At 70.7% G+C, this 57,671-nt stretch carries 45 protein-coding genes and 1 pseudogene (1 of these 46 running past the window's edge); 19 read left to right on the top strand and 27 right to left on the bottom strand.

What is annotated here, in order from left to right; all coding sequences use genetic code 11:
* The 4 genes from ABUW04_RS08860 to ABUW04_RS08845 all read left to right on the top strand — a co-directional run.
* Positions 1–503 carry the end of a low temperature requirement protein A gene (locus tag ABUW04_RS08860; protein ID WP_380563866.1) on the top strand. The gene continues 646 nt to the left of window position 1, outside the view, so 503 of the gene's 1,149 nt are visible here — the last part of the coding sequence; the start codon falls outside the window, past its left edge; its stop codon occupies positions 501–503.
* 90 nt (positions 504–593) lie between these two features.
* Positions 594–1,949, top strand: coding sequence for an MFS transporter (locus ABUW04_RS08855; RefSeq protein ID WP_380563864.1), 1,356 nt, complete (start codon positions 594–596; stop codon positions 1,947–1,949).
* Positions 1,946–3,403: an aromatic amino acid ammonia-lyase gene (locus ABUW04_RS08850; RefSeq protein WP_030264147.1), complete on the top strand. Its 1,458-nt coding sequence runs from the start codon at positions 1,946–1,948 to the stop codon at positions 3,401–3,403. Before ABUW04_RS08855 ends, ABUW04_RS08850 begins: the two co-directional genes overlap by 4 nt.
* A 404-nt stretch (positions 3,404–3,807) precedes the next feature.
* Entirely contained in the window at positions 3,808–4,167 is a 360-nt protein-coding gene (locus tag ABUW04_RS08845; protein ID WP_030264156.1) for a luciferase domain-containing protein, read from the top strand.
* Between the two features lie 94 nt (positions 4,168–4,261).
* On the opposite strand, the gene ABUW04_RS08840 is transcribed toward ABUW04_RS08845, so the two are convergent.
* The gene (locus ABUW04_RS08840) at positions 4,262–5,437 is read right to left on the bottom strand and encodes an acyl-CoA dehydrogenase family protein (protein ID WP_030264158.1); all 1,176 of its coding nucleotides are present in this window, start codon (positions 5,435–5,437) and stop codon (positions 4,262–4,264) included.
* 177 nt (positions 5,438–5,614) lie between these two features.
* Between ABUW04_RS08840 and ABUW04_RS08835 the strand changes: the two genes are divergently transcribed.
* Both ABUW04_RS08835 and ABUW04_RS08830 read left to right on the top strand, forming a co-directional pair.
* Complete coding sequence (locus ABUW04_RS08835) at positions 5,615–6,946, top strand: UDP-glucose dehydrogenase family protein (RefSeq protein WP_380563862.1); 1,332 nt, start codon at positions 5,615–5,617, stop codon at positions 6,944–6,946.
* Positions 6,947–7,041: 95 nt separating this feature from the next.
* Positions 7,042–7,458, top strand: a complete 417-nt coding sequence (locus ABUW04_RS08830) for a CoA-binding protein (RefSeq protein ID WP_380563861.1) — start codon at positions 7,042–7,044, stop codon at positions 7,456–7,458.
* An 8-nt stretch (positions 7,459–7,466) separates the two neighbouring features.
* On the opposite strand, the gene ABUW04_RS08825 is transcribed toward ABUW04_RS08830, so the two are convergent.
* The 4 genes from ABUW04_RS08825 to ABUW04_RS08810 form a co-directional block, all read right to left on the bottom strand.
* Positions 7,467–8,030 carry a Uma2 family endonuclease gene (locus ABUW04_RS08825; RefSeq protein WP_380563860.1) on the bottom strand — a complete coding sequence of 188 codons (564 nt, stop codon included), beginning with the start codon at positions 8,028–8,030 and terminating at the stop codon, positions 7,467–7,469.
* Between the two features lie 299 nt (positions 8,031–8,329).
* Entirely contained in the window at positions 8,330–8,662 is a 333-nt protein-coding gene (locus tag ABUW04_RS08820; protein WP_380563858.1) for a hypothetical protein, read from the bottom strand.
* Positions 8,663–9,738: 1,076 nt separating this feature from the next.
* Positions 9,739–10,338: a DUF6000 family protein gene (locus tag ABUW04_RS08815; RefSeq protein ID WP_380563857.1), complete on the bottom strand. Its 600-nt coding sequence runs from the start codon at positions 10,336–10,338 to the stop codon at positions 9,739–9,741.
* A 22-nt stretch (positions 10,339–10,360) separates the two neighbouring features.
* Entirely contained in the window at positions 10,361–19,558 is a 9,198-nt protein-coding gene (locus tag ABUW04_RS08810; RefSeq protein WP_380563855.1) for a LamG-like jellyroll fold domain-containing protein, read from the bottom strand.
* A gap of 726 nt (positions 19,559–20,284) precedes the next feature.
* Between ABUW04_RS08810 and ABUW04_RS08805 the strand changes: the two genes are divergently transcribed.
* Together ABUW04_RS08805 and ABUW04_RS08800 are read left to right on the top strand one after the other, a co-directional pair.
* The gene (locus ABUW04_RS08805) at positions 20,285–21,109 is read left to right on the top strand and encodes an ABC transporter ATP-binding protein (RefSeq protein WP_380563853.1); all 825 of its coding nucleotides are present in this window, start codon (positions 20,285–20,287) and stop codon (positions 21,107–21,109) included.
* Positions 21,106–21,771, top strand: coding sequence for a hypothetical protein (locus tag ABUW04_RS08800; RefSeq protein ID WP_380563852.1), 666 nt, complete (start codon positions 21,106–21,108; stop codon positions 21,769–21,771). Before ABUW04_RS08805 ends, ABUW04_RS08800 begins: the two co-directional genes overlap by 4 nt.
* An 87-nt stretch (positions 21,772–21,858) precedes the next feature.
* Here ABUW04_RS08800 and ABUW04_RS08795 read toward each other — a convergent pair.
* The 4 genes and pseudogenes from ABUW04_RS08795 to ABUW04_RS08780 all read right to left on the bottom strand — a co-directional run bounded on the left by ABUW04_RS08795 (position 21,859) and on the right by ABUW04_RS08780 (position 26,594).
* Positions 21,859–23,498, bottom strand: a pseudogene (locus tag ABUW04_RS08795) (amidohydrolase).
* A 175-nt stretch (positions 23,499–23,673) separates the two neighbouring features.
* The gene (locus tag ABUW04_RS08790) at positions 23,674–24,888 is read right to left on the bottom strand and encodes a dipeptidase (protein ID WP_380563851.1); all 1,215 of its coding nucleotides are present in this window, start codon (positions 24,886–24,888) and stop codon (positions 23,674–23,676) included.
* 8 nt (positions 24,889–24,896) lie between these two features.
* A complete protein-coding gene (gene purE, locus ABUW04_RS08785; RefSeq protein WP_030264189.1) occupies positions 24,897–25,424 on the bottom strand; it encodes a 5-(carboxyamino)imidazole ribonucleotide mutase in 528 nt (175 codons plus the stop codon).
* A 30-nt stretch (positions 25,425–25,454) separates the two neighbouring features.
* On the bottom strand, positions 25,455–26,594 hold the full coding sequence (locus tag ABUW04_RS08780; RefSeq protein WP_380563849.1) for a 5-(carboxyamino)imidazole ribonucleotide synthase: 1,140 nt from the start codon (positions 26,592–26,594) through the stop codon (positions 25,455–25,457).
* Between the two features lie 254 nt (positions 26,595–26,848).
* On the opposite strand from ABUW04_RS08780, the gene ABUW04_RS08775 reads away from it, so the two are divergent.
* Positions 26,849–27,412, top strand: coding sequence for a GtrA family protein (locus tag ABUW04_RS08775; protein ID WP_051726445.1), 564 nt, complete (start codon positions 26,849–26,851; stop codon positions 27,410–27,412).
* A 20-nt stretch (positions 27,413–27,432) separates the two neighbouring features.
* On the opposite strand, the gene ABUW04_RS08770 is transcribed toward ABUW04_RS08775, so the two are convergent.
* Both ABUW04_RS08770 and ABUW04_RS08765 read right to left on the bottom strand, forming a co-directional pair.
* Positions 27,433–28,692 carry an ATP-binding protein gene (locus tag ABUW04_RS08770; RefSeq protein ID WP_380563848.1) on the bottom strand — a complete coding sequence of 420 codons (1,260 nt, stop codon included), beginning with the start codon at positions 28,690–28,692 and terminating at the stop codon, positions 27,433–27,435.
* Positions 28,693–28,701: 9 nt separating this feature from the next.
* Entirely contained in the window at positions 28,702–29,376 is a 675-nt protein-coding gene (locus tag ABUW04_RS08765; RefSeq protein ID WP_030264200.1) for a response regulator transcription factor, read from the bottom strand.
* Between the two features lie 105 nt (positions 29,377–29,481).
* Here ABUW04_RS08765 and ABUW04_RS08760 point away from each other — a divergent pair, with 105 nt between their 5' ends.
* On the top strand, positions 29,482–30,996 hold the full coding sequence (locus ABUW04_RS08760; protein ID WP_030264203.1) for a peptide MFS transporter: 1,515 nt from the start codon (positions 29,482–29,484) through the stop codon (positions 30,994–30,996).
* Positions 30,997–31,029: 33 nt separating this feature from the next.
* Here the strand turns inward: ABUW04_RS08760 and ABUW04_RS08755 are convergent, their stop codons facing one another.
* The 8 genes from ABUW04_RS08755 to hutU all read right to left on the bottom strand — a co-directional run bounded on the left by ABUW04_RS08755 (position 31,030) and on the right by hutU (position 41,435).
* Positions 31,030–31,827 (bottom strand): hypothetical protein, encoded by a 798-nt coding sequence (locus tag ABUW04_RS08755; RefSeq protein WP_380563847.1) that lies wholly within the window; start codon positions 31,825–31,827, stop codon positions 31,030–31,032.
* Positions 31,824–32,969 carry a hypothetical protein gene (locus ABUW04_RS08750; RefSeq protein ID WP_380563846.1) on the bottom strand — a complete coding sequence of 382 codons (1,146 nt, stop codon included), beginning with the start codon at positions 32,967–32,969 and terminating at the stop codon, positions 31,824–31,826. Before ABUW04_RS08750 ends, ABUW04_RS08755 begins: the two co-directional genes overlap by 4 nt.
* Positions 32,966–34,057, bottom strand: a complete 1,092-nt coding sequence (locus tag ABUW04_RS08745; RefSeq protein ID WP_380563845.1) for a WxL protein peptidoglycan domain-containing protein — start codon at positions 34,055–34,057, stop codon at positions 32,966–32,968. The genes ABUW04_RS08750 and ABUW04_RS08745 overlap by 4 nt, the downstream gene beginning before the upstream one ends.
* A 71-nt stretch (positions 34,058–34,128) precedes the next feature.
* Positions 34,129–35,412 (bottom strand): WxL domain-containing protein, encoded by a 1,284-nt coding sequence (locus tag ABUW04_RS08740; protein ID WP_380563921.1) that lies wholly within the window; start codon positions 35,410–35,412, stop codon positions 34,129–34,131.
* 500 nt (positions 35,413–35,912) lie between these two features.
* On the bottom strand, positions 35,913–37,088 hold the full coding sequence (hutI, locus tag ABUW04_RS08735) for an imidazolonepropionase (protein WP_380563844.1): 1,176 nt from the start codon (positions 37,086–37,088) through the stop codon (positions 35,913–35,915).
* Between the two features lie 99 nt (positions 37,089–37,187).
* On the bottom strand, positions 37,188–38,528 hold the full coding sequence (locus ABUW04_RS08730; RefSeq protein ID WP_380563843.1) for a formimidoylglutamate deiminase: 1,341 nt from the start codon (positions 38,526–38,528) through the stop codon (positions 37,188–37,190).
* The gene (locus ABUW04_RS08725) at positions 38,516–39,709 is read right to left on the bottom strand and encodes an allantoate amidohydrolase (protein ID WP_380563920.1); all 1,194 of its coding nucleotides are present in this window, start codon (positions 39,707–39,709) and stop codon (positions 38,516–38,518) included. Before ABUW04_RS08725 ends, ABUW04_RS08730 begins: the two co-directional genes overlap by 13 nt.
* 55 nt (positions 39,710–39,764) lie before the next feature.
* On the bottom strand, positions 39,765–41,435 hold the full coding sequence (hutU, locus tag ABUW04_RS08720; RefSeq protein ID WP_380563841.1) for a urocanate hydratase: 1,671 nt from the start codon (positions 41,433–41,435) through the stop codon (positions 39,765–39,767).
* Positions 41,436–41,615: 180 nt separating this feature from the next.
* Here hutU and ABUW04_RS08715 point away from each other — a divergent pair, with 180 nt between their 5' ends.
* Together ABUW04_RS08715 and ABUW04_RS08710 are read left to right on the top strand one after the other, a co-directional pair.
* Positions 41,616–42,032 carry a DUF6325 family protein gene (locus ABUW04_RS08715; protein ID WP_380563839.1) on the top strand — a complete coding sequence of 139 codons (417 nt, stop codon included), beginning with the start codon at positions 41,616–41,618 and terminating at the stop codon, positions 42,030–42,032.
* A gap of 25 nt (positions 42,033–42,057) precedes the next feature.
* Positions 42,058–42,342: an SHOCT domain-containing protein gene (locus tag ABUW04_RS08710; protein WP_380563837.1), complete on the top strand. Its 285-nt coding sequence runs from the start codon at positions 42,058–42,060 to the stop codon at positions 42,340–42,342.
* Positions 42,343–42,410: 68 nt separating this feature from the next.
* On the opposite strand, the gene ABUW04_RS08705 is transcribed toward ABUW04_RS08710, so the two are convergent.
* From ABUW04_RS08705 to ABUW04_RS08695, 3 genes are all read right to left on the bottom strand, one after another.
* Entirely contained in the window at positions 42,411–42,980 is a 570-nt protein-coding gene (locus tag ABUW04_RS08705; protein WP_380563836.1) for a hypothetical protein, read from the bottom strand.
* Positions 42,981–43,101: 121 nt separating this feature from the next.
* Positions 43,102–43,809, bottom strand: coding sequence for a VIT1/CCC1 transporter family protein (locus ABUW04_RS08700; protein ID WP_030264256.1), 708 nt, complete (start codon positions 43,807–43,809; stop codon positions 43,102–43,104).
* A gap of 450 nt (positions 43,810–44,259) precedes the next feature.
* Complete coding sequence (locus ABUW04_RS08695; protein WP_380563835.1) at positions 44,260–45,171, bottom strand: MurR/RpiR family transcriptional regulator; 912 nt, start codon at positions 45,169–45,171, stop codon at positions 44,260–44,262.
* Between the two features lie 207 nt (positions 45,172–45,378).
* Here ABUW04_RS08695 and ABUW04_RS08690 point away from each other — a divergent pair, with 207 nt between their 5' ends.
* Positions 45,379–45,777, top strand: a complete 399-nt coding sequence (locus ABUW04_RS08690; RefSeq protein WP_030264261.1) for a hypothetical protein — start codon at positions 45,379–45,381, stop codon at positions 45,775–45,777.
* A gap of 35 nt (positions 45,778–45,812) precedes the next feature.
* Here the strand turns inward: ABUW04_RS08690 and hutH are convergent, their stop codons facing one another.
* On the bottom strand, positions 45,813–47,381 hold the full coding sequence (hutH, locus tag ABUW04_RS08685) for a histidine ammonia-lyase (protein WP_084715403.1): 1,569 nt from the start codon (positions 47,379–47,381) through the stop codon (positions 45,813–45,815).
* A gap of 64 nt (positions 47,382–47,445) precedes the next feature.
* On the opposite strand from hutH, the gene fdhD reads away from it, so the two are divergent.
* Positions 47,446–48,270 carry a formate dehydrogenase accessory sulfurtransferase FdhD gene (fdhD, locus tag ABUW04_RS08680; protein ID WP_030264267.1) on the top strand — a complete coding sequence of 275 codons (825 nt, stop codon included), beginning with the start codon at positions 47,446–47,448 and terminating at the stop codon, positions 48,268–48,270.
* 127 nt (positions 48,271–48,397) lie between these two features.
* Here the strand turns inward: fdhD and ABUW04_RS08675 are convergent, their stop codons facing one another.
* The 3 genes from ABUW04_RS08675 to ABUW04_RS08665 all read right to left on the bottom strand — a co-directional run bounded on the left by ABUW04_RS08675 (position 48,398) and on the right by ABUW04_RS08665 (position 52,327).
* A complete protein-coding gene (locus ABUW04_RS08675) occupies positions 48,398–50,107 on the bottom strand; it encodes a GGDEF domain-containing protein (protein ID WP_037597790.1) in 1,710 nt (569 codons plus the stop codon).
* A gap of 91 nt (positions 50,108–50,198) precedes the next feature.
* Positions 50,199–51,377, bottom strand: a complete 1,179-nt coding sequence (locus ABUW04_RS08670; protein ID WP_030264273.1) for an adenylate/guanylate cyclase domain-containing protein — start codon at positions 51,375–51,377, stop codon at positions 50,199–50,201.
* A 107-nt stretch (positions 51,378–51,484) separates the two neighbouring features.
* Positions 51,485–52,327, bottom strand: a complete 843-nt coding sequence (locus tag ABUW04_RS08665) for a biotin--[acetyl-CoA-carboxylase] ligase (RefSeq protein ID WP_380563833.1) — start codon at positions 52,325–52,327, stop codon at positions 51,485–51,487.
* A 151-nt stretch (positions 52,328–52,478) separates the two neighbouring features.
* On the opposite strand from ABUW04_RS08665, the gene ABUW04_RS08660 reads away from it, so the two are divergent.
* Genes ABUW04_RS08660 through ABUW04_RS08645 form a run of 4 tightly spaced genes read left to right on the top strand, consistent with a single transcriptional unit; the run spans position 52,479 to position 55,082 of the window.
* Complete coding sequence (locus tag ABUW04_RS08660) at positions 52,479–54,074, top strand: acyl-CoA carboxylase subunit beta (protein ID WP_030264280.1); 1,596 nt, start codon at positions 52,479–52,481, stop codon at positions 54,072–54,074.
* Between the two features lie 9 nt (positions 54,075–54,083).
* Positions 54,084–54,293 (top strand): acyl-CoA carboxylase subunit epsilon, encoded by a 210-nt coding sequence (locus ABUW04_RS08655; protein ID WP_380563832.1) that lies wholly within the window; start codon positions 54,084–54,086, stop codon positions 54,291–54,293.
* 49 nt (positions 54,294–54,342) lie between these two features.
* Positions 54,343–54,468 (top strand): morphogenic membrane protein MmpB, encoded by a 126-nt coding sequence (mmpB, locus tag ABUW04_RS08650; protein ID WP_269665077.1) that lies wholly within the window; start codon positions 54,343–54,345, stop codon positions 54,466–54,468.
* Between the two features lie 20 nt (positions 54,469–54,488).
* Positions 54,489–55,082 (top strand): nucleoside triphosphate pyrophosphatase, encoded by a 594-nt coding sequence (locus ABUW04_RS08645; protein ID WP_380563830.1) that lies wholly within the window; start codon positions 54,489–54,491, stop codon positions 55,080–55,082.
* On the opposite strand, the gene ABUW04_RS08640 is transcribed toward ABUW04_RS08645, so the two are convergent.
* Positions 55,079–55,489, bottom strand: a complete 411-nt coding sequence (locus ABUW04_RS08640; RefSeq protein ID WP_380563829.1) for a hypothetical protein — start codon at positions 55,487–55,489, stop codon at positions 55,079–55,081. The genes ABUW04_RS08645 and ABUW04_RS08640 overlap by 4 nt on opposite strands.
* A gap of 185 nt (positions 55,490–55,674) precedes the next feature.
* Here ABUW04_RS08640 and ABUW04_RS08635 point away from each other — a divergent pair, with 185 nt between their 5' ends.
* The gene (locus tag ABUW04_RS08635; RefSeq protein ID WP_380563828.1) at positions 55,675–57,417 is read left to right on the top strand and encodes an acetyl/propionyl/methylcrotonyl-CoA carboxylase subunit alpha; all 1,743 of its coding nucleotides are present in this window, start codon (positions 55,675–55,677) and stop codon (positions 57,415–57,417) included.
* The last annotated feature ends 254 nt before the right edge of the window (positions 57,418–57,671 follow it).

Here is a 57,671-nt window from a genome sequence, read left to right as displayed (position 1 = left end):
GCGCCCCGCTGGCCGCCGCGGCCCACCTCACCGCCGCCGAACTGGTCGCCGTGGCCGTCTCGTTCGTGCTCATCGGCGGACTGTGGTGGGTCTACTTCGCCTACGCCGCCGACGCCATGCGGCACGCCGTGACCGTCGCCGCGGTCCGGGTCGACATCGTCCGGCAGGTGCTGTCGTACGCCCATCTCAGCCTGATAGCCGGGATCATCGCGGTCGCCGTCGGCCTCACCGAGTCGGTGGCCCACCCCGGCCTGCGGCTCGGCACCGGCAGCGGCTCGCTGCTGGTCGGCGGCTGCGCGCTCTACCTCGCCACCTTCGGCTACACCCGCTGGCGGATGTTCCGGCGGCTCTCGACGACCCGTCTGATCGCCGCCGGGATCTGCCTGCTGCTGCTCCCCGCCGTGCCCCGGCTGCCCGCGCTGGCCACCCTCGGCCTGCTCGCCGCGCTGGTGGTCGGCCTGAACGTCTGGGAGCAGCAGATCCGGATCACCCGGTCCGAATGATGAAATTCATGCAGTCGCTCATTGATCGACTGTAGACATTCATGCAGGATGAGGGGCTATCACGCACGGCCACCACCAGGAGGCACGTACATGGCCGCCGGCCCCACCGCCCCTCCCGAAGGCACCGCAGCGGACCGGGAACCGCTGCGCGCCTTCCACCTGCGGATCACCGCCACCACCTTCGGCGCCAACTTCTCCGACGGATACGCCCTCGGCATCATCGGCGCGGCGCTGCCGACGCTCACCACCACCATGCGGCTGTCCGGGGTGTGGCAGGGCCTGCTCGGCTCCTCCGCGCTGATCGGGCTGTTCTTCGGCAGCATCGTGCTGGGCCGGGTCGGCGATCTGATCGGCCGCCAGAAGCTGTACCTCTACAACTTCATCCTGATCACCGTCGCCTCCGCGCTGCAGCTGTGGAGCCACGACCCCGCGGTGCTGTTCGCGCTGCGGCTGCTGATCGGCTTCGGGCTGGGCGCCGACTACGCCGTCGGCCCCACCCTGCTCTCCGAGTTCGCCCCGCGCCGGCTGCGCGGGGTGCTGCTCGGCTCGCTCACCGTGCTGTGGACGGTCGGCTACGTCACCGCCAACATCCTCGGCACCTACCTCTCCGAGGGCGACACCTCGGCGCACTGGCTGCTGGCCAGCGCCGCGCTGCCGGCGCTGCTGGTGCTGCTGATCCGGATCGGCACCCCGGAGTCCCCGAGCTGGCTGGTCAGCCGGGGCCGGGTGGCCGAGGCGCAGGCCATCAGCCGGCGCTACCTCAAGACCGAGCTCGACGTCGACGCCGCCGCCATCGCCGCACAGACCCTGCCGCACGAGGCCGCCCCGCCGGTCCATGGCTACGGACAGCTGTTCGCGCCGGGGCAGGCCCGGAACACCTGGTTCGGCGTCGCCTTCTACAGCGCCCTGGTGCTGCCGTACTTCGCCATCTACACCTTCGTGCCGACGATCCTGTCCGGCCTCCAGGTCTCCGACCCCGATCTGCAGAACCTGCTGCTCAACCTGTTCCTGCTGCTCGGCGGCGTGGTCGGGCTGTGGTTCGTGCAGAAGATGGGCCGGCGCAGCTTCACCATCGGCTCCTTCGCGGTGCTCACCGCCTCGCTGCTGGCACTGGCCGCGCTCAGCGACGCCTCGGCGGTGCTGCTGATGATCCCGTTCCTGCTCTACACCTTCGTGATGTCGGGCGCCTCCAACATCACCCAGGTCTATCCGCCCGAGCTGTTCCCGACCGCCCTGCGGGCCTCCGGCGTCGGATTCCTGAACGGCACCAGCAGGGTGGCCTCGGCAGTCGGTACCTTCGTGCTGCCGGTGAGCCTCAGCGCCCTCGGTGTGGGCTGGTCCATGGTGTGGCTCGCCGGCGTGCTCGCGCTCGGCCTGTTCGCGAGCCTCGCCTGGGCCCCCGAGACCAAGCACGCATCCACCCAGGAAGGCATCCACCACCCTTGAACGCCCCGATACTCACCCTCGACGGCGCCTCGCTCACCTCCGCCGAGATCGTGGCCCTGGCCCGGCGGACCGCCCGGGCCAGGATCGACCCCGCCGCCCGTGACCGCATGCTCCAGGCCCGCCGGACGGCCGAGGAGGTGGTCACCCGCCGCCGCGTCTACGGGTACACCACCGGGGTCGGCGCCAACCGCACCACCGACATCAGCGAGGCCGCCGCCGACGAGCAGGGCATGCGGCTGCTGCGCAGCCACAGCGGCGCCATCGGCCCGCTGGTCCCGGTCGAGCAGACCCGGGCGATGCTGGCGGTCCGGCTGAACCAGCTGCTGCGGGCCGGTTCGGCGATCAGCGCCGACGTGGTGGACCGGATCGCCGAGGCCCTCGGCAGCGGCCACGTCCCCGAGGTGCACACCTACGGCTCGATCGGCACCGGGGACCTGACCGCGCTGGGCGAACTCGGCCTGGCCCTGGCCGGGGAGCACCCCTGGCGCAAGGGCGAGGGCAGCGGCCCCGCCCCCGAACCGCTGGCCCTGGACCTCTGGGACGCGCTGCCGCTGATGTCCAGCAGCGCCCTGACCATCGGTCAGGCGGCGCTGGCGCACCACGACCTGAACGCCCTGCTGGACGCCGTCCCGCTGATCGCGGCGCTCTCCCTCACCGTGGTCCACGGCTCCACCGAGCCCTACTCCTCGGTGGTGCACGCGCTGCGCCCGCACGCCGGGGCGACCCGGCTGTCCGCCCGGATGCGGGACCTGCTCGACCCGCTCCCCTGGGAACCGCCGCTGGTGCAGGACCCGTACGGCTTCCGCTGCCTGCCGCAGGTGCACGGCGCGGCCCTGGACGCCGCCGACGCGCTGGAGTCCGTCCTCGCCATCGAGATCAACGCCGCCTCGGAGAACCCCCTGCTCTCCCTGGAGCCCGCCGACTACCACCACCACGGCGGCTTCCACCAGGCCTCGTTGGCGCTGGCCGGCGACCAGCTCCGGCTGGCCGTGCTGGGGACGGCCCAGCTGTCCACGGCCAGGGTCGGGGTGCTGGTCTCGCCGGTCTTCACCGGCCTGCCGGCCTTCCTGGCCCAGGACGAGGACGGCAGCAGCGGCGTCATGATCACCGAGTACGCCGCCCAGTCGGCCCTGGCCGACCTGCGCACCCTGGCCCAGCCGGTGACCCTGGGCCACGCCGTGCTGTCGCGCGGCGTCGAGGAGCACGCCAGCTTCGCAGCCGGCGGCGCCCGGCACCTGCTGGACAGCGTCGCCCTGTTCCGGCTGGTCCTCGCCTGCGAACTGGTCGCCGCGGTCCGGGCGCTGCGGATGAACGGGGTGATCCTGGACCCGGCGACGGAGCTGGGCCGCTTCCAGCGCGACGCCGGCGCCGTCCTCGACCCCGGCACCGCCGACCGGGACCTGACCCCCGACGTCGAGGCGGCAGCCGCGCTGTTGGCCCGGCCCTTGCTGTGAAAGCTTGCAGGCGAACGGAGTTGGGGCGGAGGACCCCGGAGGAGCGATGATGGGGGAAGGCCGTCACCGAGCAGGTGCGACCCGTTACGCAGAAGAAGTAGGGATATGCCGTGGGAACGACCGGGACGATTCTGGTGGTGCTCGGCGCCTGGTTCGTCGGCTCTCTTTTCCTGGGGCTGCTGGTAGGCCGCATGCTGCGTTTCGGCCGCCTGCGCCCGGGCCCCCGCGCGGACGACGCGGCGCCTCCCCCCGCCCCCGACCCTGCCAGGACCGAGCCTCAGCCCCCGCCGCGGGACGCCCGCCCGTAGCGGCCCGCCGGGGCCGTTCGGCACCGTTCGGCACCTTCGGACGAACCTTTTGCTGAAGGGTGGTGAATTCCCGGGCGTCCAGGGGATGATGGCTGCATGACCGCCACGCGTCGTGCCGTCGAGCAGCTAGCGACCTGGCCCGACCTCAGCACCGCACCGGCCAGTTGCGGCACCGGATCAGCGATCTTCGCGGACGGCCGCGAGATCGTGCACCTGCACACCGAGCGGGATGCCGACGTGCTGCTCACCCGCCCGGTGATCGAGCGCATCCACGACGAGCTGGAGCGCTCCACCGCCTTCCGGCTGCATCCGGGTTCGGCCTGGGCCACCGTGCACCTCGACTGCGACGCCGACGGGGACCTGCTGGTCTCCCTGGTGAGCCTGTGCCTCAAGGCCGACTGCGGCCCCAGCGAGCCCTGCAACATGGGCCGCATCGAGATCATCCACGCCGCCTGAGTCCTTTGTCTCCAGGGGCGCGGGGAACTGCGCTGCCAACCATGCACCTTCGTAGGGCGTTGGCCCCGCAGTTCCCCGCGCCCCTCAAGAATGGTTACGGCAGGTTCCTGGCCATCACGATGCGCTGGACCTGGTTGGTGCCCTCGTAGATCTGGGTGATCTTGGCGTCGCGCATCATCCGCTCCAGCGGATAGTCCCGGGTGTAGCCGTAGCCGCCCAGCAACTGCACCGCGTCGGTGGTGATCTCCATCGCCGCGTCCGAGGCGAAGCACTTCGCCGCGGCGCCGAAGAAGGTCAGGTCCCCGTCGCCGCGCTGGGAGCGGGCCGCGGCCGCGTAGGTGAGCTGGCGGGCCGCCTCCAGCTTCATGGCCATGTCGGCGAGCATGAACTGGATGCCCTGGAACTCGGCGATCGCCTTGCCGAACTGCTTGCGCTCCTTGACGTAGCCGGCCGCGTAGTCCAGCGCGCCCTGGGCGATCCCCAGCGCCTGCGCCGCGATGGTGATCCGGGTGTGGTCCAGGGTCTTCATCGCGGTGGCGAAGCCGGTGCCCTCGGCGCCGATGATGCGGTCGGCCGGGATGCGGACGTTGTCCAGGTAGACCTCGCGGGTCGGCGAGCCCTTGATGCCCAGCTTCTTCTCCGGCGCGCCGAAGGACACCCCCTCGTCGCCCTTCTCCACCACGAACGCGGAGATGCCCTTGGAGCGCTTCTCGGGGTCGGTGACCGCCATCACCGTGTAGAACTCGGACACCCCGGCGTTGGTGATCCACCGCTTGACCCCGTTGAGCACCCAGAAGTCGCCGTCGCGCACCGCGCGGGTCTTCATCCCGGCCGCGTCGGAGCCCGCGTCCGGCTCGGACAGGCAGTAGGAGAACATGCCCTGCCCGGCCGCCAGCGGGGCCAGGTACTTCTGCTTCAGCGCCTCGTCGCCGGAGAGGATCACCGGCAGCGAGCCCAGCTTGTTGACGGCCGGGATCAGCGAGGACGAGGCACAGACCCGGGCCACCTCCTCGATCACGATGACCGTCGCCAGCGCGTCGGCGCCGGCGCCGCCGTACTCCTCGGGGACGTGCACCGCGTGCAGGTCGTTGGCGGTGAGCGCGTCCAGCGCCTCCTGCGGGAAGCGGGCCTGCTCGTCCACCTCCGCGGCGAACGGGGCGATCTTGGACTCGGCGAGCGAACGCACCGCGTCCCGGAGCATCTCGTGCTCCTCGGACACCCGGAACAGGTCGAAGTCCGCGGACCCGTTGGACGAACCATTGGACGCCATGCGCCTCACCCCAAGTTATCTACCGTTAAGTAACATCTGCTCACTCCAGATTCTAGAGCTTCCGGCGTTCAGTGCGTTGCGTGACCTCCGCAACAGCGTTCAGACTTCGCGGGTAGTATCCGCAGGCCCGTCTTACTTGCTCTACACAATCCATCCGGCGGAAGGACGTTCAGCGCCGTGAAGATCACCGTCATCGGGACCGGCTACCTGGGGACCACCCACGCAGCCTGCATGGCAGAGCTCGGCTTCGAGGTCCTGGGGCTCGACATCCTTCCCGAACGGGTGGCCGCGCTCGCCTCCGGGAACGTCCCGATGTACGAGCCGGGCCTGGAGGAGCTGCTGCGCAAGCATCTGCACGGGCTGGAGGGCTCCACCGGGCGCCTGCGCTTCACGACCTCCTGGGAGGAGGTCGGCGACTTCGGCGACGTCCACTTCATCTGCACCAACACCCCGCAGCGGCGCGGCGAGTTCGCCTGCGACATGAGCTACGTCGAGTCCGCCTTCGACCTGCTGGCTCCGCACCTGAAGCGGCCGACCCTGGTGGTCGGGAAGTCCACCGTCCCGGTCGGCAGCGCGGACCGGCTCTCCCGCCGGCTGGCCGAGTCCGCCCCGGCCGGCGCCGCCGCCGAGGTCGCCTGGAACCCCGAGTTCCTGCGCGAGGGCTTCGCCGTCGACGACACGCTGAACCCGGACCGGCTGGTCATCGGCGTCCGCAGCGCCGAGGCCGAGGCCACCCTGCGCGAGCTGTACGCGCCGCTGATCGACAAGGGCACCCCGCTGGTCGTCACCGACTTCCCCACCGCCGAGCTGGTGAAGACCGCCGCCAACTCCTTCCTGGCCACCAAGATCTCCTTCATCAACGCCATGGCCGAGGTCTGCGAGGCCTCCGGCGCCGATGTGGTGCAGCTGTCCGGGGCGCTCGCCCACGACACCCGGATCGGCGGCCGGTTCCTCAACGCCGGCCTGGGCTTCGGCGGCGGCTGCCTGCCCAAGGACATCCGCGCCTTCATGGCCAGGGCCGGGGAGCTGGGCGCCGACCAGGCGCTGACCTTCCTGCGCGAGGTCGACTCCATCAACATGCGGCGCCGCTCCCGGATGGTCGAGCTGGCCCGCGAGCAGTGCGGCGGCGCGCTGCTCGGCCGCCGGATCGCGGTCCTCGGCGCGGCCTTCAAGCCCGACTCCGACGACGTGCGCGACTCCCCCGCGCTCAACGTGGCCGGACAGCTCCAGCTGCAGGGCGCGCAGGTCACCGTCTACGACCCCAAGGCGATGGACAACGCGCGGAAGATGTTCCCCGCGCTGAACTACGCCGAGTCGGTGCTGGAGGCCGTCACCGGCGCCCATGTGGTGCTGCACCTCACCGAGTGGCAGGAGTTCCGCTCCATGGACCCGGACGAGCTCGCCGAGGTCGTCGCCGAACCGCGGATCCTGGACGGCCGCAACGTGCTCGACCCGCAGCAGTGGCGCGACGCCGGCTGGACCTACCGCGCCCTGGGCCGCCCCAGCTGAAACCCCGGCCCGGAATGCAGCCGCCGGTCCGCCGGTTCTCCCGAGTGACCGGGAGAACCGGCGGGACCGAGGGCCTACGGCCAGGGAGCACACCGATGAGCAGCTACGGCGACGACGCCACCGTCCGCGCGATCCTGGAGGGCACCGGGGACACCTGGGCGGTGGTCGGGCTCTCCAACAACACCGCACGCGCCGCCTACGGGGTGGCCAGGGTGCTGCAGCGCTACGGCAAGCGGGTGGTGCCGGTGCACCCGTCGGCCGAGACGGTGCACGGCGAGCAGGGCTACCCCTCGCTCTCCGCCGTGCCCTTCCCGGTGGACGTGGTGGACGTCTTCGTCAACAGCAGCCTGGCCGGAGCCGTCGCCGACGAGGCGGTGGCCATCGGCGCCAAGGCGGTCTGGTTCCAGCTGGACGTCATCGACGAGGACGCCTACCGACGCACCCGCGACGCAGGCCTGACCATGGTGATGAACCGCTGCCCGGCGATCGAGATCCCCCGCCTGTCCCACTGAAGCACGGGTCAGCGATGCCGCTTGGGCGGGTACAGCACCAGCTCGGAGGTGTCGACCGTCCAGTCGCCCACGGAGATCACATCGCCGAAGGTGTACGGCCGCGACTCGCGGTAGGTCTTGCCGTCGCTGTCCCAGTAGTAGAGGCAGGTTCCGTTGCGGGGATCAACGATGAGGTAGCGGGGGACGCCCATCAGCGGGTAGTCCCGGACCTTGTCGATGTAGTCGTTCTCCGGATTGGAGGGAGAGACGATCTCCACCGCGAGATGGACAGCGGTGGCGTCGACGGCCTCGGACGTGACGGCGGCGTCCTCGTCCACAACAGCGACATCGGGGCGGCGCATCTTCGCCGCAAGCGGATGTTCGATGTCGAAACCCCCCGCGAAGAGGCCCTCCGGCAGCTGCCGGGTGAGCTGGTTGGCAATACGCATCGCGTCCAGGTCATGAGCCCCCGAGTGGCCCATCATCATGACGATCTTGCCGTCGCTGATCTCGATGTGCGGACCGAACGGCGCCGGGGGCTCGAAGTGCTCAGCAAACTCACGCAAGTGCTGATAAATCGACCGCTCCGCCATGACTCCACGATAGCGGGCCAGTCCTAGAGCCTGCGGCGCACCGGCCCCACGGTCATCCACGCAGGAACGAGGCGGGTGCGGCTGGTGAAGGTGTCCAGCACGACGGGTTGCATCGCGGCGGACTCAGGCCACGTTGCCATGACGTTCGGCGTGGATGAAGGCGAGGAACGCAGGTCTTCGAACTTAGGCGGTGTGGAGGTGTCCGCGGACCCGGCGGGTGGTGACGCAGCGTGCGCGTAGACGTTGGTTGATCAGGCTGTTCCACATGGTGCTGAACTGGGTGTCGGTGAGGCGTGGAACTACCTCTTCTTCTTGATCTCCGCAGCTCGTTGCTCGACGTCGGGGAGAAACCAAGCGGGCACCTCGCCGGTGGATCGGAGATGTCTCCGCTCCTCCGGCGTGAGGTTATTGGCGGCGGCATCTACCGCAAACGCGTAGTCGGCCAACTTGTCCGATGCCTCGTCACGTCGAGCGCTGCCACCAAGCCGTGCACCGCCCCGAGTACGACCTCCCATGACTGCTAGGAGGCCGAAAAAGCCGAGCTTGCGGGCCTTCTTGTCAAGCGAGTCGCGAACAGAAAGCCAGCAAAGCCGGTCGTCACTCACATTCGGGACATGTTGCGGCTGTGTCATTTTGATTCCTCTTTCCTGATGGCGGCCCGTAGGGCCGCGGCGCGGGCTGCGGCGGCACGTTCGGCCGCGGTGCCTACCGGTTCTGGTGTGGGTGTCGGTGTGGATGCTCTTGGCGGTGCTGCTTGTGAGGCGCACAGATCCCGGCCGACGAAGGGGCCGCACTCGGATACTGACGAACCGGTGCCGACGGTCCAACTGGTGGATCCTGGATTCGTTGTGGCGTAGGTCGTCGACCCGGTGACGGACTGTGCGGAGCAGTTGCTCGAGCCGGAGGAGCCAAAGAGTTCGTAGCCCCCCGAGCGAGGCCGATCGCCCTACCTACGGCCCAGCGCTGGAGTTCCGGTCGTCGGTCGTATCGGCTGCGGCAGCCGCTGACTCACGATTGCGGCCTCAACTGTGGAAGCGGCGGAGCGGTGAACCCCACGGTCAGCAGCGAGGCGAGTGCGGCTGGTGTCGCCGCCTTGGGAGTCAGGCTGGTCATCCCAGCGAGCGGAGACTGTGTGATCACCACGAAACGGATAACACCCGCACCCTGGGCAGCAAGCCAAGCAGCCACCGCCGAGCGCGCCGCACTGTTGGCGGCGACGACGGTCCCGCAGCGAAGCTGCACCAGAGTATTCACATACGCGGCGGGATCAGCCCCGTGCGGAACCGTGTAGCGCTGCGCGACGGTCTTTCCGACCTCTGCCACCGCTTGCCGCAAGTCGGCCCACACAGAAGCCGACGTGGCGTCAACCCCGCCCAGCAGACAGACCCGCGCCAGGGAGTCCGCCTGCGACACAGCCGCCGGAGGGCGCGGCGAGGGGGATCCTTTACCGCCTAGCCAGCAGGCGACACCGACGACGACAAGTAGAGCCATGCCGCCTACTGCCAGCCACATCCGGGACCGCAACCGACCCATGGCACCGAGGCCCTTCACCCGAGCAACCCCCTTCGCACGCACCTAATCGAAATCATCCATAGCTGTAGCTGGCCACATCAGATAGACACCCAGCCCGCTGCCACTCGCGAAAGAATATGGATGCCAGCGGGAACAGACGCCCGGGGAACCTGCAGACTTCGCATGGCACACACCCCTACGAGCCAACGCCCAGCAAGCATTCGTCGGCAAAATCGGACAACCAATAAATAAGGTCCCTCATTCGATCCAAGAATCCCGGGTCGAGGATTTTCTTTCCCGCCATCCATTGCTCCCAGGGTCCTCCACTTTCAAGCAGAGGGCGCGAGTGGACGGAGCCTCTCTTCGCATCGATCACCGACAGGGCGCCCATTGCCCACCCGCAATCAGTGCTCATACCTGGCTGGCATAGATAGACCCCCAGGTAATCCTCGAGCGCGAGGGCATCTTCCTCTCCTCCGAATCTCGCCAGGGCGAAACAGTAACCCTTTCCCACATAAGGCTCTCCGACAGGTTGCAACAGATTCCTGATGCCCTGTGCAAACTGGAGCCGACGAGAGAATCCTACTAGCCATGCGGCAGTTAGGCGCCCTCGCCAACCTTCAGCCATTAGTACTTCGATTTCATCATCGGAGACCGAGAGCGAATCTGTAGCCAAGTCCCGCCCGAACGCGACAACTCGCGCCTCTGGGAGATCTCTGAAGTTCGCGGCGATCAGCTTTCTGTAGCGCCCATTCAGCTGTGCATACCGCACGAAGGGTTCAGATGGTTCGCTCATGCCATACATTCTCTTCACAATTCTATTGAGGCTGGCCGAACGGTCCGTAGTTGCAGCTAATCTCACATCCAGAGACCGTTCCCTTTACAAGGATCTCCAACTCTTCAAGACCCATCTGCCCTGCGACGGACATCCGACTGGGACTGAAGTCGCTGAACGGCTTTCGCAGAATCAGGAGGTCTTGGTCGTACAGGTCACCATCCTTCGCGAACTCCTGTGCTGTCTCCAGATCAGGCGTCCAAGACGTGAATTCACTGTTCATATCACCCATCTGATGTGCCATGGGATCACTATGGCCGCCCTTCGGTTGAGAAATACCCTCTAGAGCCAGCCCTCGGAGAGGGTGAGGATTCGTCACTCCTCGGTAGAGATACTTCCCATCTGCATCGTGATAGTTCTTCGCCCGCTCGATCACATCCGTAGCCGTCGGACCGTACGTGTCGTCCGCCAGTACAGCGGTCTCCAAGTCCGACGCAGCCCCGAGTGGCACGCAGTAGCCGGCGCCGGCGCCGCTCGGGTTGCAGTAGACGGTGCCGGTTTCGGGGTCGAGGAGGTTGCCTTCGGCGGTGCACTGGAAGCCTAGCAATGCGCCGGAGCAGGCGGTCTGGCCGACTGTGTCGGAGTCGAGTTGGGTGTCTGAGGCGGGGTCTGCGTCGTCCTCGGAGGCGTTGACGGTGGCGGTGGGTGTTGCGGCGCCCCTGCCGCCGGTCCTGACGGTGAGGCTGCTCTTGCCGATGGAGGCGGTGAGGTGTTTGGCGTGTGTTCTGATGGCGGCGCGTCGGGCTGCGGCGCGGGCTGCGGCGGCGCGTTCGGCTGCGGCGCGGGCGGCTGCGTCGGCGGCGGCCTGGGCTGCGGCGGAGGCCCGGCTGCTGTGGCGGGTCGATCCGTGGTGGCGGGATGACGCGCTGGAGGTCGATGAGGTGTAGTGCCTCGGGAAGTTGGTGCTCTCGTCGCTGCCGGTGCTGGACTTCGACCTGGTCTTGGTCTTGTTGCCTGAGGTGAGGCGGGTCCCGGACTCGCGCCTGGCCTCTTCGAGCTGTTCCTCGTTGCTTGTCTCCTCCTCGGACGCCTCGTCGACCTCCGCGACCTCGGCCGCTGTCTCCCCTTCCTCGCCTTCCCCTTCGCCGCCCCAGTCGATGGAGATGTCGCCGAACTCGCCGACTGCGATGGTCTCGCCGCCTCCGCCGCCGCCTTCGGAGGCGTAGTGGCCGGTGGGATCTGTCCCCGTCAGGGGGCTGTCGTCGGTATAGGCGTAGGCGTTGGCACTGGCACTGTTGCCGACAGGGCTGTTGTCGACGGTGTCAGCGGAGTCGAAGGTGCCGGTGCCCGGGGTGTACCAGCGGGCGAGCATGTTGACGTCGCCGGTGGCGGCGTCGGTGTACTCGCTCTGGTAGCCGAGGTTGCCGGTCAGGGTACTGGCGGTGCTGTTACCCCAGGGGTCGTAGGTGGCGGAGCCGGTGAGAGTGGTAGCCGTAGCGGTGAACTGGGCGACGAGGTCGGTGTGCAGGTCGGTCCAGGCCAGGGTCGCACCGCTGGTTCCGGTCTCGCCGGTGAGGGCGCCGGTGGCGTCGCGACTGTAGGTGGTGGTGCCGTCGGAGGCGACCGTGTTGTCCTGCCCCGAGTAGGTGAGGCTGGTGGCGCCCGCGGTGATGACCCGGCCGAGGGCGTCGTAGGTGTAGCTGGTCGCGCCGGCGGTGGCCTCCTGACCGTAGGCGTCGAAGGCGTAGGCCTCGGTGCCCTGGGTGACGGTGTCGGTCTTGCCGGCCAGGGTGCCCCGGGCGGTGTAGCTGTAGGTGCTGCTTCCGTCGCTGGTGAGCTGGTCGCGGGCGTTGTAGGTGGAGCTGGTCGACCCAGAGGTGAGGCGGTTGCCGTCGGCGTCGTAGGTGTACGCCGTGGTCGTGGTGCCGTTGTTCCAGGAGGTGAGGCGGCCCGCGTCGTCGTAGGTGTAGGTGTTGGCCGAGGCGCCGTCCAGGCCGGTGCTGGTCTTGGAGGTGAGATTGCTGTCCAGGTCCCAGCCGTAGTTGATGGAGGCGATGGCGGTGCCCGCCGAAGTGGCGAGCCTGTCCGATGTCTCGCGGTGCTGCGCGTCGTAGGTGTAACTGCGGACGTCCCCTGACGCACCGTAGGAGATCGTGGAGGTCTGGGAGAGGCTGTTGTACGCGTAGCTCGCGGTGGTCCCGGTACTGGCGTCGGTGTCGGTGGCCAGGCGCCCATCGGTGTCGTAGGTGTAGCTGCTGGTGCCTGAGGAATCGGTTCGGGTCAGCGGGCTCTGGTCGGCGTTGTAGGTGAAGCCGGAACTGCCCGCCTGGCCGGTCTCGGTGAGCAGGTCGCCGAGGGCGTTGGTGTTGTAGTACTCCCAGGTACTGCCGGTCGCGGAGGCGACCAAGTGCTGGTTGAGGGAGTAGTCGAAGGTACGGGTGGCGGTGGTGGCGTCGGCTCCGCCTGGGCTTTCGGAGGTGAGGTCGCCGAGCGCGTCGTAGCTGTTGGTGAGGGTGACTCCGCCTGGCTGGGTCTGGGTGGTCAGCTCAACGAGACTGTCGTAGGTGTAGCTGGTGGTGCGGTCCGCAGTGCTGGTGTAGCCGGTGACGGCCGGGACCTCCTTGGATGCCTGCAGGCCGAGCGAGTTGTAGGTGTAGTAGGTCCAGGCCAGGTTGCCGTCCTTGTAGGCGGTCTGGTTGCCGTCGGCGTCGTAGCCGTACTTGGTGGTGATCGAGGTGGTGGCGTCGACCGGCTCGACCTGCGAGGTGAGCTCGCCCAGGACGTCGTAGCCGAAGGTGGTCGTGTTGCCCAGTTCGTCGGTGCTGCTGGTGAGGTAGCCGTTGGCGCTGTAGGTGGCCGAGGTGGAACTGAGGACGGTGCCGCCGGCGGACTCCTTGGCGGTGGCGGTCATGCGTCCGGCGGCGTCGTAGGTGGCGGCCTGGATACTGCTGTCCGGCAGGACGGTCTTGGTCACATCACCGAGCAGGTCGTAGCTGTAGTGGGTGGTGTCGCCGGTGGTGTCGGCCTCGGTGAGGGTCTGGCCCAGCGCGTCGTAGGTGTAAGTGGCGCTCACCCCACTGGCCGAGGCAGTCTTGGCGACTTCGCCCGCGGTGTTGTACGTACTGGTCGTGAGCAGCTTGCTGGTGGCGCTGGTGGACGTGTACACGTACGCCCACGTGCTGCTGGTGCGGCCCAGGTCGTCGTAGCCGGTGTGGGTGACCGATCCGTAGGGGGAGGTCTGGGTCAGCTGGTCGCCGGCCAGGTCGTAGCTATAGGTCCAGGTTCCCTGCGTGGCGGTACCCGCGATGGAGATGGCGGGATTGGTCTTCTCGACCATGTCGTCCAGCTGGTCGTAGCTGTAGTCGGTCTCGTTGCCCTCGGCGTCCGTCTCGGTCAGCGTGTTGCCGTCCGCGTCGTAGGTCCAGGCCGTGGTGGCAGAGGTGCCGTTGTAGGTCGGCAGGGTGGTCCCGGTCTTGCGCCCGTCTGCGTCGTAGGCGGTGGCGGTGATGTCGCCGAGCGCATCCTCGGCCTCGGTGCGGTCACCGAAGGTGTCATAGCCCTCCAGGGTGGTCGGGTAAACGGCCGTGGTGGCTCCGGTACCCGGCGTGGTGGTGGTGACCTGGGGAGCGATGGTGCTGGTCAGCTGTCCGGCTTCGTCGTTGCTGTAGGTGTAGACGCTGCCGTGCGGATTGGTCATGGAGGTCTTCAGCCCGCGTTCGTCGTACCCCCACTTGGTGGTCAGCCCGCTGCTACTGCTCAAGGCGTGGACTGCGGTGAGTCTGTCTCCCGCCACGTCGTAGGTGTACGTCCACTTCTGTGCGGTGTCTCCGGCGGTGTCGGTCTGGGTGGAGGTCAGCGGGTGCGAGTCAGCGTCGAAGGTGTAGGCGGTCACCTGGTCCGCACCCGAGGGATCCACCGCGACGGCGGTGGTGCGGTCGGCCGCGTCCAGTGTGTAGTCGGTGGTCAGCGTGCCGTTCTTGGTCGTCTTCTCGATCAGATTGCCGGCGTCGTCGTAGGAATCGGCGGCGTCGACGTAGCTGCTGCCCGAGGAGCCGGTCTCGGTGACCTGCTTGGTCAGCCCGTTGTCGTAGTACGCATGGCTCGTGGTGACGCCGATCGCGTCGGTCACGGTGGACAGCTGCCCGGCCGCGTCGTAGGTGCGGGTCTCCAGCAGTTTGCCGGCGGCGGTTTGGGTGGTCGCGGAGGAGCCGGTGTAGTTGGTCAGAGTGGTGGTCAGCAGGTCGCCGTCGCCGTCGTAGGTGTAGGCGTACTCCTGCCCGTTCGCGTCGCTCTCCCCGGTTCGGTTGCCGAAGGCGTCGTAGCTGTAGCTGGTCTCGTAGCCGATCGGATCGGTAGTGGTGGCCAGTTCGCCCTGGCCGTTGTAGGTGTCCGTGGTGGTGCGGGAGGAATCGGAGCCGGTGGTGTCCGCCACCGTGGTGGTCAGTGTGTTTCCGTCGGCGTCATAGCTGTAGCTGGTCCGAGCGGTGTGGACGGTGCCGGTCACGGCGTCGGTGGTCGACGGGTCGGTCTCGGACATCGTCCGCCCCAGCGGGTCGTAGCTGTACGTCGTGACCAGACCACCCGGGTAGGTGTCCGAGACCTCCGTCTCCGTCAGCACCCGCCCGAGGCCGTCATAGGTGTACCGGGTGATCAGCCCGAGCGGGGAAGTGGTCTGGGCGAGATCGCCGTCGGCGTAGTAGAGGTAGCCGGTAACGGCTCCACCCGGGGTGGTGACCGAGGCCAGCAGCCCGGCCGGAACCGTGGTCCCGGAGACATACCCGGCCGTCGAGGCCGTGGTGTACGCCCGTGTGGTCGTCAGCCCCGCACTGTGGCCGGTGACCGCCGGAGTGGTCGCAGTCAGCAGGTTGCCGTTGGTGTCGTAGGTGTCCACGGTGCGGTAGGTGGTATCCGAGGAACTGGACGAACGCCCGTCGGACGATGTCAGCAGCTTGTCGTTGCGCGGATCGGTGTCCGAGTCCGAATCCAGGTAGTAGGTGTAGTACGAGGTCGAACAGAGTGAGGCCGACAGGTCCTGACAGGTCGTCCTGGAGACGACGTCCCCACGCGAGTTGTGGCCGGTGGTGGTCACGTTCCCGTTCGGATCGGTCGTGGTGTAAACGAACCCGGCCATGTCGTACCCGTAGGAGGTGGTACCGCCCGTACCGTCGCTCTGCGACAGGATCCGACCGCTGTCGGACAGGTCATAGACGGACGACAAGGTGTTCCCGCCCGGATCGGTGACGTCCACCGTCTCGGTGGCCACCGTGCCCGAGGACTGCTTGTACGCCTGCCACTGAGCCGTGACCTGCGTGGCTGTCAGGGCGTGGCTGTAGAAGGCGACCTCGGCGATCCTGCCGGTGAAGTAGGAGACATCGCCGGGTGAGTCGATCCAGCTCTTGGCATATCCGGCCCCGATGTAGGTCAGTGCGTTGGACTGGTCGTCCGGGGTGCCCGAGAAGGTGTCCTGCTTGACCCCGTCCAGGTACAGCGTCTGCGTCGAACCGTTCGACGAGAGCACCGCATGGTGCCAGACACTGTCGGTGACCGTTGAAGTCGAACCAAAATCCGCACTGCCCGAACCACTGACACTCCACCAGTGACCGTGCAACTTCCCGTCAGAACCCACGTACAGCACCGGCGTCCACGTCCCCGAAGCCGCGGTGGTGCCGTCGATGGCCACGGACTGGTCCCCGATCAGCACTCCGGAGGTCGAGGTCTTGAACCACAACGAGACCGCCCGGTCGGTGCTGGCGTGCAGCATGCTCGCGTCCACCGAGACGTAGGAGTCCGATCCCCCGAAGCTCGCCGCCGTGGACGCGGTGGAGTCCTTCGCGCTGAACGGGCCGGTGACTCCCAACGTCGCATCGTTGTAGGTGCCTTCCCCGCCGTTGACCTCGTCCGCGGCGTAGGTGGCTGAGGAGTCATCGCCCAGTTGCCAGTAGCCCGTGGGGTCCGCTCCAAGCACCGCACCGTGGAAGACCGCACTGGAACCGGCCACTGTGGGCGAGCCGAGCGTGTAGGTGCCACCGTCCGCGTCGGTCACTGAGGTGAGCCGGTCAGCCGCAGTGTCGTAGGAGACCTGCGCGGTGGTGCGCCCGGCCGGGCTGGTGGCCTTGGTCATGAACGCCGCACTGCTGCTCCCCGCCGTGTACAGGTCGCTGACCTGCGAGGAGGTCAGCGGAGCGCTGTAGAAGGAGACATCGGAGATCGAGCCGGTGAAGTAGGAGACATCGCCGGGTGAGTCGATCCAGGCGTCCGCGAAACCCGCCCCGACATAGGTGTACACATTCGACTGGTCGTCGGGGGTGCCCGAGAAGGTGTCCTGCTTGACCCCGTCCAGGTACAGCGTCTGCGTCGAACCGTTCGACGAGAGCACCGCATGGTGCCAGACACTGTCGGTGACCGTTGAAGTCGAACCGAAATCCGCACTGCCCGAACCACTGACACTCCACCAGTGACCGTGCAACTTCCCGTCAGAACCCACGTACAGCACCGGCGTCCACGTCCCCGAAGCCGCGGTGGCCCCGGTTACCGACGCCGACTGGTCCCCGATCAGGACTCCCTCGCTGGAGGTCTTGAACCACAGGGAAACCGCGCGGGAAGTACTGGCGTGCAGCGGCGCCGCCGGCACTTTCACATAGCCGGTCCCGGCGAAGGTCGCCGCTGTGGCCGACGAGCCGACCAACGGACCTGTACTGCCGCCCAGAGTGGTGTTCTTGTAACTGCCCGCGTCGGTCTGCTCGTTGGCGAGCACCGACGAGGCAGCTGTCGAGGTCCCCGATGCCTCGTCCAGCCGCCAGTACCCGGCCGGATCCGCGTCCAGGACGGCCGCCGGATAGTTCGATCCCGCGCTGTAGCTGTAGGAGTAGCACGAGCTCGACGCGGTCGCCGACGCCGACTCCGACGGCGGGCACACCTTCGTGAGCTTGTCCCCGGTGTACCCGTAGCTCCACAGCACTGCGGTGGACGTGCTGCCGCTGGTCGCATCGTCCGTGGTCACCGTGGCGACATGGGCATGAGCGGCCCCCGACGGTGTGGACCAGGTGAAGGACAGCGACCGCCCCGAGGACGAGTTGGTCACCTGGGTCAGCTGGTACGAGGAGTTGTACCCGAAGGTCTCCGAAAGACCCGCATGTGTGGTGATCTTCGACAGCAGCCAGATGTTGGTTCCCCCGGCCGTGGCGAAGGTGTACGTCGTCCCCGAGGTCTCCGTCAGCGCATATCCCGAGGACAGCGCCTTCAGCGTGGCGTAGGTGCCGGACGGTGGCGTGTAGCCCGCCGAGGAGTATCCATAGCGGAGCTCCTGCCCTCCGTCGTCGGTGACCACCACGTTCTTGGACCCGTCGGCATCCATCACTGCGCGCATGTCGGCGATCGAGGACCAGCCGGCACCGAATGCCGCGCCGCTGCGTGCATCCAGCGAGTTGTACGCACGCGTGACTGCCAGCGAGGGTCCCACCGTGGTCACCTTCGCGTCGGTGACCGAGGTGGTGTAGTTACCCGCCTCCTCGTCGTACCCGTGCCCGCCGTTCTGCGCGAGCCTGGAGGCGACCAGCGGCTGCGCCACCTGCGTACCCAACGCCTGCTGACCGCTGACGGTCGTCGACCAACCGTCGTAGGTCGACACCTTCCAGTAGTACGAGGTGGACCACGACAGATCCCCCGAGGGCACCGTCCACTTCGCCGAGGACTGCCAGCCCGAGGTGTCGAGTTGCGTGCCCGCCGACGAGTACAGCGCGAAATCGTACTTCAGCGCCGAATTCGGCCAGGTGTCCGGATCGACTGCCTTGGCCTGCAACTGCGGTGTCAGCGACGGCGACGAGAATCCGGACTTCGGATACGTGTGCTCGATATCGGGGGCGACGTTCTTGGCATACGTCAGCGTCATGTACGGCGAATGGTCCGAGACCTGCGAGGAGGCGAACTTCTTCCACTGGTAGGAACTCGTCGCCGACGAGAACACCGACAGGCCGTAGTTGGTCGTGCTTCCCAGTGCGATGTCCTGGAAGTACGTCGTGTCCAGGTCCGTGTCCTGCCACTCCCCCACGCTGGTTGACACCGACGTGTTGGCACAGACCGAGGATGAGGCCGTTCCTGACCACGACCCGATCGAGTCCGCCGTGTCCGGCCGGTCCGACCACGATTTCGAGCCCGTGACACTCCATGACTCCGATATCGGGTACACCCTGTAGGTGGTGCTCGTGCTGCAGGTGTACGCCCAGATGTCGAACAGGTGCAGGTCGGCGTCGGTGATGTGATACCCGTCCGTGTCCGGAAGGGACGGGAACTTCATGAAGGTCTGCGCGATGTAGGACCCACCGTCGGGCGTGCCCACCCGCAGCATCGTGTCGGAGGAGTAGTCATAGGTGTTCGGGTAGTACACGTACGTCGTGTCGGTCTTGCCCGCGATCGACACCGTCATCGTGGGGTCCACCGTCACCGGGAACTGCAGCGACGAGTCCGCCAGCCACGACGGGTCCAGCGACAGCTCGATCGCCGGCGACCCGTCCACCTCGGTCACCGAGTAGGACATCGCCCAGTCCTCGTGCGCCTCGCCCGTCAGCGGGTCCACGGAAGAGTCCCGGGCGAAGGGCTGTGGCAGCGTCGCCGCCACCGCGCCCGCGGCGTCCACCAGTTCGACCGTGCCGTCCGAAGCGGTAGTCAGGGTCAGACCCTTGAGCGACATCGGAAACACCCAGGTCGTCGGCGCGTCGGCGGCCGTGAGAACCAGTGACTCCTTCACGCCATCCGTGGTCGGCTGCAGTACCAGGTTCGTATCGGTCAGGATCCCGTCGTACTCCACCGACGAGCCCGACGCCGACGACGTGACCTCGTTCGCCCCTGCCAGGGACCACGCCACCGACTCCGAGCCGGAGATGTCCAGGGTTGCCAGTTCACCGGAGGAGGACCCGCTCGTCACCGTCGAATCCGACAGTGCGGCTGCCTGGGTCACCTTCCACGGGAGGGCGGAAGTCGCCACCGCCGAGCGCACCGAGCCTGAGCCGGTCGCGGACGAGGCCGACGTCCGCGTGCCGGACGAAACGCTGGCAGCGAAGGAGACCCCCAGCGCGTTCGACTTCTCGTGCCAGCGCCCGTCGCTGCCCTTCGCCACCGAGGTGTCAATCGGCTGCCAGCCTCCGGAGGAGTCCAGGTAGTTGATCCGGGTCTGGGAGACCCGCTTGGTCACCGAACCATCGGCGTTCTCGTAGTAGTCGAACTGCGCCCCAGACTTGGTCGCCACTCGGGAACTCGTCCGTGCGTTGAAACCCTTGGGCACATCCGTCGAGGTGGACTGCCCCACCGAAGCGTTCGTCACACTCGCGGCCGCCAGTTGCCCCTTCCCCTTGCTCGGTACCCGGCCCGCTGCCTTCCCCTTGCCCGCCTTCGTGACCCGTACGTCCGAGGCCGATCCCGTAGTGGAGGACGGACCCGAATCGTCCTCCGCGGCAAGCCATTTGAAGACGTCGTCAATCCCGGAGCCGATCGAGGGGGCGCTGTGTGTCGCGGCGAAGGCGGCCCCGTTCGGCGACCAGACCGCGACAACCACCGTGACCACGGCGCACCACACCCGCCACCGCGCAAATCGCCCCACTGGGCACCGGCCCTTTCGGCTCACGCCAACTCACGACAAGGAGCCGGTACACGAGGCATGACACATGATCACGTGAAGACGGCAAGGAGAGTTGTAGCGGATCAGTGGAGGCCCCCGGCAATACCCTCAGATCGATTCAGGGCTACCTGATAACTAAGGACCCGGAACCACAGCCTGCTGATATGTGGATGGGCACTGTTTCCCCACAGGGATTGCTCTGATCGGAGCCGGAATCCGCACAGGCTGATTCGTGTGGGGAACAGCACAGGGGCTGTCGACGGGTTATCGGTGAGCGGGTGATCCGCTGCCCCCTCGCGCCCTACCTGTCCCCGGAACGGGGACACATTCGGTCCGGGGGGATCTACGCTGTGCCGCATGCGACTCGACCGCATCGCCGTCCGCTACGGCCGCCGTGAGCCCTGGGTGCTGCGGGACGTCAGTCTGGATCTGGACCAGGGGCAGTTGGTCCGGGCGGCCGGTGGCAACGGGGGCGGTAAGTCGACGTTGCTGCGGCTGGTCGCCGGGGCGTGCGAGCCCGACCGGGGCGCCGTACGGGAACGGCCCGCCCGCCGGGCGTACGTGCCGGAGCGGTTCCCGGCCGCGCTCCCTTTCACCGCCCATGACTACCTGTGCCATCTGGGCCGGGTGCACGGTCTGCACGGTGCCGAACCCGCCCGGCGGGCCACGGCCATGCTGGAGCGGCTCGGGGCCGCGGCCTTCGCCGGCACCCCGCTCGCCGAACTGTCCAAGGGGACCTGCCAGAAGGTCGCCGTCGCCCAGGCCCTGGTCGGCGACCCGGAGCTGCTGGTCCTGGACGAGGCCTGGACCGGGCTCGACCAGGACGCCAGGGCCACCCTGGACGCGGCCGTCGCCGAGCGGGTCGAACAGGGCTGCACCGTGCTCTTCGTCGACCACGACCCGACCCGGCTGGCGGGGCTGCCGGCGCTGCACTGGCAGGTCGGGGACGGCTCGGTGACGACCGACGGCTCCGGTCCGGGCAGTCCGACCATGGTGATCACCGTGACCGGTCGGCTCGGCGGCGCCAAGGGCCTGGCCGAGTTGGTCGGGGTCAGCACGGTCGGCGAACCGTCCCCGGACACGGTCCGGCTGACCGCCGACGCCCGGCACAGCGACGAGGTCCTGCGGGCCCTGCTCGCCGACCCACTGGTCCACATCGCCCGGGTGGAGGCCGGCCGGTGAGCGATCTGATCCGCTATCAACTCGCGCTGCTGCTGCGCTCGCAGCGGTGGCTGCCGCCGGTGCTGTTCTTCGCGGTGCTGATCGTCGCCGGGGTCTTCGGCGGCCAGCAGTACGGGGACTCGCTGGGCTGGTGCGCCGGGATGCTGGTGCCCGGAGCGGGTTGGCTCACCCGCACCGTCCTCACCGGGGAGCCGGCCGCGGCCCGCGCCTGCGTGTCCGCTGCCGCGGGGCCACGACGGGTGCAGGGTGCTGCGCTGGGCGTCGCGCTGGGGCTGGGCGCGGTGCTGGCGGCGGTCGCCGGGGCGTTCGAGTGGACCATGAGCAGCCCGCCACCGGGAGGCGCCCCGGTGGCGCTCGCCGCCACTGCCCGCGACGGCGCTGCCGCGATCGTCGTGGGGCTGCTGATGGGGGTGGCGCTGGGCGCCCTCTGCGCACCGCCGCTGGTGCGGCGGCCCGCGACCGGGGTGCTCACGCTGGCGGCGGCGTCGGTGGTGCTGCTGGTGGCGCCGTGGTCACCGGTGAACGCAGCGATTCGTGACGCGGCGTCACCCGGTCCGACGGTCTTCCCGTGGTGGCCCCTGCCTGCGGCTTTGCTGCTTCTTGCCGTCTGTGGGGGTGTCGTGGTGCGGTCGGCTTCGCGCTCTACGCAGGCATTTGGTTGAGCGCGCAGTTCCCCGCGCCCCTAGCAAGTGCAACTGGCTCAGTTGCAAACGTGTAGGGGCGCGGGGAACTGCGCGGCCGGCCATGCACTATCCGCACCAGACCCGCTCACCTGATACGAAGGTCTGCTCGACCTTCGTCGCCCCGATCTCCTCGGCCGGTCCCGCGAACGGATCCCGGTCCAGTACGACCAGGTCGGCCACGGCGCCGACGCGGATGGTCCCGCTGTCGTCCAGGTGGTTCACGTACGCCGATCCGGCCGTGTACGCGGCGAGCGCCGTGCCGAGGTCCAGCCGCTGGTCCGGCAGGAAGACCCGGGCGTCGTCGTCCCCGTACCCCCTGCGGTTGACCGCGGTGTGGATGCCCTCGATCGGGTCCGGACTGCTGACCGGCCAGTCGCTGCCGGCGGCCAGCGTCGCTCCGGCGCGCAGCAGGTCCGCGAACGGGTACTGCCACTGCGCCGAGTCCCCGCCGAGGAAGGGGATGGTGAGCTCGTCCATCTGCGGCTCGTGCGCCGCCCACAGCGGCTGGAGGTTGGCGACCGCGCCCAGCGCGCGGAAGCGCGGGACATCGTCCGGGTGCACCACCTGCAGGTGGGCTAGGTGGTGCCGGGTGTCGCGGAATCCGTTGGCCCTGCGGGCCGCCTCGACCGCGTCCAGCGCCTCGCGCACGGCACGGTCGCCGAGGGCGTGGAAGTGCACCTGGAAGTCGAGGGCGTCCAGCTCGGTGACGTAGTCCCGCAGCGCGTCCGGGTCGACGAAGCTGAGGCCGCTGTTGGCGGTCGGGCAGCCGCAGCCGTCCAGGTAGGGGTTGGTCATCGCGGCGGTGTGGTTCTCGGCGATGCCGTCCTGCATGATCTTGACGGAGTCCGCCCGCAACCGGCCCACCCGCAGCCGCCGGCGCCGCTCGACCGGCTCCGGGATCTGCTCGGCGCCGCGCGAACGGTCCCACCACAGCGCGCCGTTGACCCGCGCGGTGAGCCGGCCCTCGGAGGCCGCGACCAGGTAGGCCTCGGCGGGGTCGGGCTGGCCGTTGAAGACGCCGAGGAGGGCGTCCTGCCAGGCGGTGATGCCCAGCGAGTGCAGCAACTGCTGCGCCCGCAGCAGCCCGGCGACCCGGTCGGCGAGGGTGGTCGGCGGGACGAGGCGGGCGACCAGGCCGGTCGCGCCCTCCTGCAGGGCACCGCTGGGGGTCCCGTCGGCCTCGCGTTCTATCCGTCCGTCGGCCGGGTCCGCCGTGACGGCGTCGAGTCCGGCCAGTTCCAGGGCACGGGTGTTGGCCCAGGCCCCGTGGTGGTCCGGTTCAGCAGGTAGACGGGGCGGTCGGGGACCAGGGCGTCCAGGAACTGCCGGGTGGGGGTGCCGCCGGGGAAGCTCTCCATGGACCAGCCGCCGCCGGTGATCCACTCCCGCTCGGGGTGGGCCTCGGCGTAGGCGCGGATGCGGCGGCGGTACTCGTCCGGGTCGGTGGTGCCGGTGAGGTCGCACTCCCCCAGCTCCACACCGCCGTAGACGGCATGGACGTGCGCGTCCTGGAAGCCGGGCAGCAGCAGCCGTCCGGCCAGGTCGAGGACCTCCGTCTTCGGCCCGATCAGCTCGCGGACCTCGTCCTGGCCGACGGCGGTGATCCGGCCAGCGGTCACGGCGACGGAGCGGGCGCGGCTGCGGGCACCGTCGACGGTGAGGACGGGGCCGCCGGTGAGGACCAGGTCGGCGTGGGGGGTGGGCATGCGATCTCCAGGGTGGTGCGCTCTACGTGGGCGTTTGGTTTGTCGCGCATGCTTTTAACAAGCACAGCCCCGCGCCCCTGCACGTTTGCAACTGAGCCAGTTGCAGCCCCCAGGGGCGCGGGGCTGTGCTTGATGAAAAGCGTGCGCGACCGACCATGCAGGACCGCACCCGGGCTCAGTGGTCCAGTTGCTCGATCGTGGCGATGGACGGTGCCTCCCCGACGAGCGACCGTGCGACCCCTTCGGCCTCGCGCAGCACCCGGACGGCGTTGCTCCAGGTCAGTTTGGACAGGTCGGCTTCCGACCAGCCCCGGCCGAGGAGTTCGGCGATCAGGTTGGGGTAGCCGGAGACGTCCTGGAGGCCGTCAGGGGTGAAGGCCGTGCCGTCGTAGTCGCCGCCGATGCCGATGTGGTCGACTCCGGCCACCTCGCGCATGTGGTCCAGGTGGTCCGCCACCGTCGCCGCCGAGGCCCGCGGCGGCGGATTCGCCGCCTCGAACGCCCGCTGGACCACCATCGCCTCCGGCGTGGTCTCCAGCGCGTGGAAGCCGTGGACCTCCAGGTTGGCGTCGGCGGCCTTCGTCCAGGCGATGGCCTCGGGGAGGATGAACTTGGGTACGAAGGTGGCCATCGCCACACCGCCGTTGACGGCGAGCTGCTCCAGCACGTCGTCCGGGATGTTGCGCGGGTGGTCGCAGATCGCCCGCGAGGAGGAGTGCGAGAAGACCAGCGGCGCGCGGGTGACCCTGAGCGCGTCCCGCATGGTGTCCGCGGAGACGTGCGAGAGGTCGACCAGCATGCCGAGCCGGTTCATCTCCCGGACGACCTCCTCGCCGAAGCGGGTGAGTCCGCCGGCGGCCGGCTCGTCGGTGGCGGAGTCGGCCCACGGCAGGTTGTCGTTGTGAGTGAGCGTCATGTAGCGGACGCCCAGGGCGTGCAGGGCCCGCAGCGTGGCCAGCGAGCCGTTGATGGAGTGTCCGCCCTCGGCGCCCATCAGCGAGGCGATCCGGCCCTCGGCACGGGCCGCCTCCATGTCGTCGGCGCTGAAGGCGAGCCTGAGCCGGTCCGGGTAGCGGGCGGCGAGCGCGCGCACGCAGTCCATCTGCTCCAGGGTGGCGCTGACGGCCCGGTCGCCGGTGAAGTCGGTCCGCACGTACACCGACCAGAACTGCGCGCCGACACCGCCGGCCGCCAGCCGGGCCAGGTCGGTGTGCAGGTGGGCGCTCTGGTCGGTGGCGATGTCACGGGCGTCGAGGTCGTAGCCGACCTGCCGGCGCAGCGCCCAGGGCAGGTCGTTGTGCCCGTCCACGACGGGATGCTCGGCGAGCAGCGCCCGGGCCCGGTCCAGCAGTTCGGGCGCGGGGGCGGTCCAGACCGTCGGTTCGCTCATCCGTCCGCTCAGCTCCCGAAGCCGAAGCTGTTGCCGCCGTTGACCTTGGCGCGCAGCTTCTTGCCCTTGTCGGTGGCCTGGCTGTTCAGCTCCTGCTGGAAGTCCCGCATCCGCTCGGCGAGTTCGGGGTCGAACGCGGCCAGCTGACGGACCGCCAGCAGCCCGGCGTTGCGGGCCCCGCCGATCGACACCGTCGCCACCGGGACCCCGGCCGGCATCTGCACGATGGACAGCAGCGAGTCCATGCCGTCCAGGTACTTCAGCGGCACCGGGACGCCGATCACCGGCAGGGTGGTGACCGAGGCGAGCATCCCGGGCAGGTGGGCGGCGCCGCCCGCGCCCGCGATGATCGCCTTGAGGCCGCGGCCGGCGGCCTGCTCCCCGTACTCGACCATCTCGCGGGGCATCCGGTGCGCGGACAGCACGTCGACCTCGTAGCCGACCTCGAACTCGTCCAGGGCCTTGGCTGCGCCCTCCATCACCGGCCAGTCGGAGTCCGACCCCATGACGATGCCGACCAACGGCTGCTCAGGCATGCGTTGTCCCCTTGTCTGACTTATTCAGTCTCATTCAGTGATGTCGCCGCGCAGGTAGGCGGCGGCATGGCGGGCGCGCTCCCGGACGTCGTCCAGGTCGTCCCCGAAGACTGTGACGTGGCCAACCTTACGACCGGGCTTCACGTCCTTGCCGTACATGTGGATGCGCAGGCCGGGGTCACGGGCCATGCAGTGCAGGTAGGCGTGGTACATGTCCGGGTAGTCGCCGCCGAGGACGTTGACCATCACGGTCCAGCGGGCCCGCGGCCTGGGGTCGCCCAGCGGCAGGTCGAGGACGGCCCGGATGTGGTTCTCGAACTGCGAGGTGACCGCACCGTCGATGGACCAGTGGCCGGAGTTGTGCGGCCGCATGGCCAGCTCGTTGACCAGGATGCGGCCGTCTCGGGTCTGGAACAGCTCGACCGCGAGGTGGCCGGTGATGTCCAGCTCCCCGGCGATCCGCAGCGCCAGCGCCTGCGCCTCGGCTGCCAGGTCCGCGGAGAGGTCGGGGGCCGGGGCGGTCACCTCGTGGCAGATGCCGTCCTTCTGCCAGGACTCCACCACCGGATAGGCGACGGCCTGCCCGTGCGGGGAGCGCACGACATCCGCCGCGAGCTCCCGGACGAAGTCGACCTTCTCCTCCGCCAGCACCGGGACGCCCGCCCGGAACGGCTCAGCCGCCTCGGCCTCGTCGCGGACCACCCAGACGCCCTTGCCGTCGTAGCCGCCGCGGGTGGTCTTCAGCACCACCGGGAACCCGGAGCCCTCGGCCGCGAAGGCGACGACGTCCGCCGGGTCGGCGACCAGCCGGTGCCGGGGGCAGGGCACGCCCAGCGCATCCAGCCGGGCCCGCATCAGCCCCTTGTCCTGCGCGAACACCAGCGCGTCCGGCCCCGGCCTGACCGCGACGCCCTCGGCCTGGAGCGCCCGCAGGTGCTCGGTGGGCACGTGTTCGTGGTCGAAGGTGATGACGTCGCAGCCGGCCGCGAACCGCCGCAGGGTGTCGAGGTCGCGGTAGTCACCGAGGACGACGTCGTTCACCACCAGCGCTGCCGAGTCCTGCGGGGTGTCCGCGAGCAGCCTGAACCTCACACCCAGCGGGATCGCCGCCTGGTGAGCCATTCGGGCTAGCTGCCCGCCGCCGATCATGCCGACTACTGGAAAAGTCACACCCCTGAGGATATAGGTGCCCGCGGATCGACATCACCGCAGGCCAGGACGGTGGGCACAGTTCCGGCCCGGCCCCCTGCCGCGACGGCCCGTCCGGGTCCCACAGGGATCGTCTATCGTGGAACCTTGAAGTTCTGCAGCCAGGACTCATGTGTGAGTCCCATGAGATGCCTGCGCTGGCCCGGCGACGGAGCGGGTACGCGAACTAGCATGAGATGCGCTCCCCCCCACAGCCCTGAAAGAGACGGACACCGATGACTTCGAGCCCCGATCCCGCGCCCGCAGCGCCGAACGTTCTGCGCCGGCTCGTGCATGAGCTGGCCAAGTTCGGGATCGTCGGCATAGTCGGCGTCGTCGTCCAGCTGGTCGCCTTCAGCATCCTGCTCGACTCGATGCAGACGGTGCGCGCCAACATCGTGGCGACCCTGATCGCGATCGGCACCAACTACATCGGCTACCGGTACTGGGTGTACCGCAACGCCGACAAGAAGACCAGGTCCCGCGAGATCACCCTGTTCCTGATCTTCAGCGGCATCGGCCTGCTGATCCAGAACGCCGTGCTCTACGCGCTGACCTACGGCCTCGGCCTGGACACCAAGCTGGAGAAGCTGGTGTGCACCGTCGTCGGTATCGGTGTCGCCACCGTCTTCCGCTTCTGGTCCTACCGGACCTGGGTCTTCAAAGCGATCCCCGAGGCCGCCGCGGACGTGATCGGGGCGGCCGACGCGGTCGGCCAGGCCGAGCGGATCCTGGCCGCCGAGCAGGTCAAGCTGAGCACCGAGCACTCCGAGCTGAAGGCCCGGGCCAAGGAGCTCTGACCCTCACTTTCCTTACCTACTCACTTCGCACTTCCGGAGCCCTCGGGGCGTCCCAAGAAGAGTGCAAACACCGGAGGCCGCTGGGACAGCAGTTCCAGGCGGCCTCCGTCCGCTTCGGCGAGGTCGCGGGCGACGGCCAGGCCGATGCCGGTGGAGTTGTGGCCGCTGACGGCGCGCTCGAAGACCCGCGCGCCCAGCTCGCTGGGGACGCCCGCGCCCTCGTCCTGGACCTCCAGCACCACCGAGGAGCCGCGGACCCGGGTGCGGATGGTGACCGCGCCGTCCCCGTGCATCAGCGAGTTCTCGATCAGTGCCGCCAGCACCTGGGCCACCGCCCCCGAGTTGCCCAGCGCCAGCAGTCCGGGCGGGCCCTCCAGGTAGAGGGTGCGTCCGGCGCGGCGCAGCGCGGGGCTCCACTCCTCCGCCTGCTGCTTGATCACCTCGTCCAGCTCGAACGGCTTCGCCGAGCTCTTGCGCTGGTCCCGGCTGTTGGTGAGCAGCCGCTGCACCACGTCGGTGAGCCGTTCCACCTGGCCCAGGGCGATCGCGGCCTCCTCCCTGACCGTGGCCAGGTTGTCGGTCTCGGCGATCTCCTCCAGCCGCATCGACAGCGCGGTGAGCGGGGTGCGCAGCTGGTGCGAGGCGTCGGCGGCGAGCCGGCGCTCGGCGGTGAGCATCCTGGCGATGCGCTCGGCGCTGGCGTCCAGCACCTCGGCGACCCGGTCCAGCTCGACCACGCCGTAGCGGCGCTGCCGGGGGCGCGGGTCCCCGGAGCCCAGGCGTTCGGCGGTCTCGGCCAGGTCGGTGAGCGGGCGGGCCAGCCGCTTGGCCTGCCAGACCGCGAGCAGGGCCGCCGCCACGATGGTGAGCAGCGCGACCAGGGCCAGCAGCAGCAGCATGTTGCGGATATTGCGGTTCAGCGGCCCGCGCGACTCCTGGACGGTGACCTTCTCGCCGTGCGGCCCGGTCTCGGTGGCGCTGACCGGGTCGTCGCCGGCCGGCTTGTCACCGAGGGTGATGGTCGGCTGCCCCGGCAGCTCGACCACGGCGTAGCGCTGGGCGTTCTGGCTGGTCAGCCCGGACAGTGCCTCGGCGTCGATGGGCTCGCCGGCGACCAGCCGGTTCTCCACCACCCCCACCAGGTGCAGCGCCTCCGAGGTGACCTGCTCCTGGGCGTTGCTCTCGATGCTGCGCTTCTCGACCAGGGCGAGCGGGGCGCAGAACAGCGCGACCACGACCAGGACGACGGCGAGGGTGGAGTTGATCAGCCGGCGCTGCACGTCTGACTGCTAGCCCTTCTCGAAACGGAAGCCGACGCCGCGCACGGTGGTGATGTAGCGGGGGCTGGCGGCGTCGTCGCCGAGCTTCTTGCGGAGCCAGGAGATGTGCATGTCGAGGGTCTTGGTGGAGGTCCACCAGGTGGTGTCCCAGACCTGCCGCATGATCTGCTCGCGGGTGACCACCCGTCCGGCGTCCCGTACCAGCACCCGGAGCAGCTCGAACTCCTTGGCGGAGAGCTGGAGTTCCTCCTCGCCGATCCAGGCGCGGTGCGACTCGACGTCGATCTTCACCCCGTGGGCCCCGGTGGTGAGGTCCACCGTGCCGCGGCGCAGCAGGGCCCGGACCCGGGCCAGCAGCTCGGCCAGCCGGAACGGCTTGGTCACGTAGTCGTCCGCCCCGGCGTCCAGGCCGACCACGGTGTCGACCTCGTCGGCGCGGGCGGTGAGCACCAGCACCGGGAAGCCGTGACCGTCCGCGCGCAGCCGCCGGCAGACCTCCAGGCCGTCCATCCCGGGCAGGCCGAGGTCCAGCACCAGCAGATCGATGTTGCCGCCCTCGAGACCGGCTTCCAGGGCCGAGGGGCCGTCCTCCCGGACCACGACCTCGTAGCCCTCCCGGCGCAGTGCGCGGGCGAGCGGTTCCGAGATGGCGACATCGTCCTCGGCGAGCAGTACACGGGTCATGCCCTGATCGTAGTGCCCGACGATGCACGAACGGCCCTCCCGACCGGCGAGGTCACAGCGCGTCACCTAACGTCGCATCAGGGACGGGTCGGGAGAGGCGGGCGGATGGCGCAGGACGCGGTGAACGGCGAGGACGGGGCCCCGGCAGCCGGAGCTCCGGCCTCTGAGGACAAGGGCTTCTTCGGGCATCCGCGCGGTCTGGCCACCCTCTTCGGCACCGAGATGTGGGAGCGCTTCAGCTTCTACGGGATGCGCGGGCTGCTGACCCTGTTCCTGGCCACCCCCAAGGACCAGGGCGGTATGGGCCTGGACTCGGCGACCGCACTGGCCGTCTACAGCGTCTACAACTCCCTGATCTACATGCTGTCCATGCCCGGCGGCTGGATCGCCGACCGGCTCTGGGGCGCCCGCAAGGCGGTGCTGATCGGCGGGGTGGTGATCACCGCCGGGCACTTCGTGCTGGCGATCCCGGCGACCCAGTCCTTCTACCTGGGGCTGATCCTGATCGCGATCGGCACCGGGCTGCTCAAGCCCAATGTCTCCAGCATCGTCGGCGCCCTGTACGCCAAGCACGACCTGCGCCGGGACGGCGGCTTCACCATCTTCTACATGGCGATCAACATCGGCTCCTTCTTCGCGCCGCTGGTGATCGGCACGGTGGGGCAGAAGGTGAGCTGGCACCTGGGCTTCTCGCTGGCCGGCGTGGGCATGTGCCTGGGCCTGCTCCAGTACGTGCTGGGCGCGCGGCACCTGGGCGGGGCCGGGCGGTACGCGAGCCGGCCGGCCGAGCCGGACGAGCGGCGCAGGGTGCTACGGCTGGCCGGGCTCTGGGCCGCGATCGCGGTGGTGGCCTTCGGCATCGACGGGCTGCTGGGCACCTTCTCGATCCACCAGGTGGTGAACGTGCTGGCGGTGCTCGGGGTGGCACTGCCGGTCTACTACTTCACCCGGATGCGGCTGGACAAGGACCTGACGCCGCTGGACCGGACCAGGATCGGCGCCTACATCTGGTTCTTCATCGCCGCCGCTGTCTTCTGGATGATCTACGACCAGACCGGATCCACCCTGAACCTGTTCGCCACCAACCAGACCAACCTCTCGGTCTTCGGCTGGCACTTCCCGTCCAGCTGGTTCCAGTCGGTGAACCCGCTGCTGATCATCATCCTGGCGCCGCTGTTCGCCTGGATGTGGGAGTCGCTGGCCAAGCGCGACCGGGACCCCAGCACCCCCAACAAGTTCGCCACCGGGCTGCTGCTGATCGGCATCTCCTTCGGGGTGATGGCGCTGGCCAGCCTGGCGGCGGACGGCGGCAAGCTGGTGTCGCCGCTGTGGCTGTGCTCGGTCTACCTGATCCAGACCGTCGGCGAACTGTGCCTCTCGCCGGTCGGGCTCTCGGTGACCACCAAGCTGGCGCCCGCCAAGTTCGTCAGCCAGATGCTGGGGCTGTGGTTCCTGGCGGTCGCCACCGGTGACGCGGTGGCCGGCTGGACCACCCAGCTCACCAAGGTGATGAGCCAGAACGCCTACTTCTACAGCCAGGGGGCGCTGGCGGTGGTCTGCGCCATCGCCTTCTACCTGGCGGCCGGACGGATCCGGGCGCTGATGGGCGACGTGAACTGAGCCGACGGCCCACGTCGCCCGTCAGCAGCCCGCTCAGCGCGACCGGCGCAGCCTGCGCCAGGGGGTGAGCACAAACACCGCCGCGCCGACCAGCAGGATGCTGCCGCCGAGCAGGCCGAGCGCCTGGAAGGTGCCGCTGTCGCCACCGGTGCTGGCCAGATCGCCGGTGGAGGACGAGCCGGTGGAGCCGGAGGACGACGAGCTGGACGAGGAGCCGCCGGTCGTCGAGGTGCTGCCGGTCGTCGAGGTGGTGCTGCTGGGCGAGCTGGACGCGGTCGAGCCGCCGCTGCTGCTTCCGGAGCCCGCCGCGACGGTGAGGGTGAGGCCGACCTTCGGGGAGTCGGCCGTGCACTTGGTGTCGGTGCCCAGGACCGTGATCGTGTACGCCGCCGGGCTGAGGGTCACCTGGCCCGCCTTGGTCAGCTTGAGCGTGCCGGTCATCGCCGAGATCACCATCGGGGAGTTCTTGGGGATCGCCGGATTGGTCATCGGCCCGCTCACCGCCACCGAACCGGACTGGGCGCCGCCCACCGTGATCGTGCCGCTCGGCTTCACCGTGTTGGGCTGCAGGTCGATGATGCCGGGGTTGTTCGACGCGGCCTTCACCGTCGTCCAGGTGACGGTGACGGTGTCGCCCACCTTCGGCGAGGAGCTGGAGCTGGTCAGATCGGCGATCGAGGTCCCGTGGACCGTGCCCAGCCCCACGCCCGCGGGCGGGATGCAGGTGGTCGCGAAGGAGAGGTCGGCCGCGGCGGCCGGTTCCACGCCGGAGAGCAGTGCCGCGCCGACCGTGGCCAGCAGCGCTCCCCAGGCAAGCCTGTTTCTGTTCACGCGTCGATTCCTTTGTCGAGGAGGGTGGAGGAACCAGGGGTGCGGGCCTGGGCAGTGCGGACAAGAGGGTCGGCCGGGGCGGGGCCGTCGTCGGCCTTCGGGAGTACCGGGCCGGAACCGGGAGCGAACCACGGCAGCGTGGGTGCGAGCGGTGCGGCACGGGGCGGATGCGCGGGCATCGGCGGGAGCGCCAGGGTGTCGTACTCCTGGCCGGGCGCGCCGCCGGGAGCAGCGCGCCGCCGGGCCCGGCCCAGGAGAGCAGCCGGGGCCGGATCCGGGTCCGGCCGTACCCGGTCGACCACGGCGAGGCCGGTCCGGAACAGGCCCACCGGGACCACCACGCACAGCAGCAGCCAGAACAGGGTGACCCCCCAGGGCTGCGGCAGGCTCACCTGCTGCACCGTCAACTCCGTCCCGGCGTAGTCGAGTTCGACGGAGTAGCCGCCGTGTGCGCCGGCCGCGAAGTCCAGCGGCACGTCGATCTCCTGCCGGCCGCCCGGGGCGATCACCCCGCTCCACTGGTACTCCTGCCAGTCGGGCGAGTAGACCGAGTGCGTCGTCCCCATCCGGAACACCGGATCGGTGATGGCCGAGTTGCCCACATTGGCGATCATCGCCTTGAAGGTGCGGTGCGGGGGCGCGCCGAACCAGGTCATCAGGGAGCCGCCGCCGCTGATGGACGCGGTGAGCGGCAGCATCGTGCCCGGGGTCTGCTTGATCGGGACGCTGGCGACGCCGATCACCGGGAAGGGGGTGTCCACCGTGACGTTGGCCCCGGTCACGGTGGTGGCGTGGATGACGCACGGGCACGGCTGCGGCGGCTTGACCACAGCCAGCTGCACCGCGAAGCCGCCGCCCGCACTGGTGGTGAGGGCCCGTCCGGTGGCGTTGGCGCAGCTGTCCGTGCCGTTGACCGCGTTCTGACCGCAGAGCAGCACGGTGACCGGGGTGTTCACCGGCCATCCGGTCCCCAGGACGGTGGCGGTCGCACCAGGTGCCGCGGTGCCGGGGGTCGCCTTCACCGTGGCGCCGGTCCCGGCGGCGCGCGCGGGGGCCTGCGGCAGCAGCACCGGCAGCGCCAGCGCCAGCAGCAGCGCTCCGGCGAGCAGGGCCGCCAGTCGCGGCAGTGGACCGACCGTCATGCCGCGGCCTCCACCCTGACCCGCCCGCGCCGCCAGGACCCGCCGCCCCGCTGCGCCCGGCGCCGCCGGGACCGCAGCCGGCGTGCGCCGACCAGCAGCACGATCAGCAGCAGGACCAGTCCGACCAGGAACCAGGGCACGGCGAAGAAACTGGTGCCGGCGGTCGCCGAGATGTCCGTGCCCGCGATCGACAGCTTCAGGCTGACGTGGTCGAACTGCGGCGGATGCGGCCAGGGGGCGGTCAGGGTGACCGACTGGCCCGGCAGCAGGTCGATGCCGAGGTCCTTGGGCACCGAGTTGAGCACGGTGCCGCCGAACCATCCGCTGGCCTTCAGCGCCAGCGTCGGGTGAACGGTGGTGTTGCCGCGGTTGACCAGGGTGTAGTGGACGGTGGCCGAGGAGGAGCCGATCCCGGGCACCAGCGGGGCCTTGCGGCTCACCGAGACGTCCTGCAGGCTCACCGCCGGCACCGCCGGCCCGGACACCCGCAGGTAGACCCGGGCGCCGACGGCGCGCTTGATGCCCACCGCCACCTTGCCGTTGCTGCTGGTCCCCACGGTCGCGGTGTCGAGGGCGACGATGGCGCCGGGGTGGTCCCCGGGTTCGGCGCCCTTGGGCACCGTGATGGTGAAGGGGATGTCGGCGCGGTGGTGCGCGGGCACGGTCAGCCGGTTCACCTTGAGGTGCGCCCAGGCGCCCACGCCGAGCTGCGGCTGGTCGGCGGCCCGCAGGGCGAACCCGCCGTCGCGCGGGGTGTTGTAGGCGTCGGCCCCGTAGAGCTGGAAGGTGATCGGCGCGGCGGAGGTGTTGAAGACGGAGACGGTGTCGCTGACGGACGCCCCGGGGGCGGCCTCCAGGTAGAAGTACTCGCGGTCCGGCAGGGCGTTCTTCGCCTTGGAGGCCGGGACCGGGTAGACCGCCCAGCTCCCGTTGTCGGCGGCGGGGGCGAGCGCGGGCGCGCTCGCGAGCGCCGCGGCCGGAGCGGCGGCGGGGGCCGTCCCCGCACCGAGGAGGAGGCCGCCGACGGCCAGCAGTGCGGCCAGCAGCACCCTGAGCAGACGGGGCGTCAGTGGTCGACGGTGGTACATCGGCGGTCCTCCAGCGGTGCGGGGTCGGTTGAGGGTTCAGGCGCCGTGGAGGGACCGGGCGCCTTGCGGGCTCAGGCCAGGGTCAGCGTGAGCGTGGAGGTGTAGTTGCCGGGGGCGGTGAACGCCGGGACGTTCAGCGAGAGGTCCGCCGTGGCGCTGAACTGACCACCGGTCAGTGCCGCCGCGGGGGTGCTCGCCAGGGTCGCCCCCGCCGTGCCGACGGTGCCCGCCGAACCGGCGGCGCAGGTGCTGGGGCTGCCCGAGGTGGTGCTGCAGGCAGGCGTCCAGCTGAGGTTGGCCGCCGGCAGGGTGCTTCCGGACGGGCCGACGAAGTTGGTGTTGCTGGCCGTCAGCGACCAGCCGCTGGCACCGCCGCGGTAGTCCTTGACGGTGATGGCGTTGAGCGACCCGGTGGAGCTGCCGCCGGTGCCGAAGTCGACCGGGGTCATGGTGACGGTGTCACCGGCCTGGGTCATGCTCAGCGTCCCGCTCTTGACCGAGCTGTTCAGGGTCTGCGACGCGCCCCCGGGCGGAGTGACCGGGATGACGGTGTACGCGACCGGCGGCGCCGCCGTACTGGCGTCGTAGGCCGTCCCCTCGAAGGCGATGATGCCGGTGGTCGCCGCCGCGCTGACGGTCAGCTGGACGCTGAACGCGCCGGTGCTGTCCGCCGTGGCGGTGGTGGCGTCACCCGTCGCGCTGGTCCCGGCGAAGCCGGCCACGGTGATGGCGGCGCCGGGGGTGAACCCGGTGCCGGTCACGGTGGTCTTCGCGCCGGGCGCGCCGGAGCTGGGGTTGACGGTCGCGACCCGGCCGTTGGGTGCGGTCGCCGGGCTGGCGGTGATGGTGTTGGACACGCCCGCGGGCGGGGTGTCGATGGTGCAGGGGATGTCGATGGTGATGATGTAGTTGGAGTTGATGTTGTAGTTGCCGGGGCTCAGCGTGATCGCCCCGGCCTGGGTGACCGTGAAGGTGCCGGTCATGGTGAAGCCCGGGAAGGCCGCGTTGCCGGCCACCGGCGGGTTGGTGCGGGTGCCGGTGACGGTGACCGAGCCGGTCTGCGCACCGCCCAGGGTCACCGTGCCGGTGGGCAGCACGACGTCAGCGGGGAGCGCCGTCGCCGTGGGGTTGCCCGCGGCGGGCGTGGTGACGTCGTAGGTGACGGTGACGGTGTCGCCGACCTTGGGGGCGGCGTTGGAGACGGTGATCTCCGAGGTGGTGTTGCCGTGGATCGGCGACAGGCCGAGGCTCGCCGGGGGCGTACAGGTGGTGGCGTAGGACACCGAGGTACCGGCGGTGTCCGCCTGCGCCTGACCGGCCAGCGCCAGCGGCGCCGCCAGGACCAGCGCGACCAGACCTGCCTGGAGGCCGCGGTGTCTGCGCCGCGGCGTCCGGGTCGTCCCGGGTCTCTGCAAACTGTGGAACACGATCGTGGTGCCCCTTTCGGTGAAGGCTGCGGCTACCGCCACGCCCGCTGCGTGACAGCCGTCGGGACCACCGGAGCCGACCTGCCCGGGCAAGCTGCACCAGGACTATCCTTCGATCGGCGCTACGGTGCCGTGCGGGCCGGCCGCCCCCTGTCTCCCTTGCCGTTGACGGGGGCGGCCGGCCTCCTGCACATGTGCCGTTGTTGTGCTCACCGCCTTGGCGGTGCCCATCATTGACGACCCGTCAGATTTAGAAGTCAAGGCATCCGCCCGGGCCCGTGCGACCATGTCCCCCGCCCTTCGCTCCCGCAACTCCCGTGCTGACGGTTCGTCAGATTCCAGCTGACGGTACGCCGATAGGCGTGCGGGCGGAACCGCCATGCACGGATGTTCTCAGTGAGCAGTGGGAGGATCAGGCGGCGCGGGGATCAGGCGGCGCGTTCGCCGCCGCGCCACACGGCGGCCACCAGCGGCACGCCCGGGCGGTAGGCCAGGTGGACGTGCGAGGGCGCGTCCAGCAGGGCGAGGTCGGCCCGGGCGCCGACCGCCACCCGGCCGACGTCGGTGCGGCGCAGGGCGGCCGCGCCGCCGGCGGTGGCGGACCAGAGCGCCTCGTCCGGGGTCATGCCCATCTCCCGGACCGCGACGGCGATGCAGAAGGGCACCGAACTGGTGAAGCTGGAGCCCGGGTTGCAGTCGGTGGAGAGGGCCACCGTCGCCCCGGCGTCCAGCAGCCGACGGGCGTCCGGATAGGCGGCGCGGGTGGAGAACTCGGCGCCGGGCAGCAGGGTCGCCACGGTGGTGCCCGAGGCGGCGGCGAGGGCGGCCACGTCGGCGTCGGACAGATGCGTGCAGTGGTCGGCCGAGGCCGCACCCAGCTCCACGGCGAGCTGCACGCCCGGGCCCTCGGTCAGCTGGTTGGCGTGGATCCGCGGCACCAGTCCCCGCTTGGCCCCGGCCGTCAGCACGGCCCTGGCCTGGTCGCCGTCGAAGGCGCCGCGCTCGCAGAAGACGTCAACCCAGCGGGCGTACGGGGCGCAGGCGTCCAGCATCGGACCGGTGACCAGATCGACGTAGGCCGCCGGGTCGTCGGCGTAGTCCGGGGAGACCACGTGCGCGCCGAGGTAGGTGGTCTCGTCGGTGTGGCGCCCGGCGATACGGAGCGCACGGGCCTCGTCCTCGACGGTGAGGCCGTAGCCGGACTTGCACTCCAGCACGGTGGTCCCCTGCCGCAGGGCTTCTGCGAAGTAGCGGGCGACATTGGCGTCCAACGCGGCGTCGGAGGCGGCACGGGTGGCGGCGACGGTCGTACGGATGCCCCCGGCGGTGTACGCGGCGCCGGACATCCGGGCGTTGAACTCGGCGGTGCGGTCGCCCGCGAACACCAGGTGCGAGTGCGAGTCCACGAACCCGGGGATCACCGCGCGACCGCCGGCGTCGAACCCCTCGTCAGCGGCGGGCGCCGAAGCGGCGGGCCCGACCCACGCGATCCTGCCGTCGGCGACGACGACGGCGGCGTCGGATAGCAGACCCAGTGGACCGTCACCGATGGACGGATCGTTGGTGACCAAGCTGCCGATACCGGTGATCACTGTGCTGCCCATACGCACCTTCCCAAAGTTGCAGACCCCCAGGGGCGCGGGGAACTGCGCTGCCAACCATGCACCTCCGTAGAGGGCTGGTCGCGCAGTTCCCCGCGCCCCTTAGGTAGTAACGTGCTTGATCGCCGTTGCGAGTGCCGCTCCGACGTCGGGTACCGACTGGTGCACGCCGTCTCGGACTATCACCCGGCCGTCCACGACCACCTCGCGGACATCGGCCGCGCTCGCGGCGAAGACCGCCGTCTCCGCCCCCAGCCTCGGAGCCGGGCCGGCGGTACGGGGCGTGTCCAGGGCGACCGTGCAGAAGTCGGCGAGTGCCCCCCGCTCCAGCCGGCCCGCCTCGGGCCACCCCAGGGACGCGTGGCCGTCCTCCGTCGCCGCGCGGAGCAGCGCCGCCGCCGTCCAGTGGCCGCGCCGCTGCGTGGCGAGCCGCTCGTTCAGCTCCAGCGCCCTCGCCTCCTCGAACGGGTCGATCACCGCATGGCTGTCGCTGCCCAGCGAGATCGGGCTTCCGCCCCGGGCGAGGCTCCGAGCCGGGCCGATGCCGTCCGCCAGGTCCCGCTCGGTGGTGGGGCACATACAGACCACCGTCGAGGAGGAGCTCAGCAGCTTGACGTCGGCGTCGGTGAGATGGGTCGCGTGCACCGCCGAGGTGCGCGGGCCCAGCACCCCGTGCCGGGACAGCAGCTGAGTGGGCGTCACCCCGTGCGCCTGCTGGCAGGCGTCGTTCTCGGCGGTCTGCTCGGAGAGGTGGACGTGCAGCGGGGCCTGCCGCTCCCCCGCCCAGTCCGCCACGGTGGACAACTGCTCGGCCGGCACCGCCCGCACGGAGTGCACCGCGGCGCCGATCCGGGCGTGCGCGCGGGGCTTGAGGCTGCCGGCCCGCGCCGCCCAGGCGTCGGCGTCGCCGTCGCTGAAGCGCTGCTGGTGGCGGTTGGGCGGCTCGCCGAAGCCGGCCGAGAGGTAGCAGGTGTCGAGCAGGGTGATCCTGATCCCGGCCCGGGAGGCGGCCTCGATCAGTGCCTCGCCCATGGCGTTGGGGTCGGTGTAGCGGGCGCCGCCGGGCGCGTGGTGCAGGTAGTGGAACTCGCCGACGGCGGTGATCCCGGCCAGTGCCATCTCCGCGTAGACGGCGGTGGCCAGCTCCAGGTAGCTGTCCGGGGTGAGCGCGTCGGCGGTCCGGTACATGGTGTCGCGCCAGGTCCAGAAGGTGCCGCTGCCGACCTGGACGGTGCCGCGCAGCGCGCGGTGGAAGGCGTGCGAGTGGGCGTTGGCCATGCCGGGCAGGGTCAGCCCGGTCAGCACGGTCGCCCCGGCGGGGGCCGGGCCGCTGTCGGGGGTGACCGCGGTGATCCGCCCCTCCGACACGGTGATCAGGACGTCCGACTCCACGACCGGGTCGATCCAGGCGTGCGGGGCCCAGAACTGGGTCACGGACGGCATGTGAGCTCCTCCAGGACGTCGGCGAGGGCCGCCGACCCTGCCAGGCAGTCGGCCTCGCCCGCGTACTCGCTCGGGGAGTGCGAGACACCGGTGGGGTTGCGGACGAACAGCATCGCGGTGGGGATGACGGCGGACAGGATGCCCGCGTCGTGGCCCGCGCCGGTCGGCAGGACCGGGGTGCCGGCGCCGAGGCGCGCGGCGAGCCGGTCCCGCAGCGGCGCGTCGAAGTCGACAACCGGAGTGTAGGACTCGCGTACGACATCCGCCCGGACGCCGTCCCGTTCGGCCCGCTCGCGCGCCGCCGTCTCGATCTCCTGCACCAGTGCGCTCAGGGTGGCCTCGTCGGCCGCCCTGGAGTCCAGCCAGCCGCGCACCAGCGAGGCGATGGCGTTGGTGCCGTTGGGCTCCACGCTGACCTTGCCGAAGGTGGCCAGCGCCCCGTGCAGCCTGGCCTTCTTGCGGGCCGCGAGCACGGTGTTGGCGTAGGTCAGCATCGGGTCCCGGCGGTCCTCCAGCCGGGTGGTGCCCGCGTGGTTGGCCTCGCCGTGGAAGTCGAAGCGCCAGCGGCCGTGCGGCCAGATCGCCGAGGCGACGCCGACCGGGTGCGGCGTCCCGGCCAGGAAGCGGCCCTGCTCGACATGGAGTTCGACATAGGCGGCGACCCGGGACAGCCGCTCGTCGTCCTTGCCCATCAGCGCCGGGTCCTGCCCGGCCGCCTCCATGGCGTCCGGCAGTCGCACCCCGCTCGCGTCCCGCAGCTCGTACGCCTGTTCCCGCGTCAGCACCCCTGCCGTCAACCGTGATCCGACGCAGGCGACGCCGAAGCGGGCGCCCTCCTCGTCCACGAAGTTGGTGACGGCCAGCGGGCGCACCGGCTGGAAGCCGCGCTCGCGCAGCGCGTCCAGCGCCGCGAACGAGGACACCACGCCCAGCGGCCCGTCGAAGGCGCCGCCGTCCGGGACGGAGTCCAGGTGCGAGCCGGTGACGATGGCGCCCTCACCCTGTGGGTCGCCGTACCAGGCCCACTGGTTGCCGTTGCGGTCGACCTCGTAGGCCAGTCCGCGGGCGGCGGCCTGCTCGGCGAACCAGGCCCGGCACTCGGCGTCGGCCGTGGTCCAGGCGTGCCGCCGGTAGCCGCCGGAGGCGTCGTAGCGGCCGACCGGGAGCAGCTCGGACCACATCCGGCGGTGGCTGTCGGCAGCGGACCCGAGCTGCTCCTCGACGGAAGTCACCTGATTACTCGCCCTCACGCATGGGGATGCGGACACCGCGCTCGTCCGCGACCTCGACGGCGCGGTCGTAGCCGGCGTCGACGTGCCGGATGACGCCCATGCCGGGGTCGTTGGTGAGCACCCGGCGGATCTTCTCACCGGCCAGCTTGGTGCCGTCGGCGACGGTGACCTGCCCGGCGTGGATGGAGCGGCCGATGCCGACGCCGCCGCCGTGGTGGATGGAGACCCAGGACGCGCCGGAGGCGACGTTGACCATGGCGTTGAGCAGCGGCCAGTCGGCGATGGCGTCCGAGCCGTCCAGCATCGCCTCGGTCTCCCGGTACGGGGAGGCGACCGAGCCGCAGTCGAGGTGGTCGCGGCCGATGACCAGCGGGGCGGAGACGGTGCCGTCGGCGACCATCTCGTTGAAGCGCTCGCCGGCCTTGTCCCGCTCGCCGTAGCCGAGCCAGCAGATCCGCGCCGGCAGGCCCTGGAAGTGCACCCGCTCGCCGGCCATCTTCATCCAGCGGGCCAGCGACTCGTTCTCCGGGAAGAGGTCCAGCACGGCCTTGTCGGTGGCGGCGATGTCCTTGGGGTCGCCGGAGAGCGCGGCCCAGCGGAACGGGCCCTTGCCCTCGCAGAACAGCGGCCGGATATAGGCGGGGACGAAGCCGGGGAAGTCGAACGCCCGGGTGTAGCCCGCGAGCTGGGCCTCGCCGCGGATGGAGTTGCCGTAGTCGAAGACCTCGGCGCCCTTGTCCTGGAAGCCGACCATCGCCTCGACGTGCTTGGCCATCGCCTCGCGGGCGCGGGTGGTGAACTCGGCCGGCTTCTCGGCGGCGTAGTTCGCCATGTCGTGGAAGTCCACGCCGATGGGGAGGTAGGCGAGCGGGTCGTGGGCGCTGGTCTGGTCGGTGACGATGTCGATCGGCGCGTCCATCGCCAACAGCTGCGGCACCAGCTCGGCGGCGTTGCCGAGCAGGCCGATGCTGAGCGGCCTGCGCTGGTCCCGGGCCTCGACCGCCAGCTCCAGCGCGTGCTTGAGGTTCTTGGCCTCGACGTCCAGGTAGCGGTGCTCGATCCGGCGGTCGATCCGGGTCTGGTCGCAGTCGATGCAGATGGCGACGCCGTCGTTCATGGTGACCGCCAGCGGCTGGGCGCCGCCCATGCCGCCGAGGCCGGCGGTGAGGGTGATGGTGCCGGCCAGGGTGCCGTTGAACTTCTTCGCGGCGACGGCGGCGAAGGTCTCGTAGGTGCCCTGGAGGATGCCCTGGGTGCCGATGTAGATCCACGAACCGGCGGTCATCTGCCCGTACATGGTGAGGCCGAGGTGCTCCAGGCGGCGGAACTCCTCCCAGTTGGCCCAGTCGCCGACCAGGTTGGAGTTGGCCAGCAGCACCCGCGGGGCCCACTCGTGGGTCTGCATCACACCGACCGGGCGGCCCGACTGGACCAGCATGGTCTCGTCCTGCTTGAGCGTCTGCAGGGTGCGGACCATGGCGTCGAAGGAGCGCCAGTCGCGGGCGGCCTTGCCGGTGCCGCCGTAGACGACCAGCTTGTCGGGGTGCTCGGCCACCTCGGGGTCGAGGTTGTTCATGAGCATCCGCAGGGCGGCCTCCTGCTGCCATCCCTGCGTGCTGAGGGTGGTGCCGCGGGCTGCGCGCACGGGGCGCGGGCCGCTCTGGTGCTGCGTCATGACTTCCGGCCTCTCGAGGAGCGGTGGATACATCCATTCAGATTCTTCAGCTCTGAAGATAGCCAATCATACGGAGGGGCACCAGACCCAACTGGCCCCTTATGTCCGCTTCAATATGTTTTGGACCATATGCTGACCCCGACTACCTCCGCACCGGCGGACAACCGAGAGGAGATGCCCGTGGGTCCCGTGGAGTTCCTGGTGCTCGCCTTCCCCGGCGAGACGATCGGCGCCGACGTCATCGCCCCGCTCACCGCCCTGCGCGACTCCGGCGGGGTACGGGTGATCGACACCATGGTGGTCACCAAGGCCGCGGACGGCAGTGTCGCGTCGGCCGAACTGGTCGACCTCGAACACCTGCGGGGTCTGGTCGACCCGGCCGGGAACGAGGTCAACCTGATGGGCGAGGAGGACGCCGCGGAGGCGGCCGAACTGCTGCAGCCCGGGTCGAGCGCGCTGCTGGTGCTGGTCGAGCACCTCTGGGCGACCGCGGCCGCCGAGGCCTTCCGACGGGCGGGCGGGCATGTCGCCGCGTCCGTACGCATCCCGCCCGAGTTCGTCTCCGAGGCGCACCGGGCGCTCGCCACCGCACAGTAGGGAAACAGCCGTCATGTTCCGACCGATGCGACCCGTCGTCGTCCGCCGCCCGGTGGGCGCACCGCTGCTGCGCGGCGCGCTGATCGGCGGCGCCGCCTACGGCGTGGGCCGGCGCAACGCCCGCAACGCCCAGCAGGACGCGGCCCAGGACCAGGCCATCGCCGAGCTCCAGGCGCAGCAGCAGCCCCCGGCGGGCGGCCAGGACATCGCCGCCAAGCTCTCCCAGCTGGGCGGGATGGTCCAGCAGGGCCTGCTCACCCCGGAGGAGTTCGCCGCGGCCAAGGCCCGGCTGCTGGGCACCGGCGGCTGAGCGCCGCCACCCCTGACAGCTGTGCTCCCCCGTGTCTGCGCGAGGGAGCACAGCTCAACCCCGGTGACTCAGCCCCGGGTCCGGGCCGCACCCTTGACGACGGGTCGGACCTGACCGGCGGCCGGTCCGGTGGTGGCGAACGCGCCGATCCGGCTGCGCCGGCCGAGCAGCCGGGCGTCCTCGGTGCGGGCCCAGACCAGGGTCTCGTTGGCCCGCTCCCAGCGGGCGGTGAGGCGGGTCGCCAGGAACAGGCCGAAGCCGTAGCCGAAGACCGCCATCCCGGCGGCGGGGGCCGCGGCCAGGGCCGCGGCACAGACCGCGATCATGCCGACGAGCAGCCACAGCGCGTTGTCGCGGGCCAGCCGCCGGCGGGTCGCCTGCGGCGGCTCCAGGGTCACCGCGAACGCCGCCTTGTCGGCGACGGCGATCCTGGCGCGGTACCAGCGGCTGCGCAGCAGCAGCCCGAGCAGGGCGGCCAGCACGCCCGCGGCCGCCCCGATCATGACGCCGTGCCGCCGCCCGGTGACGCTCGGGATGAGCAGGCCGGCCAGCATGCCGACGACGCCGATCCAGAGCAGCGTACGGGCGACCGTCGCGCGGATGACCACCACGCGAGCCAGTGCATAGGTTCCGCGCATACCTGTCCTCCCAACCGAGATGTCCTGGCGGGACGGTAGCGCGGACTTGTGAGACACGTATGAGAAACACCGCAGGCGACGGTGGGTTCTCAGTCAGTAGGTCCTCAGGAGACGTGGGTCCTCAGGAGACGTGGGCCCCGACCAGCATCCCGGTCAGGAAGGTCATACCGGTCGCCAGCGCGCCCAGGCCGAACTGGCGCAGTCCGCCCTTGAGCGGCGGCCGCCCGGTGAGCTGGGCGACCGCGGCACCGCCGGCGAAGGAGGCCACCGCCGCCAGCAGCAGCGCCAGCACCAGCGCCGCCGGGGCGCCGAACAGGTACGGCAGCAGCGGCAGCAGCGCGCCGACGGTGAAGGAGGCGAAGGAGGCGCCGGCCGCGGTCCAGGGCGAGGGCAGGTCGTCGGGGTCGATCCCCAGCTCCTCGCGGATGTGGACCTTCACGGCCTCCTTGGGGTCGACCGAGATCTGCTGAGCAACGGCCTCGGCCAGATCGGGGGCGACGCCGCGCTTGACGTAGACCGCGGCCAGTTCGCGCTCCTCCCCCTCCGGGTTGCGCCAGTGCTGCAGCTGCTCGACCACCACCTCGGCCTCGGTGAGCTCGTTCTGCGAGCAGACCGAGATGTACTCGCCGGTGGCCATCGAGAAGGCTCCGGCGATCAGTCCGGCCAGCCCGGTCAGCACGATGGTGTGGTTGGCGGCGCCACCGCCGCCCACCCCGGCGATCAGCGACGCATTGGTCACCAGGCCGTCCATGGCGCCGAAGACCGCCGGGCGCAGCCAGCCGCCGCTCACGTCCCGGTGGACCAGCGGCCGGTGCCGGGCGCCCAGCAGGCTCCGCGCTGCGGCGGCGCCCCGGCGGCCGCCGGAAGGGCCGGGGGACCGGTACTCCGGCGCCAGCACCACCGTGCGCTCCTCCGCGACCAGTGGCTCCTCCAGAACGAGGGGCTCCTCCAGAACGAGGGGCTCCTCCAGGACCAGGGACTCGTCGAGCACCAGCGGCTCCGCCGGCACGGCGGGCCGTTCCCGGGCGGCGGGCCCGGCCGGGTAGGGCGTCGCCGCGACCGCGCCGTCCCGTCCTGGCTGCGGTGGGGCGGGGTAGAGGTCCTGCCAGGTTTTCGCGGCCATGCCTGCACCTCCAGAGCGCACGGGGCAACCGTGGGGAAGGGACGAGCGTCAGCTGGAAACTACGCCCGCCCGCCACCGCCGGGACGGGTTCGCATGGAATGGACCGGTTCCGCTCGATTCCAGTCACACCGGCACCACATCGGCCGTCCGGCACTGTCAACCCACGAACAGGCCCCGGACCGCCGCCGCGTTCTCGAACTCCTCCAGCCGGCCGACCGATCCCGGCAGTTCGTCGCACATCGCCTGGAGCAGCACCCGCCCCAGCATCATCGGCGCGCAGGCCGTGTCGAAGATCAGGTTGGAGCCCACCGCCGCCGGGAGCATCAGGTCGGTCAGCCCGGACACCGGGGCGAAGGCACTGTCGGCGACGGTGATCACGGTCAGCCCGGACTGCTTGGCGGCCGTCAGCGCGTCCAGCAGCTCGCGCGGGTGGCGCGGCAGCGCGAAGCAGATCAGCGTGGTCGCCCCGGCCCTGGCCGCCTGCTCGATCCGGTCGAGCAGCATGCTGCCGCCCTCGTCGAGCAGCCGCACGTCCGGGTGCACCTTGGCGGCGAAGTAGGCGAAGCCGTGCGCCTGCGCGGAGCCGGCCCGCAGCCCGAGCACCAGCAGCGGACGGGAGGCGGCCAGCAGCTTCGCCGCCTCCAGCACCGGCTCGGGATCGGCCAGCACCGCCGCCAGGTGCTGCAGGTTGGCGATCTCCGAGAGCACCGCCTGCTGCTGCTCGTTGCGCACCACGTCCCGCTCGGTCTCCCGGCCGGCGCCGGCCTCGCCGGGCTCGCCCAGGCCGAGCTCGCGCAGCTGCTTGCGCAGCGCCGGGTAGCCGTCGAAGCCGAGGGCCACCGCGAAGCGGGTCACCGAGGGCTGGCTCACCCCGGCCAGCTCGGCCACCTCGACGCTGGACAGGAACGGCGCCTCGGCGGCGTTGCGCACCAGACAGTGGGCGATCCTGCGCTGAGTGGGCGTCAACCGGTGACCGTCGAACAGGCGCAGCAGCCTGCCGGACGGACCGGTGGCGGCGGCCTCGCCCGGGGCGGCGGGAGGCGTCCTGTGCGTCGCAGCCTTGCTCATCGCATCTCCTCTCCCCCTGGCCGCCGGGTGGGGCGGGCAGCGGGGGCATTCACTGTCCGTTGACTCTGCATGACTCCATGCAGAGTCGGCAAGTGCCGTCTTGCCCGCCGGACACCGTCAGGGCGTCCCTGATTTGTCCCTGAGACGACCCCGAGATCGGTGCCGCCCGGGGGTGCCGGACCCGTCCGGGTCCCTACGCTCACAGCTATGAACCCAGTCGAGAGCGAGACCAAGAAGGACCTGCGGGCCGCGGCCCACACCCTGCGGGAGCTCGGCCCCGATTACGAGTCCGAGGTCATCGACGGCTTCCTGCACCGCCTGGACGAGCGGCTGGAGGCCCAGATCGCGGTCCGGGTCCGCCGCGAGCTGGAGGCCAACCCGGAGGTGCGCCGTCCGGCCCGGAAGGAGCGCGTCGACCACCCCAACGCCTTCCAGTACGCCTCGCTGGTGCTGGCGGTGCCGCTGTCGGCGATCGGCGCCGGCGTGTCCCACCTGCCCGGGCTGCTGGTCGCCTGGGCCGGGATCGTCGGCCTCAACTTCGTCCAGCTGCGCAGCAGGCGCCACGCCGACGGCCGCCGGACCCGCCGCGACGAGTGGGACGACTGAGTCCTATCCCCGTCGCGGCGCGGCCCGACGCTCCGTCAGACCAGTGCTCCGGTGACCGACTCCACGGCGGCGACCAGGCCGCCGCCGGCGACGAACGCCTCGGCCGCCTCCAGGTCGGGGGCGAGGAAGCGGTCCGTGCCCGGACCGACCACACCCGCCGCGCGGGCCCCGGCCAGCGCCGCGGCCGTGGCCGGGGCGAGCGGGCCGTTGCCCGCGTTCAGCCGGATCTCCAGGGCGCGGGCCGAGGCGGTCAGCTCGACGGCCAGGATCCGGGCCAGGTTGTCCACCGCCTGGCGCAGCTTGCGCGCGGCGGACCAGCCCATGGAGACGTGGTCCTCCTGCATCGCCGAGGAGGGGATGGAGTCCACCGAGGCCGGGACGGCGAGCCGCTTGTTCTCGCTGACCAGGGCGGCCTGGGTGTACTGAGCGATCATCAGGCCGGAGTCCAGGCCCGGGTCGTCGGCCAGGAACGCCGGCAGGCCGTGCGAGCGGCTCTTGTCGAGCAGCCGGTCGGTGCGGCGCTCGGCGATCGAGCCCAGGTCCGCGGCGGCGATGGCGAGGAAGTCCAGCACGTAGGCCACCGGCGCGCCGTGGAAGTTGCCGTTGGACTCGACCCGGCCGTCGGGCAGCACCACCGGGTTGTCGACGGCGGCGGCCAGCTCCCGGTCGGCGACCAGCATGGCGTGGGACAGGGTGTCCCGGCCGGCGCCGGCGACCTGGGGGGCGCAGCGGATGGAGTAGGCGTCCTGGACCCGGGGCGCGTCGTCCTGGTGGTGGCCGGTGAGGCCGGAGCCCTCCAGCACCTTGAGCATGTTGGCGGCGCTGGCGGCCTGGCCGGGGTGCGGGCGGATGGCGTGCAGCTCCGGCTGGAGCACCTTCTCGGTGCCGAGCAGGGCCTCCAGCGACATCGCGGCGGTGATGTCGGCGGTGGTGAACAGCCGGCCCAGATCGGCGATGGCCATCACCAGCATGCCGAGCATGCCGTCGGTGCCGTTGATGAGGGCCAGGCCCTCCTTCTCGGCCAGCTCGATCGGGGTGATCCCGGCCTCGGTCAGCAGCTCGCCGGCCGGGCGGACCTCGCCGTCGGCGCCGTAGGCCAGACCCTCGCCCATCAGCGTCAGCGCGCAGTGCGAGAGCGGCGCCAGGTCACCCGAACAGCCGAGCGAGCCGTACTCGCGGACCACCGGGGTGATGTCGGCGTTGAGGATCGCCGCCATGGTCTCGGCGACCACCGGGCGGACCCCGGTGCGGCCCGAGGCCAGCGTCTTCAGCCGCAGGAACATCAGCGCACGGGTGACCTCCCGCTCGACCTGCGGCCCCATCCCGGCGGCGTGCGAGCGCACCAGCGAGCGCTGCAGCTGCGCGCGCAGCGGCCGCTCGATGTGGCGCACGGCCAGCGCGCCGAAGCCGGTGGAGACCCCGTAGACCGGACGCGGCTCGGCGGCCAGCGCGTCGATCCGGGCGCGCGAACCGGCCATCTCGGCGAGCGCGTCGGCCGAGAGCTCGATCCGGGCGTTGCCGCGAGCGACGGCGATGACATCCGCCGGGGCGACATCAGACTTGCCGACGACGACCACGTCGTCCACCACGTTGTGCATATCCATATGCGGAATCAGATCAGGTGAATGGCGATATGACAACTAGGCCAGGCCAGATACCGTGTCCGGTATGGGACGGACCACCGAACGGCGCCGGGTGCTGCGGCTGCGGGAGCAGCAGGGCAGCTACCGCCCGGACGCGCTGGCAGCGGAGGAACCGCTGGAGATCAGGATCAACGGCGAGGCGCTGACGGTCACCATGCGCACCCCCGGCCACGACTTCGACCTGGTCGCCGGATTCCTGGTGGGCGAGGGCCTGGCGGCCTCCTCGGAGGACCTCACCGCGCTGCGGTACTGCGCCGGGACCGACGCCGACGGGCTGCAGACCTACAACGTCATCGACGCCTCGCTGCGGGACGGCGCGGCCGTGCCGGCCTCGGCCCACCGCAATCTGCTGACCTCCAGCGCGTGCGGGCTGTGCGGGCGGGAGAGCGTCGACGCGATCCGCATGCGCGTGCCGCACGACCTGGCGGCCGACGGGCTCCGGGTCTCGCCCGACACCCTCTACGGGCTGCCGGACGCGCTGCGCGCGGCACAGAAGGTCTTCGACTCCACCGGGGGGCTGCACGCGGCGGGGCTCTTCACCGCCGACGGGGAGCTGCTGTGCCTGCGCGAGGACGTGGGGCGGCACAACGCCGTCGACAAGGTGGTGGGCTGGGCCCTCCGGGAGGGGGCGCTGCCGCTGACGGGCCATCTGCTGATGGTCAGTGGACGGGCCTCCTTCGAGCTCACCCAGAAGGCGGCGATGGCCGGGATACCGCTGCTCGCGGCCGTCTCCGCGCCGTCCTCACTGGCGGTGGACCTGGCCTCGGAGCTGGGACTCACCCTGGTCGGCTTCCTGCGGGGACGCAGCGCGAACGTCTATGCGGGAGCCCAGCGGGTGGCACTGGCGTGAGCCCGGGTGCACGCCGGTGCATGGTTGTTCGCGCAGTTCCCCGCGCCCCTAGGGGGCTGCAACTGGCTCAGTTGCACATGTCAGGGGCGCGGGGAACTGCGCGAACAACCAGCTACGGTCTGCACCTTCATGGCGGCGATGCAGGGCCGGAAAGAGCGATGGCGATGAGCGCTCGCAGGGAGGGGCCCAGGGCTGCGTAGGACAGGGTGGACTCGTCGGCGAAGAGTTCGACCAGCCAGCCTCCCGCGGCGTTACTGCCGCCCGCGGCCAGCACCGCGCGGTACCCGCCGACCAGCAGCACCGCCTCCTCCGCCGGGTCGTTGCCGGGGACCCCGGCCCGCATGGTGAAGGCCCGCCCCCGCACCGCCTCCGCGGTGAGCGGGTAGGAGCGCAGGTCGAAGACCGCGTCCGGGGCCTCGTTGACGGCCCGCTGCACCTGTGCCCGGACGTTGCCGGGCCCACGGGTCATCCTGCGGACCCCGTAGTGCGAGGTGCGCATCTGCAGCGACCCGGGCGGGACGTAGGAGATCCACCAGGACACCGCGTCCAGCATCCTGGCGGTGGTCTCGGCGACCACCTCCAGCCGGCCCAGGGTGTCCCTGCGCCGGGCCTCGTCGATCGCCGCGGTCACCGCGGCGATCAGCACCCCGGGGTCCGCGCTGTGCCGCGCCCCGCGGAACCGCCGCCGCTCGCCCCGCCGTCCGGGCGGCCGCGGCCCCTCCCCGTTCTCGGCCAGCTGCACCGTCGGGTCCGGCAGCTCGCCGCGCCCGGCGACCACCGGGCGGGACGCCTGCCCCGCCTTGGCCCGGTACTGCGCGGCGTCGGCCAGCCGGAACAGCCGGTCGGCGGTGGTGACCGGGCCGATCGGGTCACCGGTCGAGGCGACCCCGCAGGCCACGCCGTCGCCCTGATCGAGCGTCAGCGCCTGCGCGCACAGCTCCTCGGCGACCCGGACCACCTCGTCGGCCGGCGCGCCCTCGGCGACCAGGCAGAACTCGTCGCCGCCGAGCCTCCCGGCGACGCTGCCGGGCAGCATCGCCCCGCACAGCGACAGCTGGTTGGCGAACCGCTCCAGCAACCGGTCGCCGACCTCGTGGCCCAGTTCGTCGTTGACCCGCTTCAGACCGTTGACGTCGCAGACCACCAGGGAGACCACGGTGCCGTGCTCCCGGTGCTCGCTGAGGGCCGCGTCCAGCCGGGCGTCCACGGCCCGGCGGTTGGCCAGCCCGGTCAGCGGGTCGGTGAAGGCGAGCCTGCGCACCTCCTCCAGCTCCTCGCTCTGGGCCAGCCCGGCCGAGGTCTGCGCGGCCAGCACCGTGGCGAACTCGGCGTCGTCCTGGGTGAAGACCGGGTCGCCGACGCCGCGGGCCAGGTAGAGCTCACCCCAGGCCCGGCCGCGCAGCACGATCGGCGCGACCAGGCAGCAGCCGCGACCGCGCCGCCGCAGCGACGCCGCGCGCTCCCGGCAGGCGGGTCCGTTGGCGTCGGCGCCGCCGCCGTCCGCGGTCTGCACCCAGGCCCGCGGCAGGCCGTCCACGGTCCACGGGGCGCCCAGGCCGCGCTGCTCCAGGAACAGCGCGATCTCCGGGTAGTCGGCGACGGCGTAGGACTCGTCCTCCGGCAGTTCCTCCTCGCCGGGGGCCAGCAGTCCGTCGTTGACCAGCACCCGGAGCCGTCCGGTCTCCCGCTCCCAGACCGAGATCGCGGCGAAGTCGGCGCCCAGCGCCTCCCGCGAGCGCAGTGCCGCGGCCTGCACCGCCTCGATCCGCGTCTGCGCACCGGACATCGCCTGGGCCAGACCCACCACGGCCCGCAACCGCACATCCGCGCCGTGCACGCTGATCCTCCTGGCTCAGGACGGGCCAGGTCCGTGGCCGTGAAGACCACTTTAGGTACAGAGCGGACATATCGCCCCGAATGACGTACGGTCAGCCCGGTCCCGGACGCCGGGTCAGCTGCCACGGCTCCACCAGGCCCAGCCCGCGCACCGGCCGCCGCCACATCGGCTGCAGCGCGAACCGGTAGGACGGTTCAGCCCCGGCCGGCCCGTCCTCGTCCGGCACCGGTTCGACCGGTGCCCGGTCCCCCGCCGAGATCCCCACCGAGGCGACCGCCGACAGGGCGTCAGCCGCCCCGGGCGGCACGCCCGGGTAGCTGCCGGCGGCCGGCGGCACCGCGCCCTCGCGCTCCAGCGCCGCCGCCATCTCCCCGTCCACCAGCACCGCGTCCTTGGGGGCGATGGAAGTTAGCCGGCTGGCCAGGTTCACCGTGGTGCCGAAGACATCGCCCATCCGGGTGGTGACCGTGCCGAAGGCCATGCCGACCCGCAGCGCCGGCATCGAGTCGTCCTTGCCCAGGGTCTCCACCAGCGCCAGGCCGATCTCGGCGGCGGTCCCGGCGTCCTCGGAGACGTAGAGGATCTCGTCCCCCAGGGTCTTCACCAGCCGGCCGCCGCGTCCGGCGACGATGTCCGCGCAGCTGATCTCGAAGTTCTCGACCAGCTCGCCGAGTTCCTCCTCCTCCAGCCGGCGCGACAGCCGGGTGAAGCCGACCAGGTCGGCGAAGCCCACCGCGAGCCTGCCGCTCTGCATGTCCTCGTCCTCGGCGGCCTGCACCACCCGGCCGGTGACCGCCGCGAGCTGCCGCCGCCAGACGTAGACCAGGAACTGCTCCAGCTCCGGCAGCAGCAGTTCCACCAGCGGGTAGGCGACCTCGGCCCGGGTCAGCCCGGGCTCGGCGCCGGTGGTCAGGTGCTCCAGGAAGGTGTCGATCTGCCACTCGGCCAGCCTGGCCGTGGTCTGCCCGGTGGACCTGGCCACCTGGATCGCCATCGGCTCGCTCAGCAGCCCGGCCTCGACCAGCCCGGCGAGCCGTCGCAGCGCGATCACGTCGGCGTCGGTCAGCGCCCGCGACTGGCCGATGTCCGCGAAGCCCATCGCCCGCCAGAACCGGGAGGCCAGCTCCATCGGCACGCCCGCCGCCCGGGCCGCCTGGAACGGCGTGTACTGGCGCTCGGAGTCCAGGATCAGCCGCTCCAACTGCAGCGGCACGGAGTCCTCGGAGCCGGTCGGCGCGGACTCCGCGCCGTCCTCGGCCGAGCCCGCCATCCGGTCCTCGTCGCCCACCTTCTCCACCCTCGCCGCGTCCTGCCCTGTGGCCTTGCTCACACCACCGCCCGCACGAATCCTCGCACGGATTCACCCGATCCGGGCCATCACGCCTGCTGGGGACGGACGTGAAGGACATCCCCGGCGCCCACCGCGCGCTCCTCGCCCGCACCGTCGCGCACCACCAGCCGGCCGTCGCCGTCCACCGCCACCGCCTCGCCGAGCAGCTCCCGGCCGCCGGGCAGCTCCACCCGCACCGAACGGCCCAGCGTGGCGCACTGCGCCGCGTACGCCGCCCGCAGCCCGCTGGCCTCCGGATCGCCGGCCGCCCCGGCCCAGTCCGCGTACAGCTCGTCGAAGGTCCGCAGCAGCGCCCGCAGCAGCGTCTCCCGGTCCGTCACCGCCGCGCCGGCGAGCGCCAGCGAGCCCGCGGCCGGCACCGGCAGCTCCTCCTCGCGCAGGCTGACATTGAGTCCGATGCCCACCACCACGGCGTCCCCGGCCAGCTCGGCCAGGATCCCGCCGAGCTTGCGCTCCTCGCCGCCGACGTCGACCAGCAGGTCGTTGGGCCACTTCAGCCGCACCTCGACCCCGGCCACCTGGCTCAGCGCGGACGCCGCCGACACGCCGACCAGCAGCGGCAGCCAACCCCAGCGCTGCTTCGGCACCCCGTCCGGACGCAGCAGCATGGACAGGAAGATGCCCGACCGCGCCGGCGCGCTCCAGCGGCGCTCCAACCGCCCCCGCCCCGCCGTCTGCTCCTCGGCGACCAGCACCGCGCCCGCCGCGGCGCCCCGGGCCGCCTCCGCCGCCAGGTCGCTGTTGGTCGAACCGGTCTGCGTCACCACCCGCAGCGAGGTCCACAGCCCGCCGGGCCGCAGCACGGCCCGCTCCAGCGCGGCGCCGCGCAACGGCGGCCGGTCCAGGTCACTCCACTGCGAAGAACTCATGCTCCGCAGCCTATGACGCCGGTCACTCTGCATATCCGCCACGCGCCCGTCATGGCTACGCTACGACACGGAAACCTCACCCGTTGGTGCCGCCGGGATCCCCCCAGGGGACCTGGACTGCACTACCCCCTCCTGACGGGAGTCGCGCCGGATGTCCCAAGCCGAAATCGCCAACGAGGGCGCGGCCAGCCACACCACCGCCGGCAAGATCGCAGACCTGCGGCGCCGGCTGGACGAGGCCACGCACTCCGGCTCCGCCCGTGCCATCGAGAAGCAGCACGCCAAGGGCAAGCTGACGGCCCGTGAGCGCGTCGCCATGCTGCTCGACGAGGGCTCCTTCGTGGAGTTCGACGAGTTCGCCCGGCACCGCTCCACCAACTTCGGCCAGGAGAAGACCCGCCCCTACGGCGACGGCGTGGTCACCGGCTACGGCACCGTCGACGGCCGCCAGGTCGCGGTCTTCGCCCAGGACTTCACCGTCTTCGGCGGCTCCCTCGGCGAGGTCTTCGGCGAGAAGATCGTCAAGGTGATGGACTTCGCCCTGAAGACCGGCTGCCCGATGATCGGCATCAACGACTCCGGCGGCGCCAGGATCCAGGAGGGCGTGACCTCGCTCGGCCTCTACGGCGAGATCTTCCGCCGCAACGTCCTCGCCTCCGGGGTGATCCCGCAGATCTCGCTGATCATGGGCCCCTGCGCCGGCGGCGCGGTGTACTCCCCCGCCATCACCGACTTCGTCGTGATGGCCGACCAGACCTCGCACATGTTCATCACCGGCCCCGACGTCATCAAGACGGTCACCGGCGAGGACGTCGGCATGGAGGAGCTGGGCGGCGCCCGCACCCACAACTCCAAGTCCGGCAACGCCCACCACCTGGCCGCCGACGAGAAGGAAGCCGTCGACTACGTCAAGGCGCTGCTCTCCTACCTCCCCTCCAACAACCTGGAGGAGGCCCCGGCCTTCCCCGAGGAGGCGGACCTGACGGTCACCGCGCTCGACCTGGAACTGGACGCCATCGTCCCGGACTCGGCCAACCAGCCCTACGACATGCACAAGGTCATCGGGCACATCCTCGACGACGGCGAGTTCCTGGAGACCCAGGAGCTGTTCGCACCCAACATGATCACCGGCTTCGGCCGGGTCGAGGGCCACGCCGTCGGCATCGTCGGCAACCAGCCGATGCAGTTCGCCGGCTGCCTGGACATCGACGCCTCCGAGAAGGCCGCCCGCTTCGTCCGCACCTGCGACGCCTTCAACATCCCGGTGCTCACCTTCGTGGACGTCCCCGGCTTCCTGCCCGGCACCGGCCAGGAGTGGAACGGCATCATCCGCCGCGGCGCCAAGCTGATCTACGCCTACGCCGAGGCCACCGTCCCGCTGATCACCGTGATCACCCGCAAGGCCTTCGGCGGCGCCTACGACGTGATGGGCTCCAAGCACCTGGGCGCGGACCTCAACCTCGCCTGGCCGACCGCCCAGATCGCGGTGATGGGCGCCCAGGGCGCCGTCAACATCCTGCACCGGGCCGACCTCGCCGCGTCCCCGGACCCCGACGCCCGCCGGGTCGAACTCATCGAGGCCTACGAGGACACCCTGCTCAACCCCTACGTCGCGGCCGAACGCGGCTACGTCGACGCGGTGGTCATGCCCTCGGAGACCCGCCAGCACATCGTCAAGGGCCTGCGGGCACTGCGCAACAAGCGCGAGACGCTGCCCCCCAAGAAGCACGGCAACATCCCCCTCTAGGAGGCAGCCATGGCACCGATCAAGGTCCTGCACGGAGACCCCAGCCCCGAGGAGCTAGCCGCCGTCCTGGCCGTGGTCTCGGCCCGGGCGGCGGCCAACGCCGCCCGGACCCCCGACCGCGCCCCGGCCTCCCAGTGGGCCGACCGCGCCCGCAACCTGCACGCCCCGGCCCACCCGGGCCCCACCACCTGGCGCACCTCCGCCTGGGCCCAAAGTTGAGTACCCGTACTCAGGCGCAAGCCAGGACCAGAGCTGCACCCTGGAAGGCATGCTCTGGTCCGACCCCGTAGACGAGACCGCCGAGGAGAAGCGACGTGCCAACGCACTGCTCCGCCGCGTCGGTCTGCTCATCGCCGCCTTCGCGATCCTCTTACTGGTCATCGTGATGGTCTGACCGGTGTCTAGGCTGAGCCCATGACCCTGCCACTCGTGCTCGCCTCCGCCTCCCCCGCCCGCCTGGGCCTGCTCCGTCAGGCCGGGTTGGACCCGCAAGTGATCGTCAGCGGCGTCGACGAGGACGCACTCTCCGCCCCCACCCCCGCGGAGCTCGCGCTGGTCCTCGCCGAGGCCAAGGCGACCGCCGTCGCCGCAGGGCTGACCGCCCCCGCCCTGGTCGTCGGCTGCGACTCGGTCCTGGAACTGGACGGCCAGGCCTTCGGCAAGCCCGCCGACGCCGCCGAGGCCCTGGCCCGCTGGCAGTCCATGCGCGGCCGCAGCGGGGTCCTCAAGACCGGGCACTGCGTCATCGACACCGCCAGCGGCAACCACGCCTCCGCCACCGCCTCCACCACGGTCCGCTTCGGCAACCCCACCGACGCCGAGATCGACGCCTACATCGCCACCGGCGAACCCCTCCACGTCGCCGGCGCCTTCACCCTCGACGGCCGCTCGGCCCCCTTCGTCGACAGCGTCGACGGCAGCCACGGCAACGTCATCGGGCTCTCCCTCCCGCTGCTGCGCGAACTGCTGGGAAAGCTCGGAGTACGGATCACCGACCTCTGGGTCTAGGCAGCCCCTGGCGATGCGTCAGTCACGGTCGGAGTCAGCAGCACAAAAACCATCACCCCGACCATCACCAGCATCGCCAGAAAGGCCACCACCCCGCTCAGCGCCAACAGGGCGGCGGCCAACACCCCGTGCAGCACCGCACAGACAATCAGCAGAATCCTTGTGGGCCGCCCCATGGCACCACCGCGCCAGGCCGTGCGCGCCAGCAGCACCGCGACGACAACCAGGAATGCCGCAAGCAGCCCCATTCCGACCCAGGCTCCATTCGCCATGGCGTCCGTCGAAAGCCCACCCAGGGACATGTTCTGATGGCGCACGGCCAGCCCCAGAAGCAGCCCCACACCAGCGAAGAACAAGGCTTCGAGCACAAGCAGGAACACCGCCACCGCTGCCGTCCAGGTCCTCATGACGGCACCTTACTGACGGGTAGACACGTCCGGAAGAGGTACGCCGAAACGGCCCCTCACGACACCCGGGCGTACGGTGTACGGAGACAATCACCCTCCGTGTGGGCAAGCTCACCCCGGGGCCGGGCTCACCAACACGCCCTGGTAGTCCATAAACTCATCCACGGTTCAAGAAGGGAGCCATTGTGCGCAAGGTGCTCATCGCCAACCGCGGAGAAATCGCAGTCCGCGTCGCCCGGGCCTGTCGTGACGCGGGTATCACCGCCGTCGCCGTTTACGCCGAGCCGGACCGGGACGCGCTGCACGTCCGCGCGGCCGACGAGGCCTTCGCCCTCGGAGGTGACACCCCGGCGACCAGCTACCTGGACATCGCCAAGGTCCTCAAAGCCGCCGCCGACTCCGGCGCCGACGCGATCCACCCCGGCTACGGCTTCCTGTCCGAGAACGCGGAGTTCGCCCAGGCCGTCATCGACGCCGGGCTGACCTGGATCGGCCCCCCGCCGCAGGCCATCCGCGACCTCGGCGACAAGGTGGCGGCCCGCCACATCGCCCAGCGAGCCGGCGCCCCGCTGGTCGCAGGCACCCCCGACCCGGTCTCCGGCCCCGACGAAGTGGTCGCCTTCGCCCGCGAGCACGGCCTGCCCATCGCCATCAAGGCAGCCTTCGGCGGCGGCGGCCGCGGCCTCAAGGTCGCCCGCACCCTCGAAGAGGTCCCCGAGCTCTACGACTCGGCGGTCCGCGAGGCCGTAGCCGCCTTCGGCCGCGGCGAGTGCTTCGTCGAGCGCTACCTCGACCAGCCGCGCCACGTCGAGACCCAGTGCCTGGCCGACAACCACGGCAATGTCGTGGTCGTCTCCACCCGCGACTGCTCGCTCCAGCGCCGCCACCAGAAGCTGGTCGAGGAGGCCCCCGCGCCCTTCCTCACCGACGCCCAGAACGCCCAGCTCTACAGCGCCTCCAAGGCCATCCTCAAGGAGGCCGGCTACGTCGGCGCCGGCACCTGCGAGTTCCTGGTCGCCAACGACGGCACCATCAGCTTCCTGGAGGTCAACACCCGCCTCCAGGTGGAGCACCCGGTCACCGAAGAGGTCACCGGCATCGACCTGGTCCGCGAGCAGTTCCGTATCGCCGACAACGAGGAACTCGGCTACGACGACCCGCCCGCCCGCGGCCACTCCTTCGAGTTCCGCATCAACGGCGAGGACCCGGGCCGCGGCTTCCTCCCCGCCCCCGGCACCGTCACCGTGTTCCAGCCCCCCACCGGCCCCGGCGTCCGCCTGGACTCCGGCGTGGAGACCGGCAGTGTGATCGGCCCGGCCTGGGACTCCCTGCTCGCCAAGCTGATCGTCACCGGCGCCACCCGCACCCAGGCCCTGCAGCGCGCCGCCCGCGCGCTCGCCGAGTTCAACGTCGAGGGCATGGCCACCGCCATCCCGTTCCACCGCGCCGTAGTCGTCGACCCGGCCTTCACCAGCGAACCCTTCAGCATCTACACCCGCTGGATCGAGACCGACTTCGTCAACACCATCCCGCCCTTCGCCGGCGGCGCGGCCGACGACGACGAGCCGGACACCCGCGAGACCGTCGTGGTCGAGGTCGGCGGCAAGCGCATCGAGGTCTCCCTCCCGGCGAACCTCGCCGCGACCTCGGCCAAGCCCGCCGCCAAGTCCAAGCGCCGCGCCACCGCCTCCAAGGCCGGCTCGGCCGCCTCCGGCGACACCCTGGCCTCCCCGATGCAGGGCACCATCGTCAAGATCAATGTCGAAGAGGGCCAGACCGTCAACGAGGGCGACCTGATCGTCGTCCTCGAAGCGATGAAGATGGAACAACCCCTCAACGCCCACAAGGCCGGCACGATCGTCGGCCTCACAGCCGCGATCGGTGCCACGGTCACCAGCGGAGCAGCAATCTGCGAGATCAAGGACTGAGGAGCCCCCCACAGCGGGGGTACGGCTCGGTCGAAGGAGTGACGGCCCGTCGTGGCTTGTCGCGCAGTTCCCCGCGCCCCTAAAGGCAAACAAGGCGGCGCCGCCTCTCTGTTCACCCCCTCCGCACGGGAGGGGGTGGGACGGGGCGGGGTGGTCGCGGCAGGGGCCGTCAAAGCGAAGAACGGGTCATCGGCGTTCAAAGCACGGACACGCTTACAGACCCGTTCTGCAGCAGGCCCCAGAGCGACCACCCC

It is taken from the genome of Streptacidiphilus jeojiensis (genome assembly GCF_042510965.1).
GTDB lineage: Bacteria > Actinomycetota > Actinomycetes > Streptomycetales > Streptomycetaceae > Streptacidiphilus > Streptacidiphilus jeojiensis.
This window is presented reverse-complemented; position numbering and strand designations above follow the sequence as displayed.

Bases quoted from the DNA above. Each gene is read 5' to 3' on its own strand.
- ABUW04_RS08855 (WP_380563864.1), top strand. From the start codon at position 594: ATGGCCGCCGGCCCCACCGCCCCTCCCGAAGGCACCGCAGCGGACCGG.
- ABUW04_RS08845 (WP_030264156.1), top strand. From the start codon at position 3,808: ATGACCGCCACGCGTCGTGCCGTCGAGCAGCTAGCGACCTGGCCCGAC.
- ABUW04_RS08840 (WP_030264158.1), bottom strand. From the start codon at position 5,437: ATGGCGTCCAATGGTTCGTCCAACGGGTCCGCGGACTTCGACCTGTTC.
- ABUW04_RS08830 (WP_380563861.1), top strand. From the start codon at position 7,042: ATGAGCAGCTACGGCGACGACGCCACCGTCCGCGCGATCCTGGAGGGC.
- ABUW04_RS08825 (WP_380563860.1), bottom strand. From the start codon at position 8,030: ATGGCGGAGCGGTCGATTTATCAGCACTTGCGTGAGTTTGCTGAGCAC.
- ABUW04_RS08820 (WP_380563858.1), bottom strand. From the start codon at position 8,662: ATGACACAGCCGCAACATGTCCCGAATGTGAGTGACGACCGGCTTTGC.
- ABUW04_RS08815 (WP_380563857.1), bottom strand. From the start codon at position 10,338: ATGAGCGAACCATCTGAACCCTTCGTGCGGTATGCACAGCTGAATGGG.
- ABUW04_RS08805 (WP_380563853.1), top strand. From the start codon at position 20,285: ATGCGACTCGACCGCATCGCCGTCCGCTACGGCCGCCGTGAGCCCTGG.
- ABUW04_RS08790 (WP_380563851.1), bottom strand. From the start codon at position 24,888: ATGAGCGAACCGACGGTCTGGACCGCCCCCGCGCCCGAACTGCTGGAC.
- purE (WP_030264189.1), bottom strand. From the start codon at position 25,424: ATGCCTGAGCAGCCGTTGGTCGGCATCGTCATGGGGTCGGACTCCGAC.
- ABUW04_RS08775 (WP_051726445.1), top strand. From the start codon at position 26,849: ATGACTTCGAGCCCCGATCCCGCGCCCGCAGCGCCGAACGTTCTGCGC.
- ABUW04_RS08765 (WP_030264200.1), bottom strand. From the start codon at position 29,376: ATGACCCGTGTACTGCTCGCCGAGGACGATGTCGCCATCTCGGAACCG.
- ABUW04_RS08760 (WP_030264203.1), top strand. From the start codon at position 29,482: ATGGCGCAGGACGCGGTGAACGGCGAGGACGGGGCCCCGGCAGCCGGA.
- ABUW04_RS08750 (WP_380563846.1), bottom strand. From the start codon at position 32,969: ATGACGGTCGGTCCACTGCCGCGACTGGCGGCCCTGCTCGCCGGAGCG.
- ABUW04_RS08745 (WP_380563845.1), bottom strand. From the start codon at position 34,057: ATGTACCACCGTCGACCACTGACGCCCCGTCTGCTCAGGGTGCTGCTG.
- hutI (WP_380563844.1), bottom strand. From the start codon at position 37,088: ATGGGCAGCACAGTGATCACCGGTATCGGCAGCTTGGTCACCAACGAT.
- ABUW04_RS08730 (WP_380563843.1), bottom strand. From the start codon at position 38,528: ATGCCGTCCGTGACCCAGTTCTGGGCCCCGCACGCCTGGATCGACCCG.
- ABUW04_RS08725 (WP_380563920.1), bottom strand. From the start codon at position 39,709: ATGTGGTCCGAGCTGCTCCCGGTCGGCCGCTACGACGCCTCCGGCGGC.
- hutU (WP_380563841.1), bottom strand. From the start codon at position 41,435: ATGACGCAGCACCAGAGCGGCCCGCGCCCCGTGCGCGCAGCCCGCGGC.
- ABUW04_RS08710 (WP_380563837.1), top strand. From the start codon at position 42,058: ATGCGACCCGTCGTCGTCCGCCGCCCGGTGGGCGCACCGCTGCTGCGC.
- ABUW04_RS08705 (WP_380563836.1), bottom strand. From the start codon at position 42,980: ATGCGCGGAACCTATGCACTGGCTCGCGTGGTGGTCATCCGCGCGACG.
- ABUW04_RS08695 (WP_380563835.1), bottom strand. From the start codon at position 45,171: ATGAGCAAGGCTGCGACGCACAGGACGCCTCCCGCCGCCCCGGGCGAG.
- ABUW04_RS08690 (WP_030264261.1), top strand. From the start codon at position 45,379: ATGAACCCAGTCGAGAGCGAGACCAAGAAGGACCTGCGGGCCGCGGCC.
- hutH (WP_084715403.1), bottom strand. From the start codon at position 47,381: ATGGATATGCACAACGTGGTGGACGACGTGGTCGTCGTCGGCAAGTCT.
- fdhD (WP_030264267.1), top strand. From the start codon at position 47,446: ATGGGACGGACCACCGAACGGCGCCGGGTGCTGCGGCTGCGGGAGCAG.
- ABUW04_RS08670 (WP_030264273.1), bottom strand. From the start codon at position 51,377: ATGGCGGGCTCGGCCGAGGACGGCGCGGAGTCCGCGCCGACCGGCTCC.
- ABUW04_RS08665 (WP_380563833.1), bottom strand. From the start codon at position 52,327: ATGAGTTCTTCGCAGTGGAGTGACCTGGACCGGCCGCCGTTGCGCGGC.
- ABUW04_RS08660 (WP_030264280.1), top strand. From the start codon at position 52,479: ATGTCCCAAGCCGAAATCGCCAACGAGGGCGCGGCCAGCCACACCACC.
- ABUW04_RS08655 (WP_380563832.1), top strand. From the start codon at position 54,084: ATGGCACCGATCAAGGTCCTGCACGGAGACCCCAGCCCCGAGGAGCTA.
- mmpB (WP_269665077.1), top strand. From the start codon at position 54,343: ATGCTCTGGTCCGACCCCGTAGACGAGACCGCCGAGGAGAAGCGACGT.
- ABUW04_RS08645 (WP_380563830.1), top strand. From the start codon at position 54,489: ATGACCCTGCCACTCGTGCTCGCCTCCGCCTCCCCCGCCCGCCTGGGC.
- ABUW04_RS08640 (WP_380563829.1), bottom strand. From the start codon at position 55,489: ATGAGGACCTGGACGGCAGCGGTGGCGGTGTTCCTGCTTGTGCTCGAA.